Origin of the sequence: Burkholderia sp. 9775_39 (genome assembly GCF_015712225.1) — a bacterium.
In the GTDB taxonomy this organism is placed as follows: Bacteria; Pseudomonadota; Gammaproteobacteria; order Burkholderiales; family Burkholderiaceae; genus Burkholderia; species Burkholderia cenocepacia.
Window position 1 is genome coordinate 222163 of sequence record NZ_JACCQC010000008.1, and the last position, 56034, is coordinate 278196.

Annotated in this window: 53 protein-coding genes and 4 tRNA genes (2 of these 57 cut by a window edge); 40 read left to right on the forward strand and 17 right to left on the reverse strand. The window is 67.0% G+C overall.

Annotation, left to right across the window (positions count from 1 at the left end; translation table 11 throughout):
- From fabF to nagZ, 15 genes are all read left to right on the forward strand, one after another.
- A protein-coding gene (gene fabF / locus H0X90_RS13880; protein WP_006489692.1) for a beta-ketoacyl-ACP synthase II crosses the window boundary here: on the forward strand, positions 1-488 show its end. The gene continues 745 nt to the left of window position 1, outside the view; 488 of the gene's 1233 nt are visible here — the last part of the coding sequence; its start codon lies off the left edge, out of view; it ends in the stop codon at positions 486-488.
- 11 nt (positions 489-499) lie between these two features.
- Positions 500-964, forward strand: a complete 465-nt coding sequence (locus tag H0X90_RS13885; RefSeq protein WP_077189686.1) for a hypothetical protein — start codon at positions 500-502, stop codon at positions 962-964.
- 91 nt (positions 965-1055) lie between these two features.
- Positions 1056-1655, forward strand: a complete 600-nt coding sequence (rpoE, locus tag H0X90_RS13890) for an RNA polymerase sigma factor RpoE (protein ID WP_006490873.1) — start codon at positions 1056-1058, stop codon at positions 1653-1655.
- Between the two features lie 86 nt (positions 1656-1741).
- Positions 1742-2359 (forward strand): sigma-E factor negative regulatory protein, encoded by a 618-nt coding sequence (locus H0X90_RS13895; protein WP_048986991.1) that lies wholly within the window; start codon positions 1742-1744, stop codon positions 2357-2359.
- 5 nt (positions 2360-2364) lie between these two features.
- Entirely contained in the window at positions 2365-3417 is a 1053-nt protein-coding gene (locus H0X90_RS13900) for a MucB/RseB C-terminal domain-containing protein (RefSeq protein ID WP_012492434.1), read from the forward strand.
- A gap of 16 nt (positions 3418-3433) precedes the next feature.
- Positions 3434-4930, forward strand: a complete 1497-nt coding sequence (locus tag H0X90_RS13905) for a DegQ family serine endoprotease (protein ID WP_077189688.1) — start codon at positions 3434-3436, stop codon at positions 4928-4930.
- Between the two features lie 7 nt (positions 4931-4937).
- Positions 4938-5174: a glutaredoxin family protein gene (locus H0X90_RS13910; protein WP_006476497.1), complete on the forward strand. Its 237-nt coding sequence runs from the start codon at positions 4938-4940 to the stop codon at positions 5172-5174.
- Between the two features lie 189 nt (positions 5175-5363).
- Entirely contained in the window at positions 5364-7157 is a 1794-nt protein-coding gene (gene lepA, locus H0X90_RS13915; protein WP_006490871.1) for a translation elongation factor 4, read from the forward strand.
- A 16-nt stretch (positions 7158-7173) separates the two neighbouring features.
- Positions 7174-8067 carry a signal peptidase I gene (gene lepB, locus H0X90_RS13920; protein WP_006490870.1) on the forward strand — a complete coding sequence of 298 codons (894 nt, stop codon included), beginning with the start codon at positions 7174-7176 and terminating at the stop codon, positions 8065-8067.
- A gap of 153 nt (positions 8068-8220) precedes the next feature.
- Entirely contained in the window at positions 8221-9444 is a 1224-nt protein-coding gene (rnc, locus tag H0X90_RS13925; RefSeq protein WP_077189689.1) for a ribonuclease III, read from the forward strand.
- Between the two features lie 60 nt (positions 9445-9504).
- Entirely contained in the window at positions 9505-10404 is a 900-nt protein-coding gene (gene era / locus H0X90_RS13930; protein WP_006485602.1) for a GTPase Era, read from the forward strand.
- Entirely contained in the window at positions 10391-11227 is an 837-nt protein-coding gene (gene recO / locus H0X90_RS13935) for a DNA repair protein RecO (protein WP_006497720.1), read from the forward strand. Before era ends, recO begins: the two co-directional genes overlap by 14 nt.
- Positions 11224-12000: a pyridoxine 5'-phosphate synthase gene (gene pdxJ / locus H0X90_RS13940; RefSeq protein WP_006485609.1), complete on the forward strand. Its 777-nt coding sequence runs from the start codon at positions 11224-11226 to the stop codon at positions 11998-12000. Before recO ends, pdxJ begins: the two co-directional genes overlap by 4 nt.
- 81 nt (positions 12001-12081) lie before the next feature.
- Positions 12082-12516 carry a holo-ACP synthase gene (gene acpS, locus H0X90_RS13945; protein WP_006485603.1) on the forward strand — a complete coding sequence of 145 codons (435 nt, stop codon included), beginning with the start codon at positions 12082-12084 and terminating at the stop codon, positions 12514-12516.
- Between the two features lie 16 nt (positions 12517-12532).
- Positions 12533-13561, forward strand: coding sequence for a beta-N-acetylhexosaminidase (gene nagZ / locus H0X90_RS13950; protein WP_048986981.1), 1029 nt, complete (start codon positions 12533-12535; stop codon positions 13559-13561).
- Between the two features lie 174 nt (positions 13562-13735).
- On the opposite strand, the gene H0X90_RS13955 is transcribed toward nagZ, so the two are convergent.
- The 3 genes from H0X90_RS13955 to earP all read right to left on the reverse strand — a co-directional run bounded on the left by H0X90_RS13955 (position 13736) and on the right by earP (position 17277).
- Positions 13736-15121 (reverse strand): sigma-54 dependent transcriptional regulator, encoded by a 1386-nt coding sequence (locus H0X90_RS13955; RefSeq protein WP_006497719.1) that lies wholly within the window; start codon positions 15119-15121, stop codon positions 13736-13738.
- A gap of 267 nt (positions 15122-15388) precedes the next feature.
- The gene (gene efp, locus H0X90_RS13960; protein ID WP_006485608.1) at positions 15389-15946 is read right to left on the reverse strand and encodes an elongation factor P; all 558 of its coding nucleotides are present in this window, start codon (positions 15944-15946) and stop codon (positions 15389-15391) included.
- A gap of 137 nt (positions 15947-16083) precedes the next feature.
- The gene (earP, locus tag H0X90_RS13965; protein ID WP_048986979.1) at positions 16084-17277 is read right to left on the reverse strand and encodes an elongation factor P maturation arginine rhamnosyltransferase EarP; all 1194 of its coding nucleotides are present in this window, start codon (positions 17275-17277) and stop codon (positions 16084-16086) included.
- A gap of 76 nt (positions 17278-17353) precedes the next feature.
- Here earP and uvrC point away from each other — a divergent pair, with 76 nt between their 5' ends.
- From uvrC to H0X90_RS14005, 8 genes are all read left to right on the forward strand, one after another.
- On the forward strand, positions 17354-19390 hold the full coding sequence (gene uvrC, locus H0X90_RS13970; RefSeq protein ID WP_077189690.1) for an excinuclease ABC subunit UvrC: 2037 nt from the start codon (positions 17354-17356) through the stop codon (positions 19388-19390).
- Between the two features lie 90 nt (positions 19391-19480).
- Positions 19481-20068, forward strand: a complete 588-nt coding sequence (gene pgsA, locus H0X90_RS13975; RefSeq protein WP_011544951.1) for a CDP-diacylglycerol--glycerol-3-phosphate 3-phosphatidyltransferase — start codon at positions 19481-19483, stop codon at positions 20066-20068.
- A 141-nt stretch (positions 20069-20209) separates the two neighbouring features.
- A tRNA-Gly gene (locus H0X90_RS13980) sits at positions 20210-20285 on the forward strand.
- A gap of 52 nt (positions 20286-20337) precedes the next feature.
- Positions 20338-20413: transfer RNA gene (locus H0X90_RS13985), tRNA-Gly, on the forward strand.
- Positions 20414-20465: 52 nt separating this feature from the next.
- Positions 20466-20541: transfer RNA gene (locus H0X90_RS13990), tRNA-Gly, on the forward strand.
- 99 nt (positions 20542-20640) lie between these two features.
- A tRNA-Cys gene (locus tag H0X90_RS13995) sits at positions 20641-20714 on the forward strand.
- 643 nt (positions 20715-21357) lie between these two features.
- The gene (locus H0X90_RS14000) at positions 21358-22836 is read left to right on the forward strand and encodes a sensor domain-containing diguanylate cyclase (RefSeq protein ID WP_006482189.1); all 1479 of its coding nucleotides are present in this window, start codon (positions 21358-21360) and stop codon (positions 22834-22836) included.
- A gap of 184 nt (positions 22837-23020) precedes the next feature.
- On the forward strand, positions 23021-23953 hold the full coding sequence (locus tag H0X90_RS14005) for an alpha/beta fold hydrolase (RefSeq protein ID WP_059721518.1): 933 nt from the start codon (positions 23021-23023) through the stop codon (positions 23951-23953).
- Between the two features lie 94 nt (positions 23954-24047).
- Here H0X90_RS14005 and H0X90_RS14010 read toward each other — a convergent pair whose 3' ends face one another.
- Complete coding sequence (locus tag H0X90_RS14010) at positions 24048-24596, reverse strand: GNAT family N-acetyltransferase (protein WP_006482197.1); 549 nt, start codon at positions 24594-24596, stop codon at positions 24048-24050.
- A 50-nt stretch (positions 24597-24646) separates the two neighbouring features.
- Positions 24647-25267: a helix-turn-helix domain-containing protein gene (locus H0X90_RS14015; RefSeq protein WP_077189683.1), complete on the reverse strand. Its 621-nt coding sequence runs from the start codon at positions 25265-25267 to the stop codon at positions 24647-24649.
- Positions 25268-25414: 147 nt separating this feature from the next.
- Between H0X90_RS14015 and H0X90_RS14020 the strand changes: the two genes are divergently transcribed.
- The gene (locus tag H0X90_RS14020; RefSeq protein WP_006482191.1) at positions 25415-25651 is read left to right on the forward strand and encodes a ParD-like family protein; all 237 of its coding nucleotides are present in this window, start codon (positions 25415-25417) and stop codon (positions 25649-25651) included.
- A complete protein-coding gene (gene map / locus H0X90_RS14025) occupies positions 25651-26457 on the forward strand; it encodes a type I methionyl aminopeptidase (RefSeq protein WP_006482199.1) in 807 nt (268 codons plus the stop codon). Before H0X90_RS14020 ends, map begins: the two co-directional genes overlap by 1 nt.
- A 119-nt stretch (positions 26458-26576) precedes the next feature.
- On the opposite strand, the gene H0X90_RS14030 is transcribed toward map, so the two are convergent.
- Together H0X90_RS14030 and H0X90_RS14035 are read right to left on the reverse strand one after the other, a co-directional pair.
- The gene (locus H0X90_RS14030) at positions 26577-27080 is read right to left on the reverse strand and encodes a GAF domain-containing protein (protein ID WP_077188800.1); all 504 of its coding nucleotides are present in this window, start codon (positions 27078-27080) and stop codon (positions 26577-26579) included.
- A 102-nt stretch (positions 27081-27182) separates the two neighbouring features.
- Positions 27183-28100 carry a LysR family transcriptional regulator gene (locus H0X90_RS14035; protein WP_006482198.1) on the reverse strand — a complete coding sequence of 306 codons (918 nt, stop codon included), beginning with the start codon at positions 28098-28100 and terminating at the stop codon, positions 27183-27185.
- A 111-nt stretch (positions 28101-28211) separates the two neighbouring features.
- On the opposite strand from H0X90_RS14035, the gene H0X90_RS14040 reads away from it, so the two are divergent.
- Positions 28212-29078 carry a pirin family protein gene (locus H0X90_RS14040; protein ID WP_006482192.1) on the forward strand — a complete coding sequence of 289 codons (867 nt, stop codon included), beginning with the start codon at positions 28212-28214 and terminating at the stop codon, positions 29076-29078.
- 133 nt (positions 29079-29211) lie between these two features.
- Positions 29212-29703, forward strand: a complete 492-nt coding sequence (locus H0X90_RS14045) for a GNAT family N-acetyltransferase (RefSeq protein WP_006482188.1) — start codon at positions 29212-29214, stop codon at positions 29701-29703.
- Positions 29704-29725: 22 nt separating this feature from the next.
- Here the strand turns inward: H0X90_RS14045 and H0X90_RS14050 are convergent, their stop codons facing one another.
- Genes H0X90_RS14050 through H0X90_RS14060 form a run of 3 tightly spaced genes read right to left on the reverse strand, consistent with a single transcriptional unit; the run spans position 29726 to position 31696 of the window.
- Positions 29726-30595, reverse strand: a complete 870-nt coding sequence (locus H0X90_RS14050) for a cytochrome c oxidase assembly protein (protein WP_006491689.1) — start codon at positions 30593-30595, stop codon at positions 29726-29728.
- A gap of 10 nt (positions 30596-30605) precedes the next feature.
- A complete protein-coding gene (locus tag H0X90_RS14055) occupies positions 30606-31052 on the reverse strand; it encodes a copper chaperone PCu(A)C (protein ID WP_077188799.1) in 447 nt (148 codons plus the stop codon).
- A gap of 8 nt (positions 31053-31060) precedes the next feature.
- Positions 31061-31696, reverse strand: coding sequence for an SCO family protein (locus tag H0X90_RS14060; RefSeq protein ID WP_006497709.1), 636 nt, complete (start codon positions 31694-31696; stop codon positions 31061-31063).
- A gap of 278 nt (positions 31697-31974) precedes the next feature.
- Here H0X90_RS14060 and otsB point away from each other — a divergent pair, with 278 nt between their 5' ends.
- Entirely contained in the window at positions 31975-32727 is a 753-nt protein-coding gene (gene otsB / locus H0X90_RS14065) for a trehalose-phosphatase (RefSeq protein WP_077188798.1), read from the forward strand.
- Entirely contained in the window at positions 32724-34109 is a 1386-nt protein-coding gene (gene otsA, locus H0X90_RS14070; protein WP_077188797.1) for an alpha,alpha-trehalose-phosphate synthase (UDP-forming), read from the forward strand. Before otsB ends, otsA begins: the two co-directional genes overlap by 4 nt.
- Positions 34110-34191: 82 nt before the next feature.
- Here otsA and H0X90_RS14075 read toward each other — a convergent pair whose 3' ends face one another.
- Positions 34192-36024 carry an ABC transporter ATP-binding protein gene (locus H0X90_RS14075; protein ID WP_196438151.1) on the reverse strand — a complete coding sequence of 611 codons (1833 nt, stop codon included), beginning with the start codon at positions 36022-36024 and terminating at the stop codon, positions 34192-34194.
- A 564-nt stretch (positions 36025-36588) separates the two neighbouring features.
- Between H0X90_RS14075 and H0X90_RS14080 the strand changes: the two genes are divergently transcribed.
- The 3 genes from H0X90_RS14080 to H0X90_RS14090 all read left to right on the forward strand — a co-directional run bounded on the left by H0X90_RS14080 (position 36589) and on the right by H0X90_RS14090 (position 39196).
- The gene (locus tag H0X90_RS14080) at positions 36589-37653 is read left to right on the forward strand and encodes a glycosyltransferase family 4 protein (protein ID WP_006476459.1); all 1065 of its coding nucleotides are present in this window, start codon (positions 36589-36591) and stop codon (positions 37651-37653) included.
- A gap of 235 nt (positions 37654-37888) precedes the next feature.
- Positions 37889-38692: a hypothetical protein gene (locus H0X90_RS14085; protein ID WP_060213575.1), complete on the forward strand. Its 804-nt coding sequence runs from the start codon at positions 37889-37891 to the stop codon at positions 38690-38692.
- A 39-nt stretch (positions 38693-38731) separates the two neighbouring features.
- Positions 38732-39196: a DUF2214 family protein gene (locus tag H0X90_RS14090; RefSeq protein ID WP_006497708.1), complete on the forward strand. Its 465-nt coding sequence runs from the start codon at positions 38732-38734 to the stop codon at positions 39194-39196.
- Between the two features lie 107 nt (positions 39197-39303).
- Here H0X90_RS14090 and gudD read toward each other — a convergent pair whose 3' ends face one another.
- Complete coding sequence (gene gudD, locus H0X90_RS14095) at positions 39304-40656, reverse strand: glucarate dehydratase (RefSeq protein ID WP_077188801.1); 1353 nt, start codon at positions 40654-40656, stop codon at positions 39304-39306.
- Between the two features lie 357 nt (positions 40657-41013).
- On the opposite strand from gudD, the gene H0X90_RS14100 reads away from it, so the two are divergent.
- On the forward strand, positions 41014-41763 hold the full coding sequence (locus H0X90_RS14100) for a FadR/GntR family transcriptional regulator (protein ID WP_006484310.1): 750 nt from the start codon (positions 41014-41016) through the stop codon (positions 41761-41763).
- 138 nt (positions 41764-41901) lie between these two features.
- Here H0X90_RS14100 and H0X90_RS14105 read toward each other — a convergent pair whose 3' ends face one another.
- From H0X90_RS14105 to pdxY, 4 genes are all read right to left on the reverse strand, one after another.
- Entirely contained in the window at positions 41902-43050 is a 1149-nt protein-coding gene (locus H0X90_RS14105) for a branched-chain amino acid ABC transporter substrate-binding protein (RefSeq protein WP_006497706.1), read from the reverse strand.
- A 371-nt stretch (positions 43051-43421) separates the two neighbouring features.
- Entirely contained in the window at positions 43422-45566 is a 2145-nt protein-coding gene (locus tag H0X90_RS14110) for a phosphocholine-specific phospholipase C (RefSeq protein WP_077188796.1), read from the reverse strand.
- Between the two features lie 124 nt (positions 45567-45690).
- Positions 45691-45942, reverse strand: a complete 252-nt coding sequence (locus H0X90_RS14115) for a hypothetical protein (RefSeq protein ID WP_196438152.1) — start codon at positions 45940-45942, stop codon at positions 45691-45693.
- Positions 45924-46784 (reverse strand): pyridoxal kinase PdxY, encoded by an 861-nt coding sequence (gene pdxY, locus H0X90_RS14120; protein ID WP_006484315.1) that lies wholly within the window; start codon positions 46782-46784, stop codon positions 45924-45926. The genes H0X90_RS14115 and pdxY overlap by 19 nt, the downstream gene beginning before the upstream one ends.
- A 185-nt stretch (positions 46785-46969) precedes the next feature.
- Between pdxY and H0X90_RS14125 the strand changes: the two genes are divergently transcribed.
- On the forward strand, positions 46970-48031 hold the full coding sequence (locus H0X90_RS14125) for an alpha/beta fold hydrolase (protein ID WP_034200815.1): 1062 nt from the start codon (positions 46970-46972) through the stop codon (positions 48029-48031).
- Between the two features lie 36 nt (positions 48032-48067).
- Here H0X90_RS14125 and H0X90_RS14130 read toward each other — a convergent pair whose 3' ends face one another.
- Positions 48068-49066: an LLM class flavin-dependent oxidoreductase gene (locus H0X90_RS14130; RefSeq protein ID WP_077188795.1), complete on the reverse strand. Its 999-nt coding sequence runs from the start codon at positions 49064-49066 to the stop codon at positions 48068-48070.
- 638 nt (positions 49067-49704) lie between these two features.
- Here H0X90_RS14130 and hpnI point away from each other — a divergent pair.
- From hpnI to H0X90_RS14160, 6 genes are all read left to right on the forward strand, one after another.
- The gene (gene hpnI, locus H0X90_RS14135; protein WP_048989486.1) at positions 49705-50880 is read left to right on the forward strand and encodes a bacteriohopanetetrol glucosamine biosynthesis glycosyltransferase HpnI; all 1176 of its coding nucleotides are present in this window, start codon (positions 49705-49707) and stop codon (positions 50878-50880) included.
- Positions 50881-51035: 155 nt separating this feature from the next.
- Positions 51036-52457, forward strand: a complete 1422-nt coding sequence (gene hpnJ, locus H0X90_RS14140; protein WP_006483725.1) for a hopanoid biosynthesis associated radical SAM protein HpnJ — start codon at positions 51036-51038, stop codon at positions 52455-52457.
- 3 nt (positions 52458-52460) lie between these two features.
- A complete protein-coding gene (gene hpnK, locus H0X90_RS14145) occupies positions 52461-53345 on the forward strand; it encodes a hopanoid biosynthesis-associated protein HpnK (protein WP_006493052.1) in 885 nt (294 codons plus the stop codon).
- Positions 53342-54391, forward strand: a complete 1050-nt coding sequence (locus tag H0X90_RS14150) for a lysylphosphatidylglycerol synthase domain-containing protein (protein ID WP_060265221.1) — start codon at positions 53342-53344, stop codon at positions 54389-54391. Before hpnK ends, H0X90_RS14150 begins: the two co-directional genes overlap by 4 nt.
- A gap of 88 nt (positions 54392-54479) precedes the next feature.
- Complete coding sequence (locus tag H0X90_RS14155) at positions 54480-55034, forward strand: hypothetical protein (RefSeq protein WP_006488732.1); 555 nt, start codon at positions 54480-54482, stop codon at positions 55032-55034.
- Positions 55035-55401: 367 nt separating this feature from the next.
- On the forward strand, positions 55402-56034 hold the 5' portion of the coding sequence (locus tag H0X90_RS14160) for an ABC transporter permease (RefSeq protein WP_006488734.1). It continues 57 nt past the right edge of the window; only the first 633 of its 690 coding nucleotides appear in the window; its start codon is at positions 55402-55404; the stop codon falls past the right edge of the window.

The window sequence follows — 56034 nt, forward strand, 5'->3', positions numbered from 1 at the left end:
CGCGCGGCGCGAAGATCTACGCGGAAGTCGTGGGCTTCGGCATGACGGGTGACGCGTACCACATGACCGCGCCGAACATGGACGGCCCGCGCCGCTGCATGGTCGCGGCGCTGCGCGACGCCGGCCTGAATGCCGACGAGGTGCAGTACCTGAACGCGCATGGCACGTCGACGCCGCTGGGCGACAAGAACGAGTCCGACGCGGTGAAGGCGGCCTTCGGCGAGCACGCGTACAAGATGGTGGTCAACTCGACGAAGTCGATGACGGGCCACCTGCTGGGTGGCGCGGGCGGCCTCGAATCGGTGTTCACGGTGCTGGCACTGCACAACAACGTGTCGCCGCCGACCATCAACATCTTCAACCAGGACCCCGAGTGCGATCTCGATTACTGCGCGAACACCGCGCGTGACATGAAGATCGACGTTGCCGTGAAGAACAACTTCGGCTTCGGCGGGACCAACGGCACGCTGGTGTTCAAGCGCGTCTGACGTCGAATCGCTTGACGAGTCCATTCGATGCTCCGGCCGGGCGTCCGCAGCGCTTTGCGTTGCGGGCCTCGGCCGTGTCGTATCTCGTGCTGGCCGCGTTCGTCGCATCGGCTGCCGCGTCGGCGTACCTGTTCTGCGCGCCGCGCGCGGGCGCTGTCGCCGGCGCCGGCGTGTCGGCCGCGACGGCGGCACTGCTGGCCGTATGGGCGGCGCGGGCCAGCGCCCGCCGGCTGCCGGCCGAGCTGCGGATCGATGCGTTCGGGGAGATTGCGGCGTTTGGCCGCACCGGGCGATTGCTGGCCCGCGGTCGCGTGACCGGCCATGCGCACTGGAGCAGCCTGCTGCTGGTGCTGTCGATCGGGCAGGGCGCCCGGCGCGCGCGGCCGCTGCTGATTCCGGCCGACGCGCTCGACGCCGCGTCGTTCAGCGCGCTATCGGTGCTGGCGAGAACGGCTGGGGCGGCGGGGCAGGCATGACGGCGGCGCGGTTACCGACCGTAACCAGCGGCCGGCGCCGGAACGCTACAATAACGCTCCGCGTTGCATCCCTAGTTAACGGATTTGTCAGGTGAGTGAAAAAGAAATCGATCAGGCTCTGGTCGAGCGCGTACAGAAGGGCGACAAGGCGGCGTTCGAACTCCTGGTCTCCAAATACCACCGCAAGATCATCCGGCTGATCTCGCGCCTCGTGCGGGATCCCGCCGAGGTCGAGGATGTGGCCCAGGACGCGTTCATCAAGGCGTATCGTGCGCTGCCGCAATTCCGCGGCGAATCGGCGTTCTATACGTGGTTGTACCGAATTGCCGTCAACACGGCGAAGAACTACCTTGCGACGCAAGGCCGCCGGGCGCCGACCTCGACCGAGGCCGATGCGGAGGAAGCGGAAACTTTCTCGGACGCAGACCAACTAAGGGATATCAACACGCCTGAGTCGATGTTGATGAGCAAGCAGATTGCCGAGACGGTCAACGCTGCGATGGCTCTGCTGCCCGAAGAACTGCGCCAGGCAATCACACTGCGCGAGATCGAGGGCCTGAGCTACGAAGAGATCGCGGAAATGATGGGCTGTCCGATCGGGACGGTCCGCTCGCGGATCTTCCGTGCGCGCGAGGCAATCGCTGCCAAATTGCGTCCGCTGCTCGATACGCCCGAAGGCAAGCGCTGGTAAGCGCGACGGGCGGAACGACGCGGGTCGGGGTCTAGTTACGGATAGAGTCGTGAAGTCACGACGGGGTGTGCAAGATGGGGAGCATCATGGGGTCGGTCAATACGCAATCGCAAGCGTGCTCGCGCGGCGAGCGCCTTTCCGCGCTGGTCGACGGCGAAATGTTCGATGGCCCGGATCACGGGCAGTTTCTGGCTGAGCTCGACCGCGCGGATCGCGCTGCGTGGGCCCATTACCACCTGATCGGCGATGCGCTGCGCTCGGACGAGCTCGCGCTGCCGCCCGCGCTGAGCGTCGCGTTTACCGCACGCATGTCGGCCGCGCTCGAAAGCGAGCCGCACCTGCTGGCTCCGGCGGCCGCGCCGGCCGCGCGCAAGCTGCTGTCGCTGCGTCGGCGCGTCGTGCCCGCGTTCGCGGTGGCCGCCGCGGCGGCCACGCTGACCTGGGTCGTCGTCCCGCAAATGCAGACGGCCGGTACGCCGGGCGCCGTCCAGGTCGCCTCGGTCGGCGCGCAGCAGGGCGGCAACCTGCAGCGCGTGACGGTTGCGCAGGCATCGGCCCAGCCCGGCCTGCAGGACGTCAACATCATTCGCGACGCCAGCCTCGACCAATACCTTGAAGCGCACCAGCAATTCGCCCAGCAGCCCGTCGTCACGGGTTCGATGCCGCTGATCCGCGCTGCCGTGACCACCACGCCAGGCCAATAAACCCGATGCGGACATTGCAGTTGAATCACGCCATCTCCGGATGGAAGCGGCTGCCGGCCCTCCTGCTTTGCGCAGCCGCCCTGTTGTCCGTTCAATCCCTTCCCGCCAGTGCCCAGCAACCGGACGATCCCGTCGCGACCCGCAAGGGCGCCGCGGACTGGCTCGACCGCGTCCAGCAGGCGGCGCAGCAGCAGAGCTACGAAGGTACGTTCGTCTACCAGCGCGGCGGGTACGTGCAGTCGTCGCGCATCGCGCACGTCGCGTCCCGCGACGGCGAGTTCGAACGGATCGAGACGCTCGACGGCAAGCCGCGCAAGCTGCTGCGGCACAACGACGAGCTGTACACGTTCGTGCCCGAGCGCAAGCTGTGCGTGGTCGAGCGCCGTCAGACGCGCGACTCGTTTCCCGCGCTGCTCGGCGCGAGCGGCGAACACGTGATGTCCGTCTACGATGCGAAGTCGCTCGGCAAGGACCGCGTGGCCGGGATCGACGCGCAGGTCGTCGAGCTCGTGCCGAAGGATGCGTACCGTTTCACGTACAAGCTGTGGGCCGACGCGCGCACCGGGCTGCTGCTGCGTTCGCAGACGCTCGACGCGAACGATCACGTGCTCGAGCAGATCGCGTTCTCGCAATTGCAGACGGGCGGCGCAAGCGGCGACAAGGCCGCGATCGCAGCCGGCATGCGCAACCTGAGCGGCTGGACGGTCGTGCGCCCGCCGGTCGCGACGGTCGACATGGAAGCGCAGGGCTGGCAGCTCGCGCCGAGCGTCGCCGGCTTCCAGAAGATTCGTGAAGTGCGCCGGCCGATGGCCGCGCGCGATGCCGGCGATCCGCCGATCCCGGTCGATCAGGCGGTCTTCACGGACGGCCTCGCGACGATCTCGGTTTTCATCGAGCCGGCCGAAAAGAATACGCGCAAGGAAGGCGCGGGCAGCACCGGGGCGACGCACGTTCTCGTGAAGCGCCGCGGCGACTACTGGATCACCGTGCTCGGCGAAGTGCCGCCGGCGACGTTGCAGCAGTTCGCGTCTGCCATAGAATACAAGGCTTCCAAGTAACGCTACGGCTTCCGACATGACGAAACTCACGCTGCGCAAAGTGCTCGCGGCGGCGGCGCTGTGTGCCTGCCTGCCGCTCGTCCCGCAAACCGCGGTCGCGGTCACGCCTCCCGCCGCAAGCCTGCCCGACTTTGCCGATCTGGTCGAAAAGGTCGGGCCGGCCGTCGTGAACATCCGGACCACCGCCAACGTGCCGACGGGCGGCCCGCGCGGCATGCTCCCGCCCGGCTTCGACAACGGCGACATGTCGGAATTCTTCCGGCGCTTCTTCGGCATCCCGCTGCCGCAGGCGCCCGGCAACGGTGGCGGCAACGGCAGCAACCCGAAGAACGCGCCGGCGCCGGACAATCCGCCCGATACCGAGCAGAACCGCGGCGTCGGCTCGGGCTTCATCGTGTCGGCCGACGGTTACGTGATGACCAATGCGCACGTCGTCGACGATGCGGACACCATCTACGTGACGCTGACCGACAAACGCGAATTCAAGGCGAAGCTGATCGGCGTCGACGACCGCACGGACGTCGCGGTCGTCAAGATCCAGGCGTCGAACCTGCCGGTCGTCGCGATCGGCGATTCGAACAAGGTGCGCGTCGGCGAGTGGGTCGTCGCGATCGGTTCGCCGTTCGGCCTCGACAACACGGTCACGGCCGGCATCGTCAGCTCGAAGAGCCGCAACACGGGCGACTACCTGCCGTTCATCCAGACCGACGTGGCCGTGAACCCTGGCAACTCGGGCGGCCCGCTGATCAACATGCAGGGCGAGGTGATCGGCATCAACTCGCAGATCTACAGCCGCACCGGCGGCTTCATGGGCATTTCGTTCGCGATTCCGATCGACGAGGCGATGCGCGTGGCCGACCAGCTGAAGGCGACCGGCAAGGTCACGCGCGGCCGGATAGCGGTGGCGATCGGCGAGGTGACGAAGGACGTGGCCGATTCGATCGGGCTGCCGAAGGCCGAAGGCGCGCTCGTCAGCAGCGTCGAGCCGGGCGGCCCGGCCGACAAGGCAGGCATCCAGCCGGGCGACATTATCCTGAAGTTCAATGGCCGTCCGGTCGATGCGGCGTCGGACCTGCCGCGCATGGTCGGCGACACGAAGCCCGGCACGAAGGCGACGGTCAGCGTATGGCGCAAGGGTCAGGCACGCGATCTGCCGATCACGATCGCCGAGACGCCGGCCGAGTCGACGGCGAAGGCCGAGCAGCGCAAGAACGCGCCGCAGAAGCCGCGCCAGACCAATTCGCTCGGGCTGACGGTCAGCGACCTGACGGCGGAGCAGACGAAGACGCTGAAGCTGAAGAACGGCGTGCAGATCGACGGCGTCGACGGCCCGGCCGCCCGGGCGGGCCTGCAGCGCGGCGACATCGTGCTGCGTGTCGGCGACACCGACATCACGAGCGCGAAGCAGTTCGCCGACGTGACCGCGCAGCTCGATCCGCAGAAGGCGGTCGCGGTGCTCGTGCGGCGTGGCGACAACACGCAGTTCGTGCCCGTGCGGCCGCGCCAGAAGTAACGCGTCGATGTTCACGCTCTACGGCCGCGGCTGGTGCCACCTGTGCGACGACATGCGCGACGCACTGGCGCCGGTGGCGGCCGAATTCGGTGTCGCGGTCGACTACATCGACATCGACACCGATGCAGCGCTGGTCGCGCGTTACGACGAGGACGTGCCCGTGCTGCTGCTGGACGGCGCGGAAGTGTGCCGCCACCGGTTCGACGACGCGCGGGTGCGCGACGCGCTGGCGGCCCGGCGCTGAATCCGGCCCGCCGCCGGCCGACGCCGTTTTCGCACGGGGTTCGATCCGGCGGGCGCCCGCCCCGCGTGGCAGGGCGTCCGAAATCCCGCCCGGCAAAAGCCTTTTCGGCTAAAATAAGCCGTTTTTTCACCGACTTACAAGGCGTGCTCCGCAGTCGTGAGCGCGCCTTTTTCGCTTGATCGGCACTGAATGGATCATATTCGCAATTTCTCGATCATCGCCCACATCGACCATGGCAAGTCGACACTCGCGGATCGCATCATCCAGGTATGCGGCGGCCTCGCCGACCGTGAAATGGAAGCGCAGGTGCTCGACTCGATGGACATCGAGCGCGAGCGCGGCATCACGATCAAGGCGCAAACAGCCGCGCTGACCTATCGCGCACGCGACGGCAAGGTCTACAACCTGAACCTGATCGACACGCCGGGGCACGTCGACTTCTCGTACGAGGTCAGCCGTTCGCTGTCCGCGTGCGAAGGCGCGCTGCTGGTCGTCGACGCCAGCCAGGGCGTCGAGGCGCAGACGGTCGCGAACTGCTACACGGCGATCGAGCTCGGCGTCGAGGTCGTGCCCGTGCTGAACAAGATCGACCTGCCGGCTGCGAACCCCGAGAACGCGATCGAGGAGATCGAGGACGTGATCGGCATCGACGCGACCGACGCGACGCGCTGCAGCGCGAAGACCGGCCTCGGCGTCGAAGACGTGCTCGAGTCGCTGATCGCGAAGGTGCCGCCGCCGAAGGGCGATCCGACCGCGCCGCTGCAGGCGCTGATCATCGATTCGTGGTTCGACAACTACGTCGGCGTCGTGATGCTCGTGCGTATCGTCAACGGCACGCTGCGCCCGAAGGACAAGATCAAGATGATGGCGACCGGCGCGCAGTATCCGGTCGAGCACGTCGGCGTGTTCACGCCGAAGTCGCGCAATCTCGAGTCGCTGTCGGCCGGGCAGGTGGGCTTCATCATCGCCGGCATCAAGGAACTGACGGCCGCGAAGGTCGGCGATACCGTCACGCACGCGGCCAAGGCCGCTGCCGAGCCGCTGCCGGGCTTCAAGGAAGTGAAGCCGCAGGTGTTCGCGGGGCTGTATCCGGTCGAGGCGAACCAGTACGACGCGCTGCGCGAATCGCTCGAGAAGCTGAAGCTGAACGACGCATCGCTGCAGTACGAGCCGGAAGTGTCGCAGGCGCTCGGCTTCGGTTTCCGCTGCGGCTTCCTCGGGCTGCTGCACATGGAAATCGTGCAGGAGCGGCTCGAGCGCGAATTCGACATGGATCTCATCACGACCGCGCCGACGGTCGTCTACGAGGTCGTGCAGAGCGACGGCTCGACGATCATGGTCGAGAACCCGGCGAAGATGCCGGAGCCCGGCCGCATCGCCGAAGTCCGCGAACCGATCGTCACCGTGAACCTGTACATGCCGCAGGATTACGTCGGCTCGGTGATCACGCTGTGCGAGCAGAAGCGCGGCTCGCAGATCAACATGCAGTATCACGGCCGCCAGGTGCAGCTCACGTACGAGATCCCGATGGCCGAGATCGTGCTCGACTTCTTCGATCGCCTGAAGTCGGTGTCGCGCGGCTATGCGTCGATGGACTACGAGTTCAAGGAATACCGTTCGTCGGACGTCGTGAAGGTCGACATGCTGATCAACGGCGACAAGGTCGATGCGCTGTCGATCATCGTGCACCGGTCGCAGTCGCAATACCGCGGCCGCGAAGTCGCCGCGAAGATGCGCGAGATCATTCCGCGCCAGATGTACGACGTGGCGATCCAGGCCGCGATCGGCGCGCACATCGTCGCACGCGAGAACATCAAGGCGCTGCGCAAGAACGTGCTCGCGAAGTGCTACGGCGGCGACATCACGCGAAAGAAGAAGCTGCTCGAGAAGCAGAAAGAAGGTAAGAAACGCATGAAGCAGGTGGGTTCGGTCGAGATCCCGCAGGAGGCGTTCCTCGCGATCTTGCGCGTCGAAGACAAATAACAGGACTGATCCTTTTATGAATTTTGCGCTGATTCTTTTTGTGCTCGTCGTCGTGACGGGCGTAGCGTGGGTGCTGGACAAACTGGTGTTCCTGCCGCGGCGTCGCAAGGCGGCCGACTCGGCGATCGAGGAGTTCGATCGCCAGCAGTCGCGCATCGACAAGCGTTTCGCGGACGAAAACGCCGCGCAGACGCGTTCGAAGCTGCGTGACGAAAAGCTGCGCCAGCCGTGGTGGCTCGAGTACACCGCGAGCTTCTTCCCGGTGATCCTGGCCGTGTTCGTCGTGCGTTCGTTCGTCGTCGAGCCGTTCAAGATTCCGTCGGGCTCGATGGTGCCGACGCTGCTCGTCGGCGACTTCATCCTCGTCAACAAGTTCGAGTACGGGCTGCGCCTGCCGGTCACCAACACGAAGATCACGCAGGGCAGCCCGCTGTCGCGCGGCGACGTCGTCGTGTTCCGCTATCCGAAGGACGAGTCGGTCGACTACATCAAGCGCGTGATCGGCCTGCCGGGCGACACGGTCGCGTACCAGGACAAGCAGCTCACGATCAACGGCCAGCCGGTGCCCGAAACGCCGCTGCCCGATTTCTTCGACGACGAGCGCCAGAATTACGCGAAGCAGTTCGAGGAAACGATCGGCAACAAGAAGAACGCGATCCTCAACAACCCGGCCGTGCCGCCGTTCGTGATGGGCGCTTACGACTATCCGTATCGCGACAACTGCACGTACAACAGCCGCGGCGTGATCTGCAAGGTGCCGCCCGGCCACTACTTCATGATGGGCGACAACCGCGACAACAGCGCGGACAGCCGCTACTGGGGTTTCGTGCCGGACCAGAACATCGTCGGCCGCGCGTTCTTCATCTGGATGAACTTCAGCGACCTGAAGCGCATCGGTTCCTTCAACTGATCGCATTCGACTCACACGCAATACGCGACGCACGGGCCGCGTCGCGTATTGCCGAACTACTTTAAGAACCGGCGGTAACACCGCCTCGTCACGCCTTTTCGGGTCCGGCCGTGCCGTTTCGGCCCGACCGGCGCCCGCGTTATACTCCTGCACATGCCCCTATCCCAGTTGGAAAGCCGGCTGCGCTACGAATTTCGCAATGCGGAATTGCTGCGCCAGGCTTTGACCCATCGCAGTCACAGTGCCACGCACAATGAACGGCTCGAGTTTCTCGGCGATTCCGTTCTGAATTGCGCGGTGGCCGCTCTTTTGTTCCAGCGTTTCGGCAAGCTGGACGAAGGTGACCTGTCGCGCGTACGCGCCAACCTCGTCAAACAGCAGTCGCTGTACGAAATTGCTCAGGCCCTGAATATCTCGGACGGCCTGCGGCTGGGCGAGGGCGAACTGCGCAGCGGCGGGTTCCGTCGCCCGTCGATCCTCGCGGACGCGTTCGAAGCCATCATCGGGGCCGTGTTCCTCGATGGGGGCTTCGAAGCCGCCCAAGGGGTCATCAAGCGGCTCTATATCCCGATTCTCGACCACATCGATCCGCGCACGCTCGGCAAGGACGCGAAGACGCTGCTGCAGGAATACCTGCAGGGGCACAAGATCGCGCTGCCGACCTATACGGTCGTCGCGACCCATGGTGCGGCGCACAATCAGCAGTTCGAGGTCGAGTGCACGGTGCCGAAGCTCGACGTGAAGGTATCGGGCTCCGGCGCGAGCCGGCGCGCGGCCGAGCAGGCCGCCGCGAAGAAGGCGCTCGACGAGGTGATGGCGGCCGCACCGATGCTGGCCGCGAAGCCGAAGCGCTCGAAAAACGCGCGCGGCTCCAAGCATGTCGAACCTGAGATCGTGCCGGGCGTGAAGGGCGTGCAGGAAGCGCTCGACCTGCGCTCGCCCGAGCGGAAGGAACGTGCGGCGGCGCGCGAGGCCAGGGCGGCCGGCGCGGCGCCGGGGGCCGCCGCGGCGGCTGCAGCGGCGGGCGCTGAGCCGGCCGTCGCGCCGATGGCCGCGATCCGGGCCGCGCACGTCGAGCCGGCGGCGGACAAGGGCGAACGGGCGGCGAAGCCGGCGACCGACAAGGTGGCCGACAAACCGGCCGAGCGGCCCGACAAGGCCGCGGAAAAGTCCGCCGAGGCCGCGCCGCGCGCAGCCGACAAGCCGGCCGGCCAGGCAATCGATCCGGCGCCCTCGTCGGCCGACAAGCTCTCCGCCGATTCCGCCGCGCGCACGCCCGCGCGCGCACGCGATGCCGCGGCGCCCGACGCCGATACGCCGCCCGGCGGCGCGAGTCTTGCTGCCGCGCAGGCGCGCGTGGCCGATGCCGACCACTGAATTGCCCAGCGATCGTGCCGCGCGCCGCGCGGCCGTTTCCGAACCTGTCTCCCAAACGATATGAACACTCCCGCTCCTACCGGTTTCCGTTGCGGCATGATCGCGATCGTGGGCCGCCCGAACGTCGGCAAGTCGACGTTGATGAACGCACTCGTCGGCCAGAAGATCAGCATCACGTCGCGCAAGGCGCAGACGACCCGCCACCGCATCACCGGCATCAACACGTTCGACGACGCGCAATTCGTATTCGTCGACACGCCGGGCTTTCAGACCCGTCACAGCACCGCGCTGAACCGTTCGCTGAACCGCGCGGTCACGTCGACGCTGACGTCGGTCGACGTGATCCTGTTCGTGATCGAAGCCGGCCGCTTCGGCCCCGACGACCAGAAGGTGCTCGACCTGATCCCGCCCGGCATGCCGACGCTGCTGATCGCGAACAAGATCGATCGCGTGAACGACAAGGCGTCGCTGTTCCCGTTCATGCAGAAGGTGAGCGAACTGCGCGAATTCACCGAGCTCGTGCCGCTGTCGGCGCAGAAGCCGGAAGACATCAAGCGCCTGCTGGACACGATCAAGCCGTACCTGCCGGAAGGCGAGCCGATCTACGGCGAGGACGAGCTGACCGACCGCAGCTCGCGTTTTCTCGCGGCCGAAATCCTGCGCGAGAAGGTGTTCCGCTGGACCGGCGACGAGCTGCCGTACACGAGCACCGTGCTGATCGACAAGTTCGAGGAGGAGGGGCGCCTGAAGCGCATCTTCGCGACGATCCTCGTCGAGCGCGATTCGCACAAGGCGATGGTGATCGGCAAGAAGGGCGAGAAGCTCAAGCAGATCAGCACCGAGGCGCGGATGGACATGGAAAAGCTGTTCGACGGCCCCGTATACCTCGAGACCTTCGTGAAGGTGAAGAGCGGCTGGGCCGACAACGAGGCGGGGCTGCGTGCCTATGGGTACGAATGACGCGCTGACGTCGACCGAAGACGCGGTGGCGGCCGGCGCGAACGACGCGCCGTTGCCGGCACCGCCCGAACCGCCGCGCAAGGCGCGGCGCGCGACGTCTCGCACGTCCGATTTCCGCGTCGCCGAGCAGCCGGCGTTCGTGCTGCACAGCTATCCGTATCGGGAAACGAGCCTGATCGTCGACGTGCTGACACGTGACCACGGCCGGCTCGCGCTCGTCGCGAAGGGCGCGAAGCGCCCGCACTCCGCGTTGCGCGGCGTGTTGCAGACGTTCCAGCCGCTGCTGCTGTCCTGGTCCGGCAAATCCGAGGTGCGCACGCTGACGGGCGCCGAGTGGGTCGGCGGGATGCTGCCGCTCGGCGGCGACGGCCTGTTGTGCGGTTTCTACGCGAACGAGCTGCTCGTGAAATTCTGCGCGCGCGAGGATCCGCAGCCGCCGCTGTTCAATCATTACGTGCTGACCCTCACGCGTCTCGCGCACGGCGAGCCCGCGGTGCAGGTGCTGCGCTCGTTCGAACGCGTGCTGCTGCGCGAGACGGGCTATGCGATGGCGCTGAACCGCACGGTCGCCCGTCGCGCGGTCGAACCCGAGCGCCGCTACGTGTTCGATCCGGAGCGTGGCGTACGCAATGCGGACGACGACGTGCCGTCGCACTGGCCGGTCATCACCGGCCAGACGTTGCTCGACATGGAGCAGGACGATTACCATCGAGCCCAGACGGTTGCGCAGAGCAAGACGCTGATGCGCTTCCTGCTGAACACCTATCTCGGCGGTACGCCGCTCGCCACGCGTCAGATCCTGATCGACCTGCAAAACCTATGAGCTTCTTCCTGACAACGCCCACCGCCATCGACCTCGGCGTGAACATCGACCACGTCGCGACGCTGCGCAATGCGCGCGGCACGCGCTATCCCGATCCGATTCGCGCGGCGCTCGCCGCCGAAGAGGCGGGCGCGGACGCGATCACGCTGCACCTGCGCGAGGATCGCCGTCACATCGTCGACGCGGACGTGCGCCAGTTGCGCCCGCTGCTGAAGACGCGCATGAACCTCGAATGCGCGGTGACGGCCGAGATGCTCGACATCGCTTGCGAAGTGCGTCCGCACGACGCATGCCTCGTGCCGGAGAAGCGTGAGGAACTGACGACTGAAGGCGGTCTCGACGTGGCCGGCCACTTCGAGGCGGTGCGCGCCGCATGCAAGCAGCTCGCCGACGAGGGCGTGCGCGTGTCGCTGTTCATCGACCCGGACGACACGCAGATCCGCGCTGCGCACGAAGCGGGCGCGCCGGTGATCGAGCTGCATACGGGCCGCTACGCGGAAGCGCACGACGAAGCGGAGCAGCAGCGCGAATACGAGCGTATCGTCGCGGGCGTGCAGGCCGGCGCGCAGCTTGGCCTGAAGGTCAATGCGGGCCATGGGCTGCACTACACGAACGTGCAGCAGATCGCCGCGATCGACGGCATCGTCGAGCTGAACATCGGCCACGCGATCGTCGCGCACGCGATCTTCGCGGGCTGGGACAACGCGGTGCGCGAGATGAAGGCGATCATGGTCGCCGCACGCGTCGCCGCGCTGCATGGCGGCGCGCGCTGACGATGCGAGGCCGCCGCGCCCCGCACGCCGTTGGCGACGCGTTTGACCCGGCCTCGCCGGGCCACCCCGGCGGAGACTGACATGGCGATCTACGGCATCGGTACCGACATCGCGCAGGTGAGCCGCGTCGCGGCCGTGCTCGAACGCACGGGCGGCCGGTTTGCCGAGAAGGTGCTCGGCCCCGACGAACTGCGCGTGTTCCACGCCCGGCGCGCCCGCTCCGAGGCGCGCGGCATCGCGTTTCTCGCGACGCGCTTCTCCGCGAAGGAAGCGTTCTCGAAGGCGATCGGGCTCGGCATGCATTGGCCGATGACGTGGCGCGCGCTGCAGACGCTCAATCATCCAAGCGGCGAGCCGTACGTGGTCGCATCCGGCGAGCTGGCTGAATGGCTGGCCGCGCGCGGCATCACGGCACGTGTGACGGTCAGCGACGAACGCGACTACGCGGTGTCGTTCGTGGTCGCCGAAACGGACGCCGCGCCTGGCACTGCACCTGTTTCCCGAACTTCTTCCTGACGGAATTCACGATTCGATGAAAACGACTCCCGGCCCGGTCATGCTCGACGTCGTCGGCACGACCCTGTCGCGCGACGATGCGCGGCGCCTCGCGCATCCGAATACCGGCGGCGTGATCCTGTTCGCGCGGCACTTCCAGAATCGTGCGCAACTGACCGCGCTGACCGATTCGATCCGCGCGGTGCGCGAAGACATCCTGATCGCCGTCGATCACGAAGGCGGGCGCGTGCAGCGGTTCCGCACCGACGGCTTCACGGTGCTGCCCGCGATGCGTCGCCTCGGCGAGCTGTGGGATCGCGACGTGCTGCTCGCGACGAAGGTCGCGACCGCCGTCGGTTACATCCTGGCCGCCGAGCTGCGCGCGTGCGGGATCGACATGAGCTTCACGCCCGTGCTCGATCTCGACTACGGGCACTCGAAGGTGATCGGCGATCGTGCGTTCCATCGTGATCCGCGCGTCGTCACGCTGCTGGCGAAGAGCCTGAACCACGGCCTGTCGCTTGCCGGCATGGCAAACTGCGGCAAGCATTTTCCCGGGCACGGCTTCGCGGAGGCCGATTCGCACGTCGCGCTGCCGACCGACGACCGCACGCTCGACGCGATCCTCGAGCAGGACGTCGCGCCGTACGACTGGCTCGGGCTATCGCTGGCCGCGGTGATCCCGGCGCACGTGATCTACACGCAGGTCGACAAGCGGCCGGCGGGCTTTTCGCGCGTGTGGCTGCAGGACATCCTGCGCGGCAAGCTCGGCTTCACGGGTGCGATCTTCAGCGACGACCTGTCGATGGAGGCTGCCCGCGAAGGCGGCACGCTCACGCAGGCCGCCGACGCCGCGCTCGCCGCCGGTTGCGACATGGTGCTCGTCTGCAATCAGCCGGATGCAGCCGAAGTCGTGCTGAACGGACTGAAGGCGCGGGCCTCGGCCGAGTCGGTGCGGCGCATCAAGCGGATGCGTGCGCGCGGCAAGGCGCTCAAGTGGGACAAGCTGATCGCGCAGCCCGAGTATCTGCAGGCACAGGCGCTGTTGGGCAGCGCGCTGGCGTAAGCGGGCAGGGTGGGCGCGGATCGTGTCGTTCCGGTCCCTCCAAACGAAAAAGCCGCGCAATCGCGCGGCTTTTTTTACGGGTGGCGACAGCCTGATTCGAACAGTCGCCGGCACGGATTTGAACGCAACTAACGGTCAGATCGAGCCAGCGCCCGTATCCAGGGCGCCGTTCGCTCAGTTCACCTTCATCCGCTGCAGCTTGTTGTACAGCGTCTTCGGGCTGATGCCGAGCAGCGTTGCGGCGCGGTGGCGCGTACCGCCGACCGCGTCGAGCGTCGCGCGGATCAGCAGATCCTCGACGTCGGACAGCGGCGTGCCGACCTTGATCTGCACGCTGCTGCCGTTCAGCGCGGCGCCGGCGGAGAAGCTGGCCTCGCCCGCGCGCAGCGTCTCGATGAAGTCGCCCGATGCGTCGTACGCGAAGCGCACGCGCTCCTGCAGCTCGCGCACGTTGCCCGGCCATTCGTACGACAGGCATTCGCGCACGAAGCCTGGCGCCGCGCGCTTGTCGGTCGTGCTGCGGCCGGTTGCGCGCGCTTCGCGGTTCAGTTCGTCGATCTGCGCATCCGCGATCGCGAGTGCGTCGCCGTCGCGCTCGCGCAGCGGGGGCATCGTGATCGATGCCGCATCGAGGCGCAGCCACAGATCCTCTCGCAGTGTGCCGTTTGCCACCGCTTCACGCGCCGGGCGGCGCGTGGCCGCGATCAGCCGGAAATCGCTGGTGATCGAGCTCGTGCCGCCGATCCGCATGAAGTTCTGCGAATCGAGCGCGTGCAGCAGCGCTTCCTGCAGCACGAGCGGCAGTGCGGTGATTTCGTCGAGGAACAGCGTGCCGCCGCCGGCTTGCTCGAACAGGCCCGACTCGCGGCGCTCCGCGCCGTCGAAGGCGCCGCGCTCGTGGCCGAACAGCACGCTGTCGAGCGACGCGCCATGGCGGCCGGCCTGCGCGAGCATCCGGCAGTCGAACGACACGAACGGCCCCTTGCGGCGCCGGCTCAGCTCGTGCAACGTGCGCGCGGCCAGCTTCTTGCCGGTGCCGGCTTCGCCCGAGAACAGCACGGCCGTCTCGGTGCGGGCGTTGTGCTCGATCATGTCGTACACGTGCTGCATCGCGTCGCTGCGGCCGACCAGCGCGCCGAAGCGGCCCAGATGGCGCAGCGATGCCCGCAGCGACTGCACTTCGTCGATCAGTTCGTACGGGCGGGGAATCCGCGCGAGCAGGCTGCGCAGGCGCGGAATGTTGATTGGCTTGAGCAGGTAGTCCCAGATGCCGTGGCGCAAACCCTCGATGGCGCTCTCGACCGTCGCGTTGCCCGTCAGCACGATCACGGGCAGCGAGCCGTTCGGCTGTTGCTGCGGCAAGTGCTGGAGCAGGTCGAAGCCGCTGCCGTCCGGCAGGTTCAGGTCGACGAGCACGACGTCGGGAATCGAGCGGCCGAGCGCCGTGCGCGCTTCGGCGAGCGACGTGGCCGTGTCGACCGAGAAGCCGTCTGCGGCGAGCAGCGCGGTGAGGCCTGACAGGCTGTTGGGATCGTCTTCGACAATCAGGGCGTGTGGCATGGTGGACGCGAGTCGAGTCAAGAGAGGCGGGCTGTCGGCCAGCGGGCCGCAGCCGCATGTCGGATTAAAGACTGATTTTATGCCCCGCCGAACGCGTCACGCGCATTATTTCTCCGGCGCTATAAAACAGTTACCGATGATACAAATTGAATATCTTTACCGGTGGATTTTGTGCTGCTTATGGCGCCGGCTTGTGGCAGCTGTTGACGCCAGGCAAACAAAAAGCGCCCCGAAGGGCGCTTTGTTCGATGCGGATATCGCAGACGATTACGCGCGGCTGCGGTATTCGTTCGTGCGCGTATCGATTTCGATCTTGTCGCCGGTGTTGCAGAACAGCGGCACCTGCAGTTCGAAGCCGGTCGCCAGCTTCGCGTTCTTCAGCACCTTGCCCGACGACGTGTCGCCCTTGACGGCCGGTTCCGTGTAGGTGATTTCGCGAACGAGGATCGTCGGCAGTTCGACCGAGATGGCCTTCTCGTTGTAGAACACGACTTCGCAAGCCATGCCGTCTTCGAGGTAGTTCAGCGCTTCGCCCATCATTTCGGCTTCGACTTCGTACTGGTTGTAGTCGGCGTCCATGAACACGTACATCGGGTCGGCGAAGTACGAGTACGTCACTTCCTTGCGGTCGAGCACGACGACGTCGAACTTGTCGTCGGCCTTGTAGACCGATTCCTGACCTGCGTTCGACAGCAGGTTCTTCATCTTCATCTTGACGACGGCGGCGTTACGGCCCGACTTGTTGTATTCCGTCTTTGCGATGACCCAGGCGTCGCTGCCGATCTGCACGACGTTGCCTACGCGGAGTTCCTGTGCGGTTTTCATAAAAACACTGTCCTGATCAAATCAAATAAATAGGTGCCTGAGCGGTGCACAACGGGTGAGGCGCCAAGCAGATGCGTTCCGGTGGGCGCCCAAAGCTCAAACGCGAGCGCTTGCGTGGTCAGCCGTCGGATAACCGCTTATTTTAACTGAGATTTTGCGTATTCCGCCAGCTTTCCGGCGAGATCGCCGACGGCCGCGAGCGCGTCGGCCCAGCGGATCGCATTGGCGTCCAGCGCGGCGCGGTGTTGCCAGAAATCGGCCCAGTCGGGCGTGCCGGCGCCGTTCCACGCATGCCAGAACCGCTCGAGCGCCGCGCGCGGCGCATCGGGGAGGCCGGCCGACAGGTGCGCGAGCGCGGCATCGAGCTTCGGCAGGTGCACGTCGTCGGCCTGCGGGTAGATGTGCCACACGAACGGCTTGCGCGCCCATTGCGCGCGGACGAACGAATCCTCGCCGCGCACGAAGTTGAGGTCGGCGACCCACAGCAGCGCGTCGTAGTCGGGCTGCGGAACGAACGCGAGCCCGTGGGCGGTCAGGTTGCCGCTGCGCGCATGCGCGCCCGCCGCGAATGATTCGACCCCGAAAAAGCGCGCGACGGCCGGCGACACGCGCCCGGCGGGTACGAGCGCGATGACCGGCGACGGGCCGTCGCGCCACTGCGCGAGCAGCGCGTCGACGGCCGGGTTCTCGTAGGCGAACAGGCTGACGACCGTCGTGCCGGGCGCCGGCGGCGCGCCGCCGGTCGCGTGCCGCCACCACGCGGCGCGCGCTGCCGGGTCGGCGTCGAAGGCCGCGCGGCGTGCGTCGAGGTCGCGCTCCTTCGGCACGCCGCCGGTGCCGGCCGACAGGCCCGGAAAGAAGAACGTCTTCAGCAGCGGGTAGCGCGGATGCGGCGACGGCCGCAAATGGAAATCGGCGACCCAGTCCTCGGCGCTCAGGTATTCGAGGTTGATCCACACGGGGCGGCGCGCGCGTCGCGCCATCGCCGCGAGATACGGGCCGGGCAGCTCGCACGCGAACGCCTCGATCACGACATCGGCGATGTCCAGCGCGTCGCCGACTTCCGCATGCCAGTGCTCGATCACGATCGCGTCGACCGTCTGCCGGGTCGCGTCGGGGTCGACTTCCGGCAGCAGGCGCGCGAATGTGTGCAGGTCGTCGACGAACAGGCGAACCTGCCAGCCGTGCTCGTGCGCGAGCTGACGCGCGACGCGCCAGCACACGCCGATGTCGCCGAAATTGTCGATCACCGTGCAGAACAGGTCGCAGGCGATCGGTTCGCCCGGCGCGAGCGGCGCGGAAGAGAGTGGGGCAGCGGTGGTGCGTGGCATCGAAGCGGGCCGGTGAATGCTCTAAACTGGCGATTCTAATGGACCCGTTCCGCGTTACAAGGCGCCCGGATCACGCATGACATCCCCAGAAGCTTCCGATACTCCGTTCGAACCGAAGAAGATCCTTGCGCAGTTGCCGCACATGCCGGGTGTCTATCGCTATTACGACACGGCGGGCGCCGTCCTCTACGTCGGCAAGGCGCGCGACCTGAAAAAGCGCGTGTCGAGCTATTTCACGAAGACGCAACTGTCGCCGCGCATCGCGATGATGGTCACGCGCATCGCGCGCATCGAAACGACCGTCACGCGCTCGGAAGCCGAAGCGCTGCTGCTCGAGAACAACCTGATCAAGGCGCTCGCGCCGCGTTACAACATCCTGTTTCGCGACGACAAATCGTATCCGTACCTGAAGCTGACCGCGCACCGCTTTCCGCGGATGGCCTACTACCGCGGCTCAGTCGACAAGCAGAACCAGTATTTCGGGCCGTTCCCGAGTGCGTGGGCCGTGCGCGAGAGCATCCAGATCCTGCAGCGCGTGTTCCAGTTGCGCACCTGCGAGGATTCGGTCTTCAACAACCGCACGCGGCCGTGCCTGTTGCACCAGATCGGGCGGTGCACGGCGCCGTGCGTCGGCGCGATCTCCGACGAGGATTACGCGGTCGATGTGTCGAACGCCGCACGGTTCCTGCTCGGCCGGCAGTCCGAAGTGATGAAGGAGCTCGAGCAGAAGATGCACGCGTTCGCGGCTGAACTGAAATTCGAGCAGGCGGCGGCCGTGCGCAACCAGATGAGCTCGCTCGCGACGGTGCTGCACCAGCAGGCGATCGAGGTCGGCAGCGACAGCGACGTCGATGTCCTGGCCGTCGTCGCGCAGGGCGGGCGCGTGTGCGTGAACCTCGCGATGGTGCGCGGCGGCCGGCACCTCGGCGACAAGGCCTATTTCCCGACGCACGTCGAAAGCGCGCTGACGCTCGCCGAGGGCGGTCTCGGCGAAGACGCCGAGCCGGCGGAGGCGGTCGATGCGACGGCCGACGCGGTGCCCGATCTGCCCGCGGAAGAGGCCGGCAGCGCGCGCGGCACGGCGGCCGCGGCGTCGGTCGAGGCCGAGGTGCTCGACGCGTTCATCGCGCAGCACTATCTCGGCAATCGCGTGCCGCCCGTGCTCGTCGTCAGCCATGCACCGGCGAGCCGCGACCTGCTGGAGCTGCTGTCCGAGCAGGCCGGCCACAAGGTGTCGCTGGTGCGGCAGCCGCAGGGGCAGCGGCGCGCGTGGCTGTCGATGGCCGAGCAGAACGCGCGCCTCGCGCTCGCGCGGCTGCTGTCCGAGCAGGGCTCGCAGCAGGCGCGTACGCGCGCGCTGGCGGACGCGCTCAGCTACGACAGCGACGATCTCGCGACGCTGCGGATCGAATGCTTCGACATCAGCCATACGATGGGCGAGGCGACGCAGGCGTCGTGCGTCGTCTATCACCATCACAAGATGCAGTCGGGCGAATACCGCCGCTACAACATCACGGGCATCACGCCGGGCGACGATTACGCGGCGATGCGGCAGGTGCTCACGCGCCGCTACGAGAAGATGGTCGAGCAGGCCGCGCAGGCGGCGGCCGTCGACGAAGCGGCCGGCATCGACGGCGAGTCGACGCGCCAGGCCGAGGCGTCGAGCCTGCTGCCGAACATCGTGCTGATCGACGGCGGCAAGGGCCAGGTCGAGATCGCGCGGCAGGTATTCACCGAGCTCGGCCTCGATACGTCGATGCTGGTCGGCGTCGCGAAAGGCGAGGGGCGCAAGGTCGGCCTCGAAACGCTGGTGTTTGCGGACGGCCGCACGCCGCTCGAACTCGGCAAGGAGAGCGCCGCGCTGATGCTCGTCGCGCAGATCCGCGACGAGGCGCACCGTTTCGCGATCACCGGCATGCGGGCGAAGCGGGCGAAGGCGCGCCAGACGTCGCGACTCGAGGAACTCGAGGGCGTCGGCGCGAAGCGCCGGCAGCGGCTGCTCGCGCGCTTCGGCGGGTTGCGCGGCGTGGTGGCCGCGAGTGTCGAGGAACTGGCGAGCGTCGAGGGCATTTCGCACGCGCTCGCCGAGCAGATCTACAAGCAGCTTCACTGACGCGGCCGTGCGGCCGGCGGCGTTGCCAGCGTTCTTGTGGCAGGCCGGTCGACACGGCACAATTGCGAATCCTTTACTGTCCCGCATGCCATGCCGTTCAATTTCCCGATTTTCCTGACGTGGGTACGGATCGTGCTGATTCCGCTCGTCGTCGGCGTGTTCTATCTGCCGGACACGGTGATGGGCGGCGCGCACCGCAATCTCGCGGCGGCGGCGATCTTCATCCTCGCCGCGCTGACCGACTGGTTCGACGGCTTCCTCGCCCGCAAGTGGAACCAGACGTCGTCGTTCGGCGCGTTCCTCGACCCGGTCGCGGACAAGCTGATGGTGACGGCCGCGCTGCTGATCCTCGTGCAGATTTCGCGGGTCGACGCGGCGATCGCGCTGGTGATCGTCGGTCGCGAGATCGCGATTTCGGCGCTGCGCGAGTGGATGGCCCAGATCGGCGCGTCGAAGAGCGTGGCGGTGAACCAGCTCGGCAAGTTCAAGACCGCGTGCCAGATGGTCGCGATTCCGATGCTGCTGTTCTACGGGCCGCTGCCGCTCGGCGTCGTGACGATCGACACGCGCGTGTGGGGCGAGTGGCTGATGTATCTGGCCGCGGTGTTGACCATCTGGTCGATGCTGTACTACATGAAACTCGCATGGCCGCAGATTCGCGAGCGTGGCGGCGCCTGACCCGCATCGCCTGTGCGGCCGCGGTTTTTGTAAAAAGGGCTGGAAAAGCCCTTGACACACGAATGTGCCTTCGACATAATCTCGCTTCTCCGCTGCACGACGAAGTAAGTGTGTGGCGGGGAAGCAGGAGCGTAGCAATACGCGGGAGTAGCTCAGTTGGTAGAGCGCAACCTTGCCAAGGTTGAGGTCGCGAGTTCGAGACTCGTCTCCCGCTCCAGATTCTTTCTGGCAGCGCGTGGTACGGCAAAGCGCTGCAGGTGCAGGACAATGCGGGAGTAGCTCAGTTGGTAGAGCGCAACCTTGCCAAGGTTGAGGTCGCGAGTTCGAGACTCGTCTCCCGCTCCAGATTCTTTCTGGCAGCGTGTAGTACGGCGAAGCGCTGCAGATGTAGGACAATGCGGGAGTAGCTCAGTTGGTAGAGCGCAACCTTGCCAAGGTTGAGGTCGCGAGTTCGAGACTCGTCTCCCGCTCCAAGTAATGGGGAAGCCACGCTTCCCTTTTTATTTGATGGACCTCCGGTCCTCGAATGAAAATCTGTCGCTTGCCTCACGGCATCCGGACAGTCCGCTTTTGGCGCGATAGCAAAGCGGTTATGCAGCGGCCTGCAAAGCCGTTTAGGCCGGTTCGACTCCGGCTCGCGCCTCCAGAAAAAGCCCCGCTTCGGCGGGGCTTTTCTTTTTTCTGCGTCGCTTTCCCCCGTGGACGAAGAGGTCGCGCTGTGGGCGCCCTCTGGGAGGGCACCGCGGGTGCGTTCGTCGCGCCCAGCTGACACGGCGTGGCGCGGTGGCTCTGGCCGGTCGAATCCCGGCGAGATCGCGACCGGGTTGCCCGACGCACGGGCCGACTGATGCGGCGGACTCGATCATCTGGCGCCAAAGCATCGCGGACATTCTGAGCATGCGCGCGGAAAGGTTGCTGAACGAAACGGGCTGATCATCTTCAGGGATGACGCCGCACAGCCCGTGGGGCAGTTCCACCGAGGATGCCGGCAGGGACTATCGTCGCGGCATCCTCGCTCGCCCGTCAGCAGAAACTGGCGGGATCTTGATCGGCGTGCGGATCGTGGCGCGCCTCACATATTCTCCCGGAAGCGTGGTTTCCTCATGTAATTTAATCATTTCGGAGGAGGGCGCGACCGGTAGCGGGTTGTCGGCGCATCACGTTCGATAGACTCCAGCCGTTTTCGGTTGCGGTCAGTTTGGTGCAGCACATGTCAATGCGCCAGACCGAGACTTTGTATGCGAAATCACGTCCGACCCGGATGTGCACAATTTGCAGCGAGGAGATCCATGCAACACCGGACGGCAGCCCCTTATTTCGTTGTGGCAGTCGGTATCGTGATCGCGTGCGCGCTGATGGGCCTGTGCGTGCTACAGCTATTCCAAAGCCGTCACGACGCCCTGGAGCGGGCCAGCGAAACCTCGCGCAATCTCGGCCTGATGGCCGAGCGCGACATCGAGCGCAACCTCGAACTCTACGATCTGTCCTTGCAGGCGCTGATCCATGGCCTGCAGCGGCCTGACGTGATGGCTGCGGCGCCCGCGCTGCGGCGGGAAGCGCTGTTCGATCATGCAATGACGGCGCAATTCATCGGTTCGCAACTGGTGCTCGATGCCGACGGGAATATCATTCTGGATTCGGCCAACGACGTGCCGCGCAAGGGCAATTTCGCCGATCGCAGATACTTCACGATCCACCGCGACAATCCGAACGTGGGGCTTTACGTCAGCGATCCATTCGTGTCGCGCTTGCGCGCCGGTATGCTGAGCATTGCGCTGTCGCGGCGCATATCGAATCCGGATGGTTCGTTTGCCGGTATCGCGCTGATCGCCATCAACCTTGAATATTTCCACAAGCTGTTCGCAGGGTTGTCATTGGGACAACACGGCTCGATATCGCTGATCGGAAAGGACGGCATCATGGTCATGCGGCAGCCGTACGACGTCCGGACCATCGGTCGCGATATCGGCAAAGCGGCAACCTTCCAGCGCTTCCGGAGCGCGCCCGAGGGCTCATTCTCGGAAACGGCATCGATCGACGGCGTGCGCCGTCTCTACTACTTCAAGAATTTGCCGACGCTGCCTCTGATCATCATGGTCGCAGAGGCGGAGCAGGATATTTATGCTGCGTGGCGACGTCGTGCGGAGACGATCGGCCTGCTGGTTGCGACGTTCGGCGCAGCGTTCATTGCGCTATCCGTGTTTCTCGGTGTGCAACTGCGGCGTCGGATGCGCGCGGAATCCGAGCTTGAGTTGCTGGCACGCACCGACGGGCTCACCGGTCTTAACAATCGCCGCAGTTTTGGGGAAGTTCTGGACCGGGAGTGGCGCCGTGCGCGACGAGCCCATTCCGTTTTTTCATTGCTGTTTGTCGATGTCGATCGTTTCAAAGCCTACAACGACACCTATGGTCACCAGGCGGGGGACGATGCGCTGGCTGCAGTCGCGCGCTGCATCGGCGAAAACATTCGCCGACCGACCGATACGGCGGCTCGCTACGGCGGAGAGGAATTCGTCGTGTTGCTCCCTGACACGCCACCGACGGGGGCAGCCCAGACTGCTGAACGAATACGCGCGGCGATCAACGAACTGGCGCTCGAGCACGCCGGAAGCGAATACGGGCGTGTGACTGCCAGCATCGGGTTGGCGAGTTGGACACCGGATCAGGACGGCGATCCCGGTGCGGTCATCAAGGCGGCCGACGAGGCGTTGTATTACGCGAAGGCAGCCGGTCGGAACAAGGTTTCCGCTTTCCAGTCGTCGATTTGACGGTGATTGGACCCGAGCAGGAGTCTCAACGTTACTTTGGGCTCGGGTATGTCGGTGCGTCTACGTAGACGCACGATTCCATGACGAATCGTTGCGCGCGAAATTCGGTCGGAAGTCATGTCGAACGGGAATGAGCGATGCTGCTGCTTGCCGGCATCTTTGAATCGTCTTTCCGGAGATCGATATGACTTCAGATGCGAATGAGCGGGGCACACGCGGATCGCCACGAAATTTCTTGACATGTCGCACCGGCGAACTCGACGTGGCCTACGAAGTATCGGGCCCGCTTGACGGACCGCCGCTGGTCCTTGTCCACGGATGGCCCGACGATGTTCAGTGCTGGGACAAGACTATCCTGGGCCTCGGATCGAGTGGTCAGCAGTTCCGAATCTACGCGCCCTATCTGCGTGGATCGGGACCGACACGCTTCTTGAATGGCGACACGATGCGCAGCGGCGCAATTGCAGCGCTGACCCTTGATTTGTCGCAGTTCGTGGAAGCGCTGGATTTGACGAACGTCCTCCTCGCCGGGTACGACTGGGGAGCGCGCGCGGCGTACGGCGTCGCGGCGCTGTTTCCCGAAAGAATAAACGGTATGGTTACCGCCGCGGCGGGCTATGCCACCGCGATGCCGGCCAACGAAATGCCCTATGAACTGGCCAACGCGTATTGGTACGAGTGGTATGTCGCGACGACGTATGGAATGAAGGCCTATCGAGAGGATCGCGAACGGTTGTGCAGATACTTGTGGCACAGCTGGTCGCCCGCTTGGCCCGACAGGGAGAGCGACTTTCAAGCCATGATCGGCTCTCTCGACAATCCCGACTGGGCCGACATCAGCCTTCATGCTTACCGACAGCGCTGGCATGATGCGCCGGGCGCAGGTCAGCACGAGCAGATAGAACGACAATTGGCGGCTTCGCCGATGATCCCTGTCGACACCATCATGCTCCAGGGTGCGGAAGATCGTGACAATTTGCCCGTCACGTCTGAAAACAAGGAGCGGTACTTTTCCGGGCACTATGAACGCCGCCTGCTGCATGGAATAGGACACTTCGTCCCGCGCGAGGCGCCAGATGTCTTTGCGGAGGCCATACGCGCGATTGCCGGGCGGTGAGCTCATGATCCTGCGGCCTGACGACCGGAAGAGAGGTTTCCTGCATCACCTGAAGCCGTCGCGCACGGCGCACGCGACGTGTCGCAAGCCATCATCACCCATCCACCGGCTGCGCCGGCGTCTCGAGCTTCAACTGATAGAACGCCGCATCGAGCCAGCGGCCGAACTTGAAGCCCGCCTCCGCGATCGTGCCCGCGTGCACGAACCCCAGTTTCGTATGCAGCGCGATGCTGCCGGCATTGGTCGCGTCGATGCAGCCGACCAGCACGTGCACCTGCGCTTCGCGCGCCCGCCGGACCACTTCGCGCAGCAGCCGTTCGCCGAGCCCGCGACCGCGCTGGTCGTTGCGCACGTAGACGCTGTGTTCGACCGTGTACTTGAACGCCGGAAACGCGCGGAACGTACCCCAGCTCGCGAAGCCGAGCAGTTCGCCCGCTGCGTCGACGGCGCCGAAAACCGGGAAGCCGCCCGCGCGTTTCGTCGCGAACCACGTGACCATCGCTTCCGGCGGGCGCGGTCGATAGTCGTACAGCGCGGTCGAGTTCACGATCGCGTCGTTCAGGATCTCGAGGATGGCCGCCGCGTGTTCGGCCTCGCTGCAATCGATCAGGCGCACGTCGTCGCGCTGCGTCGGGGAATTCATACGGGTTCCTTCCTGTTGGCTCTGAATCGGTTCCGCACACGATGCGCGCGTCACGTGCTCCGCACGCCGGCGGCGAATGCATCGCAGATCGCGACGACATAGCGCGCGGCATGCGACGACGGATTGCTGAAGATCAGCGGCTGGTCGAGCCGCATGGCCAGACAGTCGCCTTCGTGAAGTTCGTGCAGCACGTCGCCGAACGTGACGTCGACGCGGCCGCTGATGATCCACACCTGCTGATGCAGCGCGCTTTCGCGCCCGCCGCTGTCGTACGCGACGCGCGCGCCGGGCGGGAAATCGACCTCGACGAGCTGGATCGGCGACGGCCAGCCGGCCGGCGACAGGTTGCGCCGCACATAGCCGGACGCCGGGTCGCGCCATTCGGCCTGCTGCGCGCGCCGTGCGAGCGGCTGGGCGGGCGCGTCGTCCCGGTCGCCGCCGAACAGTCCGGCCAGCGACACGCCGAGGCCGGCCGCGAGCTTGTCGAGCACGACGGCCGTCGGGCTGGCCGACGCGCGTTCGATGAGCGAGATCATCGAACGGCTGACGCCGGAACGCGCGGCCAGCGCGTCGAGCGTGTAGCCTCGAACGGCGCGCAGGTCGCGCACGCGCCGGGCAATGCGCTCGTTGATGCCCGTATCGTCGGCCGCGATGATCGCTGATTCTTTCATAATGGATTTATTGTCCAGCAAGCTGGAATTCGATGTCAACGGTATTTCCCGCAGCGGGGCGGCAGGAGGCGAGACACGAACGGCTTGCCCGGTCGTCATGCGCAGCGTAATATACGAAACAGCTACGTTTCGTTTAATTGGGGATATATGGGCATCATCAAGATTTCCGAGCATATGCATGAGCGGCTGCGCTCGACGAGCACGGCGTTGAGCCGTTCGATCAACGCGCAGGCCGAACACTGGCTGCGTGTCGGGATGCTGGCGGAACTCAACCCGGCGCTGTCCTACGGCGACATCTGCAAGATGTTGATCGAGGCCGAGGCGCGGGGCGGCGACGTGGGGCCGGCGGAGACGGCCGCGCACGGCATCGAGCAGGTGGCGTGATGGCGAAACGCGAAATTCCGATCCGCGGTGCCGCGGAAATCGCCAAGTCGCGCGAAGCCGCGAAGCTCGCGTCGCAGGTGCTGACGATGATCACCGAGTACGTGAAGCCGGGCGTCACCACCGATGAGCTGGACGCACGCTGCCGCGAATACATCATCGACGAATTGGGCGCGATTCCCGCGAACATCGGCTACCACGGCTATCCGAAGACGCTGTGCACGTCGGTCAACCACGTGGTCTGTCACGGCATTCCGACGTCGCGGCCGATGCGCGACGGCGACATCGTGAACCTCGACATCGCAGTGATCAAGGACGGCTGGTTCGGCGATACGAGCCGCATGTACTTCGTCGGCGAACCGAACGAACTCGCGCGGCGGCTCGTCGCGGCGACCTACGAGGCAATGCACGCCGGCATTCGCGCGGTGCGTCCCGGCGCGACGCTCGGCGACGTCGGTTATGCGATCCAGCAGGTCGCCCATCGTGAAGGGTTCAGCGTGGTGCGCGAGTATTGCGGGCACGGCATCGGCGACGTCTATCACGACGAGCCGCAGGTGCTGCATTACGGTCGCCCGGGCACCGGCCTGCCGCTGCGGCCGGGGATGATCTTCACGATCGAGCCGATGCTCAACGCGGGCAAGCGCGACACCCACGTGCTGGCCGACGGCTGGACGGTCGTCACGAAGGACCATTCGCTGTCCGCGCAATGGGAGCACATGGTCGTCGTGACGGAAACGGGTTTCGAGGTGCTCACCGAGGACGCGAAGCCGCAGGCGTTCTCGGCGCTTCCGGGCACGCACGCTGCCTGACACTGGCAGGGTGCGCCGCGCACGGCGGCGTAGCGTTGCAATCGAAGCGTTGCAATGAAACGGGCCCCTTCGCGGGGCCCGTGTCGTTCACGGCGGCCGGCGCCGCGACGCCGCGGCGCTTAACCGCGCGCCTTCTCCCAAGCGTGTTCGACGAACACGCGACAGAGTGCTTCCATCCCTTGGCGGTCTTCGTCGTCGAAGCGCGCGGCGACCGGGCTGTCGACGTCCCACACGCCGATCAGCGTGCCGTCGCCGGCGACCAGCGGCACGACGATTTCCGATTCGGACGCCGCATCGCATGCGATATGGCCGGGGAAGTCGTGCACGTCGCGCACGACCTGCGTCTCGCGGGTCTGCGCGGCCGTGCCGCACACGCCCTTGCCGAGCGCGATCCGCACGCACGCGGGCTTGCCCTGGAACGGTCCGACCACGAGGTCGGTGCCGTCGAAGAAGTAGAAGCCGGCCCAGTTCAGGCGATCGAGCGAGTGATAGACGAGCGCGGAGAAATTCGCCGCATTCGCGGTCAGGTCGCGTTCGGATTCGACGAGCGCGCGCGCCTGCTCGACGAGCGTCGCGTATTGATCGGCCTTGGAGGCGGTAGGGTCGTTGGACAGCGTGAACATGGCGGAAAGCGATAGGGGTTGTGAAATGCGCACTCGCGCGTACCGCAGTCTACGGCACCCGCGCGCGCTCTGCAGCGTGTGGTCGTGCGTGACGCGGCGCGCTCAGTCGGGTTCGAGTTCGGCGAACCGTTCGGCCAGGAAATCGAGCAGCGCCCGCACCGCCGGCAGCAGCCCGCGGCGCGACGCGAACACCGCGTGCACGATTTCGCGGCGCGGCGCCCAGTCCGGCAGGACGGTCGTCAGCTCGCCGCGCGCGACTTCATCGCGCACCATCATCGTCGGCAATTGCACGACGCCGACGCCCGCGACGGCCGCCGCGCGCAGCGCGAGCATGCCGCCCGTCACGAAGCGCGGCTGGTGATGGATTTCCGCCTGCGCGCCGTCGGGCCCGCGCAGCCGCCACACGTGCGTGGACTGCGGCACGCCGTGGTCGAGACTCGGCAGGCGCGTGAGATCGGCGGGAACGGCCGGTACACCGTGCTCGCGCAGCAGTGCGGGGCTCGCGACGAGACACTGGCCGCGCTCCGCGAGCACGCGTAGCGCGAGATCGCTGTCCTCGAGCGGCGGCGGGCGCACGCGGATCGCGACGTCGATCCCTTCGCCGACCACGTCGACGCGCCGGTTGGTCGCTTCCAGGTGGATCTCGACGCGCGGGCACGCGGCCATGAACGCGGCGATCATCGTGCCGACCAGCGAATCGAGCAGCACGATCGGGCAACTGACACGCACGATGCCGCGCGGCTCCTCGTGCAGCAGCGCGATCGCCTCGTCGGCGGCGTCGGCCTCGACGAGCATCGCGCGGCAATGCGCGTAATAGGTCTGGCCGACGTCGGTGACCGTGAAACGGCGCGTCGAACGCTGAATCAGCCGCATCCCGAGCCGCGCCTCGAGCAGCGCGATGCGCCGGCTCAGCTTCGATTTCGGCATGTCCAGCGCGCGCCCGGCCGGCGCGAAGCCGCCGTGTTCGACGACCTGCACGAAGTAATAGAGATCGTTCAGATCCCGCGCTTTATCGTTCATGAAATGGAACGCTGAGTGCGATTTCGGCAGTCTACCGGATCGTTCGTTCCATCTCTATATTGTCACTCATGGATGCGAAACACGGGTTTCGCCGCAATATGGAGAAGGGCAATGAAGAAGATCCAGGGTGTGTACAGTGCGCCGCGCGGCCATTGGGTCGGCGACGGGTTCCCGGTGCGTTCGATGTTCAGCTACCAGTCTCATGGCACGCATCTGAGCCCGTTCCTGCTGCTCGATTACGCCGGCCCCGCGACGTTCGAACCGACGACCGCGCCGCGCGGTGTCGGCCAGCATCCGCACCGCGGGTTCGAAACGGTGACGATCGTCTATGACGGCGAAGTCGCGCACCGCGACTCGACCGGTGCGGGCGGCACGATCGGCCCGGGCGACGTGCAGTGGATGACGGCCGCGAGCGGGATTCTGCACGAGGAATTCCACTCGGAGGCGTTCACGAAGCAGGGCGGCCCGCTCGAGATGGTGCAGCTGTGGGTGAACCTGCCCGCCGCGGACAAGATGGGCGCGCCCGGGTACCAGACGCTGCTGAACGCCGATATCCCGGTGGTCGAGCTGCCGGACGGCGCCGGGCGGGCGCGGATCATCGCCGGTGAACTCGACGGGCGGCGCGGCCCGGCCCGCACGCACACGCCGATCGACGTGTGGGACGTGCGGCTCGTGGCCGGCGGCCATGCGCGGTTCCCGGTCGCCGAAGGGCGGACGCTCGCGGTGGTCGTGCTGAGCGGCACCGTGCAGGTGAACGGCGAGACGGTGGCCCGCGAGGCGCAGTTCGTGCAACTCGGCCGCGACGGTAGCGACGTCGAGATCGAAGCGAACGGCGACGCGAAGCTGCTGATCCTGAGCGGCGAGCCGATCGACGAGCCGGTCGTCGGTTACGGTCCGTTCGTGATGAACTCGCAAGCGGAGATCCGTACCGCGATCGAGGACTTCAACAGCGGCCGCTTCGGCCAGATGCCGGCATGACGGCATGACGAGCAGGCCCCGCGCAATGCGGGGCCTTTTTTCGCGCGTGGCACGCGGTCGCGCGCGTGGGGCGGTTCGAGGCATAATCGACGGTTGTCGCGCGCCGGTCGGCGCGCCCGAATCAGGACCGCACATGAACGCATCCGCACCTGCCGCATCCCCGCGTACCGCCGATCTCGACTGGCGCTGGAAATCCTTCGACGCGCTGACCGCGCGCGAAATCTATTCGATCCTGGAGGCGCGCAGCGCCGTATTCGTCGTCGAACAGAATTGCGTGTATCGCGACATCGACGATGCGGACCAGGCCGCGTGGCACCTGGCCGCCTTCGATCCGGCCGGCCGCCTGGCCGGCTATCTGCGCGTGCTGCTGCCCGATGCGCAACACACCGACGTGCGCATCGGCCGCGTGCTGACGACCGCCGCGTTTCGCGGCGCGGGCCTCGGCAACGGGCTGCTGTCGCGCGCGCTCGAGCATATCCGCGCGCAATGGCCGGATACGCCGGTAAGCCTGCATGCGCAGGCTCACTTGCAGCGGTTCTACGGGGCATTCGGCTTCACGCCGAGTTCGGACGTGCACGACGAGGACGGCATCCCGCACGTGTGGATGAGCAGCGCACGCGCGTGACGCGCGCCGGGCGCCGCCGCAGTCAGTGCGCGGCGCGTGCGACGGGCGGTTTGTCCGCGCGCTGCGCGGCGCGCTCGCCGATCAGGCGCCCGCGCGCGGATAGCCGCAGCCAATGCCGCAGCGCGATCAGCGCGCCGATCACGCTCATCATCGAGCCGGGAATCCACAGCAGCAGGCCGCCGATCTGCTGGTCGCGCAGCGGGCTCAGCCACGTGAACGCGCGGCCGCAGATCGAGTAGATCGGATACAGCTCGTGCGGCGTGAAGAAGATCAGCGCGCCGAGCGCGATCTGCGGCGGGATCGCCGCGACGACGATCAGGATCCGGCGGCCCGGCGACAGCCGCGCGGGCGGCGCGGGACGCGGATCGACGACGAGCCACCAGAACAGCAGCCCGTCGATCACCATGCTCCAGTTCATCACGCGATAGAGACGCCAGTCGAGCATCGCGATGAAATGGATCGGCGACAGCAGCCAGAAATAGATCAGCCCGACGAACAGCACGACCGCGACGACCGGATGGAACACCACGTCGAGCGTCGCGCGCACCGGCGCCCATGCGAGCGCGGGGCGCACGAAGCGCTGCCGCCAGCGAAACGGAATGCCCGCGCGGATCGCCGCGCCAGGATAGGACAGCGCGATGAAGAACGGCCCGAGGTGATGCAGCACGAGATGCTGCGCGCGGTGCATGAAGAATTCATGCTCGAAGAAATAGTCGAGCCGCGTATGCAGCGCGATATAGAGCGCCGTCAGCCCGAACCAGAACGAGAACTGCCGCAGCGGCGACACCTTCGCCTTTTTCACGCCGCGTGCGAACAGCACGGCGGCCGCCAGCACCGCGATGACCACGGTCGGCGACGGTTCCCACGGATCGAGCCAGTACAGGAGGTTCATCGCGCGCGCATCACTTCGTCTGGGCCGGCGATTTCACGGGGAACGGTGCATCGACCGTTTCGCCGTCGGAGAATTTCAGGCGCAGGTGCACGGTGTCGCCCGGCTTGATCGCGTGCTTCGGCTCCTCGAGCATGAAGTGATAGCCGCCCGGCGCGATGTCGACCTTGCCGCGCGCGGGGATCGTCAGCTTGTCGACCATCTCCATCTTCTGCGTCGAGCCGTTCGAGACCGTCTGGTGCAGCATGGCCATCCCGTAGTCGGGGCTGTCGACGTCGACGAGATCGACCGGCTTGTCGCTCGTATTCACGAGCGTCACGTAGCCGCCCGCGGGCAGCTTGTTCGGCAGCCAGCGCACCCACGCGTTCTGCGCGCTGATCGTGCCGGCGGCATACGCATGGGCGCCGGCGCACAGCGCGGCGGCGAGGGCGAACGTCTTGAGGGTCGTTTTCGTGTTCATGGCGGAATTCAGGTCGTGGAGGCGGTGTCGATGATCCGGCGCACATCGGCGGCGATGGCGTCGGGCGAATCGCGATCGGTCGCGAGCAGGCGCGCGCGGCCGGTCGCGTCGAAGATGTAGACGGCCGAGCTGTGCGTCACTTCGTAGCCGCCGGACGGATCGCGTTTTTCCATCTGATACGCGACGCGATAGCGCTTGGCCAGCGATTCGATCTGGCCGTCGGTGCCGGTCAGGCCGCGCGCATGCGCGGCGTCGAACGCGGCGACATAGGACTGCATCGCCTGCGGCGTATCGCGCGCGGGATCGACGGAGACGAACAGGATGCGCACGTCGTCCGCCTGCGGGCCGAGCTTCGCCAGTACTTCCATCAGCCGCGCGAGGGTTTCGGGGCAGACATCGGGGCAGTGCGTGTAGCCGAAGTAGACGAGCGCGACGCGGCCGCGGAATGCATCGGCGTCGACAGGATGGCCGTCGCCGCCCGTCAGCTTGAACGACAGGTCGGGCAGGTGGCCGGTGACGTTGGTCAGGTTCCAGCGCGGCTCGTCGTGCGTGCACGCGGCGAGCGCCACGACGGCGGCGAGGGCCGCGGTCGCGCGGATGAGGCGGGAGAGGCGCCGGTGCGGCGCGAGGCGGGCAGACGACATCCTGGGGCTCGATCGGACGATGGATAGCCGGGGCGCGATGCCATGCGCCGCGCGGCAGGCGGTTGCGACTGTAGCGCAATTCGCGCGCCTGCGTCCTTTCGAAACCCCTGCGGGGCGGGCGAGCGGGGCAATATGTCGCAGTTGACGCGGCGGGCGGCGCGGTGTTCGCGCGGCCCCGGTTTCGCCCATCTGGGGGCGCAGGCGCGGTAAGATGCGCACAACTCCATTCGCGCAGCGGCGGCCCGGCATTTTCCGGTCGCCCTCAGACTATCGAATCGATGCAATCCGTTCCGGCTTCCCTGTCCCTGACCGATACCGCGTTCTTCTTCGACTTCGACGGCACGCTCGTCGAGCTCGCGCCGACCCCCGACAGCATTCACGTTCCGCCGTCGCTGCTGACGCTGCTCGACGAGCTGTCGCGCCGCTCGCACGGCGCGGTCGCGATCGTGTCCGGGCGCGGCATCGACAACCTCGACACTTTCCTGAAGATGCCCGATCTGCCGATCGCCGGCCTGCACGGCGCGGAGCGCCGCGATGCGAACGGCGACACGCAGCGCATCGGCTTCAACGACGAACGCCTGCTGCGCATCGAGCGCGAGCTCGCGGACGTGGTCGACCGCCATCCTGGCATGCTGCTCGAGATCAAGGGCGCGGCCGTCGCGCTGCACTTTCGCAACGCGCCCGAGCGCGAGGCGGTGGCGCGCGAAGCGGCCGAGCGCCTCGTCGCCGACTATGCGGATGCGTACGTGCTGCAACCGGGCAAGATGGTGTTCGAGATCAAGCCGAAGGGCGTCGACAAGGGGCGCGCGCTGGCCGCGTTCCTCGACGAGCCGCCCTTTGCGGGCCGCGTGCCGCTGTTCGCGGGCGACGACCTGACCGACGAGAAGGGTTTCGCGGTGGTCAACGCGCGCGGCGGCCTGTCGATCAAGGTCGGCGCGGGCGAGACGTCCGCGCGCATGCGGCTCGATTCGGTCGACGCACTGCATGAGCAGATCGCATGCTGGCTCGGCGCGGAGCAGCCGCACGCATGAGCCGGCTCATCATCGTTTCAAACCGCGTCGCGCCGATTTCGGAAGGCGAACCGGCGGCGGGCGGCCTCGCGATCGGCGTCTACGACGCACTGAAGGAAACCGGCGGCATGTGGTTCGGCTGGAGCGGCGAAGTGGTCGCGTCCGGCGCGCCGCAGCCGCAGATCCGCATCGAGGAGCGCGGGCCCGTGACGTTCGCGACCGTCGGGTTGACGCGCCGCGATTACGACCAGTATTACCGCGGGTTCTCGAACGCGACGCTGTGGCCCGCGTTCCATTACCGCACGGACCTGATCCAGTACGATCGTCACGAATTCGACGGCTACCGCCGCGTCAACGTCTGGCTCGCGCAGCAGCTCGTGCCGCTGCTGCAGGACGACGACGTGATCTGGGTGCACGACTATCACCTGATTCCGTTCGCGCGCGCGCTGCGCGACGCCGGCGTGAAGAACCGCATCGGCTTCTTCCTGCACATTCCGTTTCCGGCCGCGCAGGTGCTCGTCAACGTACCGCCGCACCGCGAACTCGTCGAGTCGCTGTGCGCGTTCGATCTGCTCGGTTTCCAGACCGAGCCCGATCTGCGCGCGTTCTGCGACTACGTCGAGTTCGAGGCGGACGGCGACGTCGAGCGCGACGGGCACACGGTGCACGTCCGGGCGTTCGGCCAGACGCTGCGCGCGGCCGCCTATCCGATCGGCGTATATCCGGACGAGATTGCGTCGCTCGCGCAGGCGGGCGAACACGGCAAGGCGGTGCGCACGCTCGCGACGTCGCTGCGCGGGCGGCAACTGATCATGAGCGTCGACCGGCTCGATTATTCGAAGGGGCTCGTCGAGCGCTTCCGGGCCTTCGAGAAGCTGCTCGAACACCAGGCGTCGATCCGCAACCGCGTGTCGTTCCTGCAGATCGCGCCGTCGACGCGCGCGGATTTGCGTGCGTACCAGGACATCCGCCTGCAGCTCGAAGCGGAGTCCGGGCGCATCAACGGGCGCTACGCGGAGCTCGACTGGGCGCCGATCCTCTACATTCACCGTCAGTACGACCGCCAGGTGCTCGCCGCGCTGTACCGCCTTGCGCGCGTGGGCTTCGTGACGCCGCTGCGCGACGGGATGAACCTCGTCGCGAAGGAGTACGTGTCCGCGCAGAATCCGGACGATCCGGGCGTGCTGGTGCTGTCGCGCTTCGCGGGTGCCGCGCGCGAGCTCACGGGCGCGCTGATCGTCAATCCGATCGATATCGACGGGATGGCCGATGCGCTGTCGCAGGCGTTGACGATGCGGCTCGCCGAGCGGCGGGCGCGTTACGCGGACATGATCGCGCAGCTTCGCGAGAACAACGTGTCGGTGTGGCGCGACAATTTCCTGCGCGATCTGCAGCACGTCTGAACTATTGCTGGTGGTGCAATTGAAAAAGCCGCCGTGCGCAAGCACGGCGGCTTTTTTGTCGGCGCGGCGGTATGCCGGCGCGTCAGGCCACGCGTTCGCCGGTCGGCGTGCTGCCGTGCGGGGCCGCATGATGGCGGCCGTGCTGTTTCGCAAGCAGGTCGCGATACAGGCCGGGACGGCTGCGCAGCACGTCGGGCGGGCCGTCGTCGATCACCTTGCCGTTGTTCATCACGATGATGCGGTCGAAGTTGCGCAGCGTCGACAGGCGGTGCGCGATCGCGATCACCGTGCGGCCGACCATCAGGCGATCGAGCGCGCTCTGGATCGCTTCCTCGGACGCGCTGTCGAGCGCCGACGTCGCTTCGTCGAGCAGCAGGATCGGCGCATCCTTCAGGATCGCGCGCGCGATCGCGATGCGCTGGCGCTGGCCGCCCGACAGCTTGACGCCGCGGTCGCCGACGATCGTGTCATAGCCTTCCGGCATCGCCTCGATGAACTCCGCGCAGCGCGCGTCGCGCGCGGCGGCGAGCACTTCGTCGCGGGTCGCATCGGGGCGGCCGTACGCGATGTTGTCGTAGATCGTCCGGTGCAGCAGCGAGATGTCCTGCGGCACCAGCGCGATCGCGTGGCGCAGGCTGTCCTGCGTGATGCCCTTCACGTCCTGGCCGTCGACCATCACGACGCCGTCCTGCGTGTCGTAGAAGCGCTGCAGCAGCGCCAGCACGGTCGACTTGCCCGCGCCCGACTTGCCGATCAGCCCGACACGCTGGCCCGGCTCGATATGAAGGTCGAAGTGGTCGAGGATCGCGCGGCGGTGCGGATACGCGAACGTCACGCGCTCGAAGTCGACGCGGCCGCCCTTGGCCGACAGCGGCTGCGCGTCCGAGCGGTCCGGCATGCCGTGCGGTTCGAGCAGCGTCTTCACCGCCTCGGACAGGCGTGCGACGTGCTGCGTGACGTCGACGAGCGCGACCGCGAGATCGCGCGTGCCGTGCAGGATCGTGAAGCCGAGCGAGCTGACGAGCACGATGTCGCCCGACGTCGCGCGGCCTTGGTCCCACAGCCACAGCGCCCAGCCGAGCAGACCGGCGGACAGCATCGCGGTGATCACCGCATGCAACAGCCGCAGTTTCTCGAGATAGAGCAGGCTCTGCTGGCGCGCATCCATCTCGGCCTTGACCGTTGCGCCGAAGCGCTTCTGTTCGCGCAGCGTCATCCCGAACGCGCGCACGAGGCCCATGTTGCCGATCACGTCGACGAGTTCGCCGTCGACGGCCGCGGCCTTCGCCGCGAACGCGTGGTGGCGCGCCGAGCCGCGGCCGGCGAGCTTGAACAGGATGACGGACAGCACGGCCGAACAGCCGAGCAGGCCGGCCGCCATCAGCGGATTGACGACGATGATCATCAGGATCGCGCCCATCACCGCGATGCACGGCGGCAGCACGTTCCACGCCATCGTGTTCTCCGACGTGTACACCGCGTTCGACGTGGCCGTGATGCGGCTGGCGAGCGTACCCGGCTGCTTCTCCGAGTAATACGTCGGCGAATGGCCGATCAGGTACTGGAACAGGTCGCGCCGCAGGTCGCCGGTGACCGCGACGAACGTATGCGCGGCGACCCAGCCGCCGACGCGCCACAGCAGGTTGTCGGCCGCGATCAGCCCGACGAGCAGCGCGAACGCGCTCCACAGCGGGCCCGGATGGTGGCGCCCGGTCGCCAGCACGTCGATCAGGTGCTTGATCGCGTATTGCGAGCCGAGCGCGCAGCCGACGGCGGCCAGCACGCTGCAGAGCACGACCAGGTGCGCGACCGGGTGGCGGCGGATGTAGCGGAACAGGAACGCGATCGGCCGATGCGCGTAGCTCGACAGCTTCGCGTTGTAGGCGTTGCGCTGGGCGGGGGTGAGAGATTCCAAAATATGCGTGCGGTGATTCGGTGATTGAGCGTGGCGGCTGGATCGCGGGCCGGCGTTCGCCCGGACTGACTAATCCGGCATTGTAAACAAGGCCTGCGTTGCGCTGCGCGAATCTTGCCTTGGCCAGAGGCTCGCGATCGATTTTGAGATAAAATCCGGCATCCCGTCCTGCCGCAGGTGCCGGAATCACGCTGCCGGCAGCGGCGGGTAACGAGGATCGCCAAAAGGGCCTTCCACTCTAGAACGGACACCCGAGTCCGCGGGTTGCAAAGTGTTGCACCTTTGTAACAAAGTAAAGTGTTTGAAATGTTGTGCGCCGTATCGGGATTAACCCTAGATAATCGGCTCCGGGTTCGATTCCAGGTTTTTTTACGAACCCCTGTCAACGGGTCTTCGTTTCAAACGTTCTATGCCTGTCGCGTCGCCGACGCTCCTTGAGCAGCGCGGGTTCGACGCCCCCGGCAGGCTGATTCGTCCGACTTTCGGACGACCTGCATCCAGCCCGGACCGCCGGCAGGTTGCCGACCCATACCTGGTTTTTTGCCGATTTTTTAGGAGTTACGCATGCGAATCGCCCAAATCGCTCCGTTGCATGAAGCGGTGCCCCCGAAACTGTACGGCGGTACCGAGCGAGTGGTGTCCTACCTCACCGAAGCACTTGTCGAGATGGGGCATGACGTCACGCTCTTCGCGAGCGGCGATTCGCAGACTTCCGCGAAACTCGAAGCGTGCTGGCCGCAGGCGCTGCGCCTCGACCCGACGATCCGCGACGTGATGGCCCCGCACATGCTGCTCCTCGAGCAGGTGCGCCGCCGCGCGGAAGAGTTCGACGTCCTGCACTGCCACATCGACTACTACCCGTTCTCGCTGTTCTCGCGCCAGCCGGTCCCGCATCTGACGACGATGCACGGCCGTCTCGACCTGCCGGAACTGCAGCCGATCTTCAACGCATTCAGCGACGTGCCGGTCGTGTCGATCTCCGACAACCAGCGCATCCCGCTGCCGCAGGCGAACTGGCTGTCGACTGTGTACCACGGCCTGCCGGAAAACCTGCTGACGCCGATCCCGAACGTGAAGCCGAGCTACCTCGCGTTCCTCGGCCGTATCTCGCCGGAGAAGCGCGTCGACACGGCGATCCGCATCGCCGAGCAGGCCGGCCTGCCGATCAAGATCGCCGCGAAGCTCGACAAGGCTGACCGCGCGTACTACGAAGAGAAGATCAAGCCGCTGTTCGCGCTGCCGCACGTCGAGTACATCGGCGAAATCAGCGAGTCGGAAAAGACCGAATTCCTCGGCAACGCGCATGCGCTGCTGTTCCCGATCGACTGGCCGGAGCCCTTCGGCCTGGTGATGATCGAGGCGATGGCCTGCGGCACGCCGGTGATCGCGTTCAAGCGCGGCTCGGTGCCGGAAGTGATCGACAACGGCGTGTCGGGCTTCGTCGTCGAAGACGAACTGTCGGCCGTCGCCGCGCTCAAGCGCCTCGATACGCTGCCGCGCGAGAAGGTGCGCGCCGCGTTCGAAGCTCGTTTCTCGTCGAAGGTGATGGCGCAGAACTACGTGAAGGGCTACGAGGAACTGCTGCGCCAGAAGCGCCGCACGGTGCTCCGCGAAGTCAACGCGAGCTGATCGCGGGCCGCCGCCATACTGCGGCGCGCGGCCGTCACGACGCCCCGTCCGGGTTTTCCGGCGGGGCGTTGTCACATCTGCGGCGCGGATCTGTTGTATTCTCGCCGCGCCCGGCGCCGCGAACGGCCTTCGAAGCGGCCCGGCACGCCATCCGGCCGTCTGTCCAGACGGTAATGTCCCTATAATGGCCGTGCCGTGAAATCCGGCCGGTACGAATATCCAGAGGAGAGCAGTCTTGGCGAGAACGAAAACCACGCGCGCAGCGCCGGCCCCCGGCGCCGGCGTGATCTTCGCGTTGCGCGCGATCGGTCTCGTGCTGCTCGCGCGCTGGCTGTTCTCGATGTCCCAGATGGGCTATCGCGCATCGCTGTCGGCGATGGTGTCGTCGCCGTGGGCATTCATCTACCTCATCCTGATCTTCCTGCTGCTCGCGCTGCCGGGCGCCGCCGCCCGGGCCGAGCGGCCGTTCCATCCGCTGCCGCAGTGGCTGCGCCAGGCGCTGCGCGTGTTCGCGCTGATCGGTTTCCTGTTCGCCGTATGGTCGATCGGCGCGTTCACGTGGGCGGCCGGCTGGCGCCGCGCGCTGCATGCGGTGACGGCAACCAACGGCTGGCTCGTCGCCGCGCCGGCGCTGTACGCGGCGATCGTATGGATCTGCCGGCCGCGGCCGCTGTGGCGGACCAACGTGGCCGCACGCCGCTTCGCGATCGGCCGGTATGCGATCTCGCTCGACGTGCTGACGCGCACCGCGATCGTCTGGATGGAAAGCCGCAAGGTCGGCCAGTACGATGCGCGCGAACTGTCGGTGCGCTGGCCCGGTCGCGCCGCGACGCCCGCCGCGGGCGAGCAGGGCGCGCAGCCGGCGGTCGTGCCGCCGCGTCGCGGCAGCCTGTTCAATCGCCCGAAGGTGGAACTGCTGTGGGATTCGCCGGCGGCTGTCGGCCACAACCGGCAGATCGTGATGCGCACGCCGCTCGCGACCGAGGGCGACCGCGTCGCGGTGCTCGCGCTCGACGCGGCGCTCAAGCAGATCGTCTGACACGGCTCGCGCACCGGGCGCGGGCGACAAGGAGGCGGGATGATCGTCCGTTGGTTGCTGGCTGCCATTCACCTCAGTGCGTTCGGCGTCGCGTTTGCCGCGATCGCCGGGCGTAACCGCGCGTTGCGCCGGTTCATCGCATCGGCGCAGGCGGCCGATTTGCCCGGCGTGTTCAAGGCGGATGCGGTCTGGGGACTGTCCGCGCTCGTGCTGATCGCGACGGGCCTCGCGCGCGCGTTCGGCGGTTTCGAGAAAGGGACCGCGTACTACCTGCACGAACCGCTCTTTCACCTGAAGATGACCGCGCTCGTGCTGATCCTGCTGCTCGAGATCGTGCCGATGCTGGGGTTGATCCGCTGGCGTATCGCCGCGCGGCGGCAGCAACTGCCCGATATCGGCCGTGCGCGCACCTACGTGCGGATCGGCCACTGGCAGGCGGTGTTGGTGATCGTCATCGTGTTCGCCGCGTCGGGGATGGCGCGGGGGATAGGGGCGCCCGGCTAGGGACGCCCGGTTAGGGGCGTCCGGCTAGGGGCGCCTGGCTAGGGGCACCCGGCTAGGGCGCCCGGCCAGATGTGACCGGGCGATGTCGCCGCCCGGCCAGTCCGTGCTCAGCGCACGAGACAGGGGCGCTTGTTGTTGAACGTCCAGCCCGGGATCAGATACTGCATCGCCGCCGCGTCGTCGCGGGCGCCGAGGCCGTGCTGCTTGTACAGCTCGTGCGCGAGCGCGACCGCATCCATGTCGATGTCGATCCCGAGCCCCGGCCGCTTCGGCACTTCCACCAGCCCGTTCTCGATCTTCAGCGGCTCGCGCGTCAGCCGTTCGCCGTCCTGCCAGATCCAGTGCGTATCGATCGCGGTGACCTGGCCCGGCGCCGCGGCCGCGACGTGCGTGAACATCGCGAGCGACACGTCGAAGTGGTTGTTCGAATGCGAACCCCACGTGAGGCCCCAGTCGCGGCACATCTGCGCGACCCGCACCGAGCCCTGCATCGTCCAGAAGTGCGGATCGGCGAGCGGGATGTCGACGGCATGCAACTGCACCGCATGGCCCATCTGCCGCCAGTCGGTCGCGATCATGTTGGTCGCCGTCGGCAGCCCCGTCGCGCGGCGGAATTCGGCCATCACTTCGCGGCCCGAGTAACCGTTCTCCGCACCGCACGGATCTTCCGCATACGCGAGCACGTGATGCTGATCCCGGCACAGCCGCACGGCCTCGTCGAGCGACCATGCGCCGTTCGGATCGAGCGTCACGCGCGCGTCGGGGAAGCGCTCGGCGAGCGCCGTCACGGCTTCGATCTCGCTGGCGCCCGCGAATACGCCGCCCTTCAGCTTGAAGTCGTTGAAGCCGTAGCGCGCATGCGCGGCCTCGGCGAGCCGTACGACGGCTTCGGGCGTCAGCGCGGCTTCGTCGCGCACGCGCGTCCAGTCGTCGGTCGCGCCGCGGCCGTCGCGATACGGGAGCGCGGTCTGCGTGCGATCGCCGACGTAGAACAGGTAGCCGAGCATTTCGACCCGTTCGCGCTGCTGGCCTTCGCCGAGCAGTGCGGCGACCGGCACGCCGAGATGCTGGCCGAGCAGGTCGAGCAGCGCGGCCTCGAGCGCGGTGACCGCGTGGATCGTCGTGCGCAGGTCGAAGGTCTGCAGCCCGCGGCCGCTCGCGTCGCGGTCGGCGAAGGTGCGCCGCACGTCGTTGAGCACCGCATGATAATTGCCGACCGGCTGGCCGACGACGAGCGCCCGCGCGTCGTCGAGCGTGCGGCGGATGCTTTCGCCGCCCGGCACTTCGCCGACGCCCGTGCGACCCGCGCTGTCCTTCAGGATCACGAGGTTGCGGGTGAAGAACGGGCCGTGCGCGCCGCTCAGGTTGAGCAGCATGCTGTCGTGGCCGGCGACCGGAATCGCTTGCAGGTCGACGATGCGCGGCGTGTCAGGGGAGGGCGAGGCAGTGACGGCGTTCATGGGCGGCGATGGCGAAAGAGTGGGCGATGCCGTGCGGCAAAAGCTTTGCCGCGCGCGGCGGGAGGTGCGATCATTCGACAACCGACGTGCGTGGCGCGCAAGCCCGCATGTCGACGCAACCCGAAACGGGGTGGGAGCGACAACCGGGCCAGCGGAGCGCAGAACGCGAACGCAGGTCGATCGTCGCGTACGGGGCCGGGCGGTGCTGTACAGCCGACCTGGGTCGACAGGAGATCCGTGCGCCGATCATCAGTCGTCGGATGACTTGTGACGCAGTATAATGAATCATCGGCTTTCGCTCAAACCCCGCGTAAACCCTCGGCTCACATTACGATCATTCAAAAAGGAACCGGCCACATGTCCGTGCCTACGCTTCCCGCAGCGCCGCGCCGTCGCGCACGCAGCCTCGCACAAGATGTCGTCGACGCGCTGACCGCGCAGATCGAAAACGGCACGCTGCGTCCCGGCGACAAGCTGCCGACCGAAACCGAAGTCATGGCGGCGCAGGGCGTGAGCCGTACGGTCGTGCGCGAGGCGATCTCGCGGATGCAGGCGAGCGGCCTCATCGAGACGCGCCACGGCATCGGCAGCTTCGTGCTGGAGCCGTCGCGCCGCCAGACGCTCGGCATCGATCCCGCGACGATCACGACGCTGCGCGACGTGCTCGCGGTGCTGGAGTTGCGCATCAGCCTCGAAAGCGAGTGCGCGAGCCTGGCCGCGCAGCGCGCGAACGATACCGATCTCGCCGCGCTGCGGCGCGCGCTCGACGCGATCGCGACGGGCGCGGGCGGCGGCCGCGACACCGCGCAGCTCGACTTCCAGTTCCACCTGCAGATCGCGCAATCCACCGGCAACCGCTATTTCGTCGACATCATGACGCAGCTCGGCACGTCGATCATCCCGCGCACCCGCGTGAATTCCGCGCGCTTCGCCGGCGACGATCTCGAGCGCTACGTCGGCCGGCTGAACCACGAGCACGAAGACATCTACGAGGCGATCGCGCGCCACGACCCGGAAGCCGCCCGCGCCGCGATGCGCACGCACCTCACCAACAGCCGCGAGCGGCTGCGCCGCGCGCACGAGGCGGCCGAGGCCGAGGCGGGCTGACGTTGCGTGACAGGGCCCGCGACACGACGGGCCTACCTGGATTGCTTTAACATCAGTCGTCGTACGAGGTCGGCATGACCGCCGCGATCTCCCGGCCAGGCGGCGCTTCCGCCGCCGGCCGTCCGCCTGCCTCGCCGATCAGCCTCCCTTCGTCACGATCGTCTTCCACGCGCCGTTCTTCACCTGGTACAGCGTCGACATCCCGCTCTTCAGCGAGCCGTCGTTCGCGAACGAGATGCGGCCGGTCACGCCTTCGAAATCGATCTTCTTCAGCGCCGGGCGATAGGCCTTCGGGTCGGTCGAGCCGGCCGCCTGCATCGCCTTGATCGCCGCCCACGCCGCGTCATAGCCGAACTGCGCATACGACAGCACGTCGACGCCGAAGCGCTTCTTGAAGCGCGCCTCGAAATCCTTCCCCTGCGGCAGCTCGTCGAGCGGCCGGCCGTATTCCCATGCCATCGCGCCTTCCGCGGCCGGGCCCGCGATCTTGATGAACTCGTTGTCCTTCACGCCGCCGCCGCCGACGAACTGCGCGTTCAGTCCGAGCTGGCGCATCTGCTTGATGAAGTTCGCCGCGAGCGAATCGAGGCCGCCGAAGAAGATCAGGTCGGGATTCTTGGCCTTCAGGCTCGTGATCTGCGCGCGGAAATCGACCGCCTGGTTGCTGGTGAACTCGCGCCCGATGAGGTTGCCGCCGGCGGCCTTCACGGCCTTCTCGAATTCGTCGGCCTCGCCCTGGCCGAACGCGGTGCGGTCGTCGATGATCGCGATGCGCTTCGCCTTCGTCACGTCGACCGCGTACTTGCCCGCGTTGCCGGCGTTCTGGCCGTCGGTCGCGATCACCATGAACATGTTCGCGAGCCCGCGCGACGTGAGCGTCGGGTTGGTCGCGGCCGGGTCGATCACCGGAATGCCGGCCTTGTCGTAGACCACCGACGCCGGGATCGTCGTCCCCGAGTTGAAGTGACCGACCACGACCGACACGTTCTGGTCGACCAGCGCCTGCGCGGCCTGCACGCCGATGCGCGGGTCGGCCTGGTCGTCCTGCACGACGAGATTGAAGCGGGCAGGCTTGCCGGCGATCTGCACCTTCTGTGCGACCGCATCGTCGAGCGCGAGCTGGACGCCGTTTTGCAGGTCCTTGCCGTAGCCGGCGTTCACGCCCGTGAGCGGCGCGGCGAAGCCGACCTTCACGTCGGTTGCGTCGGCAGCCTGGGCGGCCTGTTGCGAGAGGAGGGCAAGCGCGGATGCAATCGACACCGACAGCAGGGAATGACGGAATTTCATGTTGTTCCTCTTGTTCGACACCTGCGAGTAGGTACCGCGCGCGCCAGGGCGAGCCGGGCGCGTGCGACGGGCGGGCGGTTCGACCGCTTCTCGGGATCGGGCGGGGAGGTCGGCATCGTGATCCTCGGAAACATCTCCCGTCAGGCTCCGCGAAGAGCCCCGATTGCTTCGATATATAGGTCGCCGATATGCGCGGGTCTTGGAAATTTGCCGCGCATTCGATGCGGATTTGCGCATAGCTTCCGCGCGTGCGCGGGTGGCCGGTATCGGGAGTTTCCCGTCGCGAACGCCACGGGCGGGAAGGAGGGAGAGCGGCGCGGGGCAAGGACGCGGCGCGGCCCGCCGGGGGCCGCGCCGCGCGTGGGGCGACGTCAGTCGGACAGGGCGTCCGACGCGGCTTCGGCGTCGTCGTGCGACGCGGTCGTGCGGATCAGCGGGTCGCTGGTGCTCGGGCGGCCGGTTTCGACGTGACCGGCGAAGCGACGCAGGAAGCCGAGCAGCCGGCCGTCGCTGACGGTCAGGTCGTACCAGCCGTGGCTGCCGCGCAGATCCCAGTAATCGTCGACGTGCGCGCCCGGCGCGAGGTCGAACGTGCGCGCGTGACCGTGGCCGTACGCGTTCGTGACCTTGAGCCGCACGGCCTTGTGGCCGCGGTTCATCAGGCGCAGCGTGATGTTGCCGTTCGCGACGTCGTAGCCGTAGATCACCTCGGGGTTCACGTTCGCGCTGCCGACGCCGGTCGCGAACGGGCCGCGGAAATGGCAGTAGAAGCCGTTCGGGCCGTACACGTCGAGGTCGTACAGGCCGAGCGACGCGGCGGCGCTCCAGGTATCGGCGACGCGTTTGCCGGCTTCGACCGTGTACGCCCACGGGCCGTCGACGCGGTTGCGCGACTGGACCTGGAACGCGGCGCCCGCACGGCCCGTGTTCGCGAAGGTCAGCCGGAACTGGCCGTTCGCGGCTTCGACGCGGCCGTGCACGAACAGTTCGTACGGCAGCGCGCGCGCCGGACGCAGCCCGGCTTCCTGTTTCGGCAGCTTCTGCAGCACCGGCGGCACCGGGATGTAGTCGGGATGGCGCACGCGGTCGGGCGGCGCGTAGCCGCTCGTGTCGGGCAGCGTCGGCCAGCCGGCGTCGGCCGTCGCGAAGTCGAATGCGGCGGTCAGGTCGCCGCACACCGCGCGGCGCCACGGCGACACGTTGGCGGCCGTGACCGGATACTGCGCGCCGAACCGCGCCTCGATGAATTGCAGCAGCGACGTGTGATCGAAGGTCTGCGAGCAGACCCAGCCTCCCTTGGTCCACGGCGACACGACGAGCATCGGCACGCGCGGCCCGAGCCCGTACGGGCCGGCCATGTGCGACGCGTCGCCGGCGAACACCTCGTTGGTCGTCGCGACCGTCGACAGCCCGTTGGCGCGCGACTGCGGCGCGAACGGCGGCGGCACGTGGTCGAAGAAGCCGTCGTTTTCGTCGTACGTGATGAAGAGCGCGGTCTTGCTCCACACGTCGGGATTCGACACGAGCGCCTTCAGCACCTGCTCGATGTACCACGCGCCGTAGTTCGCGGGCCAGTTCGGGTGCTCGGAATACGCTTCCGGCGCGCAGATCCACGACACCTGCGGCAGCGTGCCGTTCTTCACGTCCTGCTGAAGCACGTCGAACAGCGTGCCGCCGGCGCTGATGTTGGTGCCGGTGCGGGCCTTGTCGTACAGCGGCGTGCCGGGCAGCGCGGTGCGGTACTGGTTGAAGTAGAGCAGCGAGTTGTCGCCGTAGTTGCCGATGTACGGGTTCTGCGTCCAGCCCCACGAGCCGTTCGCGTCGAGTCCCGTGCCGACGTCCTGGTAGATCTTCCACGACACGCCGGCCTGTTCGAGCACTTCCGGATAGGTCGTCCAGCCGTAGCCTTTTTCCTCGTTGCCGAGCACCGGGCCGCCGCCCGTGCCGTCGTTGCCGACGTAGCCCGTCCACATGTAGTAGCGGTTCGGGTCGGTCGAGCTCGGGGTCGCGCAGTGGTACGCGTCGCAGATCGTGAACGCATCGGCGAGCTGGTAGTGGAACGGGATGTCGTCGCGCTTCAGGTACGCCATCGTCGTGGTGCCCTTGTTCGGCACCCACTGGTCGTAGCGGCCCTTGTTCCACGCGGCGTGCATGTCCTGCCAGCCGTGCGGCAGGTCCTGCAGGAACTGCAGGCCGAGCTTGTCCGCGCCCGGGTGGAACGGCAGCAGCTCGGCCGGGCCGACCGGCTGATGGAACACCGACTTGCCGTTCGCGAGGCGCAGCGGGCGCGGATCGCCGAAGCCTCGGACACCGCGCATCGTGCCGAAGTAGTGGTCGAACGAGCGGTTCTCCTGCATCAGGATCACGATGTGTTCGATGTCGCGGATCGTGCCGGTACGGCGGTTCGCGGGAATCGCGAGCGCATCGCGGATCACGGGCGGAAACAGGTTCAGCGCGGCGGCGCCGGCAGTGCCGGCGGCGACGCGCAGGAAGTCACGACGGTTCGATCGGGTCATGGTCGTTATCGTGCGGTAAAGGGGAAGCCGATTGGCGGGACCTGCGGGAAGGGCGCGCGCCGGGTCGCAGGATGCGGCTGCGCCGGTTCGTGCCGCCGCGAGCATAGCGAGGAATCGGTGTCATTCATGTGAAGTCCGGAAACGTTTGCACGGACAGCGAACCGGCATCGGGATAGGCATCGCCAGCGGTCGCGGTGTAACGGGGAAAGCGGGAAAGCGGGAAAGCGGGAAAGCGGGAAAGCGGGAAAGCGGGAAAGCGGGAAAGCGGGAAAGCGGGAAAGCGGGAAAGCGGGAAAGCAGGAAAGCGGGAAAGCAGGAAAGCAGTGCGGCGGAGCAGCGCAACGCCGTGCCGGCGCGTCAGGCGTCGGTCACCCACGCGCCGAACCATTCGCTCGGGCGGGCGATCTCGTCCTGCGCGGCGACGAGTTCGAGTTCGTAACGGCGTGCGTCGTAGGTGGCCTTCACGACCGCGTGCACGGCCGCGAGCGTGTGTTCGAACGCGGCGCGCACCGAATCGCCGCGCAGCCGGCATGCGACGAAGATCGCGCTGGTCAGATCGCCGACGCCGACCGGATGGCGCGGAAACGCATACAGCGGCCGCTGGCCGATCCACGCTTCGGTTTCGGTGACGGCGAGCATGTTGAAACGGTCGGCCGGACTGTTGCGGTCGTGCAGGTGCTTGACGAGGATGATCTGCGGGCCGCGGCGGATCAGCGCGCGGCACGCGTCGACGGCTTCGGCGACGGTCTCGATGCGCCGGCCGGCGAGCTTCTGCAGTTCGGTATGGTTCGGCGACATGCCGTCCGCGAGCGCGGGCATTTCCTGCACGATGAATTCCTCGACACCGGGCTCGGGCCGGATGCCGCCCGTCTGGCCCATCGCCGGATCGCAGAAGTACCACGCGTTCGGATTCATCGCCTTCACCGAGCGCACGATCTCGACCGCCGCGCGCGCCTGCGGCGGCGAGCCGAGGAAGCCGGACAGCACCGCGTCGCAACGCTTGAGCGCGCCGATGGCCGCGACGCCGTCGACGAGCTGTTCCATCTTCGCGGCATCGATCGCGCTGCCGGCCCAGTGGCCGTACTGCATGTGGTTCGACAACTGGACGGTATTGAGCGGCCAGACGTTGATGCCGAGACGCTGCATCGGGAACACGGCCGCACTGTTGCCGGCATGGCCGTAGATGACGTGCGACTGAATGCTGAGGACGTTTTTCATGGGAATTCGCCTGCACGCGTTTCAGGGTCACGTCACACGATACCCGAGTTCGTCATACGCGCGGAAGTCGCGCGGCCCCGGAGTGTTGCGCGCCGTCGTCACGCGACCGCGTAGAATCGCGGGGGCGCGAGACCGTCCGGCCACAACCCGGCGGCCCGCGCGCGTCTCCAATCACCGTGATCGCCATGCTTTCGATTTGCAAGATGTTGTCCGTCGCGCGCGCCGCCGTGCTCGGCGCGAGCGCCGCCGCCGCGTGCGCGCTGCCCGTGGCGGCCGTTGCCGCGACGCCCGCCGCCAACGACGGGCCCGCGTACGGCCCGCGCCTGGAAGGGTTCGCGTATCCGGCGCCCGTGCACGAGTACGCGTTCGTGTCGCAGCGCGAAACCCTCGAGATGGCGTACCTCGACGTGCAGCCCGCGCATCCGAACGGCCGCACCGTCGTGCTGCTGCACGGCAAGAACTTCTGCGCGGCGACCTGGGAGGATACGATCGGCGTGCTGAGCCGCGCCGGCTATCGCGTGATCGCGCCGGACCAGATCGGCTTCTGCAAGTCGTCGAAGCCCGAGCGCTACCAGTACAGCTTCCAGCAACTCGCGCGCAACACGCACGCGCTGCTCGAATCGGTCGGCGTGAAGTCGGCGACGATCATGGGCCACTCGACGGGCGGGATGCTCGCGATCCGCTACGCGCTGATGTATCCGAAAGCGACCGACCAGCTCGTGCTCGTGAACCCGATCGGCCTCGAGGACTGGAAGGCGCTCGGCGTGCCGCCGCTGTCGGTCGACTACTGGTACGCGCGCGAACAGAAGACCACGGCCGACGGTATCCGCCGCTACGAGCAGGGTACGTACTACGCAGGCAAGTGGTCGCCGTCGTACGAGCGCTGGGTGCAGATGCTCGCCGGCATGTATCGCGGCGCCGGCCGCGACGCGGTCGCGTGGAACTCCGCGCTGATCTACGACATGATCCTCACGCAGCCGGTGGTCTACGAATTCGGTGCGATCCGCGTGCCGACGCTGCTGATGATCGGCGACAAGGACACGACCGCGATCGGCAAGGACGTCGCGCCGCCCGACGTGCACGCGAAGCTCGGCCGCTATCCGGAGCTCGCGAAGCGCACGCAGGCCGCGATTCCGGGCGCGCAACTCGTCGAATTCCCGGCGCTCGGACACGCGCCGCAGATCCAGGACCCGGACGCGTTCCACAAGGCGCTGCTCGACGGGCTGGAGGCCGTGCGCCCGCAGTGATGCGGGACAGGCGGCCGGCGGCGCGCGAGCGTGCCGTCAGCGCGCTTCGTTCGCGAGCTCGTCGCGGATCTGCGCGGCCAGTTCGAACGAGCGCAGCCGCGCGGCGTGATCGTAGATCTGCGCGGTGATGATCAGCTCGTCGGCGTCCGTCAGCGCGATGCGCTCGCGCAGCTTGTCGCGCACCGTGTCGCGCGAGCCGACCGCCGCGAACGACAGCGAATGCGCGACGGTCGCGAGTTCGAGCTCGTTCGCCTCGAGCACGTCGACGGGCGGCGGCAGCTTGCCCGGCGTGCCGCGCCGCAGGTTGATGAACTGCTGCTGCAGCGACGTGAACAGGCGCCGCGCCTCGTCGTCGGTCTCGGCCGCGAACACGTTGACGCCGACCATCGCATGCGGCTTCGGCCACGCGGCCGACGGCCGGTACTGCGCGCGGTAGATCTCGAGCGCCCGCATCAGATAATCCGGCGCGAAGTGCGACGCGAACGCGAACGGCAGCCCGAGCATCGCCGCGAGCTGCGCGCTGAACAGGCTCGAACCGAGCAGCCACACCGGGACGTCGAGCCCCGCGCCGGGTACCGCCCGCACGCGCTGGCCGGGTACCGGCTCCGCGAAATAGCGCTGCAGCTCCGCGACGTCGTCCGGAAACGAGTCCGCACTGCCGATCAGGTCGCGGCGCAGCGCGCGCGACGTGGTCTGGTCGGTGCCGGGCGCGCGGCCCAGGCCGAGATCGATGCGCCCCGGATACAGCGACGCGAGCGTGCCGAACTGTTCGGCGATCACGAGCGGCGCGTGGTTCGGCAGCATGATGCCGCCCGAGCCGACCCGGATCGTCCGCGTCGCGCCCGCGACGTGGCCGATCACGACGGCGGTGGCCGCACTCGCGATCCCCGGCATGTTGTGATGCTCGGCCAGCCAGTAGCGCCGGTAGCCCCAGCGTTCCGCGTGCTGCGCGAGATCGACGGTGTTGCGGAACGCCTGCGAGGCGTCGGCGCCGGCCGGAATGGGGGCGAGATCGAGTACGGAAAACGGTGTCATCGGAAGACCTTCGAAACGGGATGGCGTGGTGATGCGCTGACGCAACAGACGCCAACGATTTTGCCAAAGGGTTCCGGAACGTGCTGGCCGCGCGCGGATACCCATGCGCCTTACAGGGGTGCAGGGTTGCTTGCGACGATCGTTGCAAAAATCAATCTAATCGCTGATTAATTACCAATCTTTACGGCGATTGGAAGTGAAACCGCATCGACATACAAATTTGCACGAAACGTTTGATTTTAAAGACTGCAATACGCCTGCAAAGTGCTTACGCTAATGTGAACGTGGCCGAGCCGATCCGGTTCGTCGACCGCTCAGCTTTGCCGGAATCGCACCAGTCCGTTTCTCGTAGCGCCGCGCGCGGGGGGCTGCGGACTGCTAAAATCCGGCGCCTGTCCATGTTGTGCCAATGGAGCCATTCGAGTCTTCCCGCATGCCGTCCGGGTGCTGCGCGGGGATACGCCACGCGAAGCCGGGCATGGCCGCACCCGAACAACGGGTCGTGCCTTCCCCATTACAGACGCTGCTGGAACAAGGAGTCGGGTCGTGCCCGCGTTCGTCGCTGTCGGAATACCGCATCACGCTCAATCACGCTCAAGCGTTCGCCATGGCGCCGAAGTCGCCGGGAGGCGTTGCGCATGACGCCCACCGCCACGCTGCTCGACTGGCTCCTGATCGTCTTCACGCTGGCCGCGGCCGGCTATGCGCTCGTCGCGGCCTTCGCGCCGCGGCCGCGCACGCCGCGCACGGCGGTGCGCGACGGCTTCGAGCCGGTCAGCGTGCTCAAGCCGCTGTGCGGCGCAGAGCCGCACCTGTACGAAAACCTCGCGACTTTCTGCGAGCAGCGCCATCCTCGCTATGAGGTGCTGTTCGGCGTCGCATCGTCGGCCGATCCGGCTATCGCGGTCGTCGAGCGGCTGCGCGCCGATCATCCGGCGTGCGACATCTCGCTCGTGATCGACGCGCGCGTGCATGGCAAGAACCTGAAGGTCAGCAACCTGATCAATCTCGCCGAACGTGCGAAATACGGCCGCATCGTGATCGCGGACAGCGACATCGCGGTGAAGCCCGACTATCTGGAGCGCGTGACGGCGCCGCTCGCGGACGCGTCGGTCGGGGTCGTCACGTGCCTGTATCATGCGCGCAGCGTCGGCGGCTTCTGGACGCGGATCGGCGCGCAGTTCGTCGACGCCTGGTTCGCGCCGTCGGTGCGGATCACGCACCTCGGCCGCTCGAGCCGCTTCGGCTTCGGCGCGACGCTCGCGCTCACGCGCGACACGCTCGACCGGATCGGCGGTCTCTTCGCGCTGAAGGACGAACTGGCCGACGATTTCTGGCTGGCCGAGCTGCCGCGCCGCCTCGGGCGGCGCACCGTGCTGTCCGAGGTCGAGGTCGCGACCGACGTGATCGAACCGTCGTTCGGGCCGCTGTGGCACCGCGAGACGCGCTGGCTGCGCACGATCCGTTCGCTGAACCCGGCCGGCTTCGCGTTCCTGTTCATTACGTTCACCGTGCCGTGGCTCGCGATCGGCGCGGCGCTCGCATGGCGCCTCGACGGCAGTGTCGCCGGCACGCTGGCGGGCGGCGCGGCCGCGGTCGGCGCATTCGGCCGGCTCGTGCTGCACGCACGCGGCGAGGACGGCTGGCGTGCGTTCTGGCGCGACCTGCCGCTCGTCGCGGTGCGCGACACGCTGCTCGCGCTCGAGTGGCTCGCGGCCGCGTTCGGCACGCACGTCGTGTGGCGCGGCGCCAGGATGACGGTCGTCGGCGGCGAACGCGCGGCGGCGGCCGTGGAAGCAGTGGACGGCCGCTAGGGCCGTCGATCGAACCCGGCCCGCGGGCCGAGACGCGTTGCACGGCGAAGCCACGCGGCGCGACATGACAGAGAGGCGGGCGCCGGCATGGCGGCCCGCGGTTTTTTGACTGAATCGTTGTAACGAAACGAACTATGCAGGCTACCGGAGCATTCATGAAAACGCTGTTCTTGCAGGCCCCTTCGTATGACGGCTTCGACGGCGGAGCCGGCTCGCGCTATCAGGCGAAGCGCGAAATCCGTTCCTTCTGGTACCCGACCTGGCTCGCGCAGCCGGCCGCGCTCGTGCCGGGCAGCCGCGTCGTCGATGCGCCGGCCGACGGCCTGTCGGTCGAGGAGACGCTGAAGATCGCCAACGACTACGACCTCGTGATCATCCACACGAGCACGCCGTCGTTCCCGACCGACGCGATGTTCGCGCAGGATCTCAAGAAGATGAAGCCGTCGATGCTGGTCGGCATGGTCGGCGCGAAGGTGATGGTCGATCCGCACAACTCGCTCACGGCGAGCGAGGCCATCGACTTCGTGTGCCGCGAGGAATTCGACTTCACCTGCAAGGAACTCGCCGAAGGCAAGCCGTTCGCGGAGATCAAGGGCTTGAGCTGGCGCGCGAAGGACGGCTCGATCGAGCACAACGAAGCGCGTCCGATTCTCGAGAACATGGACGAACTGCCGTTCGTCGCGCCCGTCTACAAGCGCGACCTGAAGATCGACAACTACTTCATCGGCTACCTGAACTATCCGTACGTCTCGATCTACACGGGCCGCGGTTGCAAGTCGCGCTGCACGTTCTGCCTGTGGCCGCAGACGGTCAGCGGCCATCGCTACCGCACGCGCTCGGTCGAGAACGTGCTCGCGGAAGCGAAGTGGATCCGCGACAACATGCCGGAAGTGAAGGAGCTGATGTTCGACGACGACACCTTCACCGACGACCTGCCGCGCGCCGAAGCCATTGCCATCGGCCTGGGCAAGCTCGGTATCACGTGGTCGTGCAACGCGAAGGCCAACGTGCCGTACAAGACGCTGAAGGTGATGAAGGAAAACGGCCTGCGCCTGCTGCTGGTCGGCTTCGAATCGGGCGACGACCAGATTCTCGTGAACATCAAGAAGGGCGTGCGCACCGATTTCGCGCGCCGCTTCAGCGCGGACTGCAAGAAGCTCGGCATCAAGATCCACGGCACCTTCATCCTCGGCCTGCCGGGCGAGACGCAGGAGACCATCAAGAAGACGATCGAGTACGCGAAGGAAATCAATCCGCACACGATCCAGGTGTCGCTCGCCGCGCCGTATCCGGGCACGACGCTCTACAAGCAGGCCGTCGAAAACGGCTGGATGGAAGAGAACAAGACCATCAACCTGGTGAGCAAGGAAGGCGTGCAGCTCGCGGCGATCGGCTATGCGCACCTGTCGCGCGACGAGATCTATCACCACCTCGAGCAGTTCTATCGCCAGTTCTACTTCCGTCCGTCGAAGATCTGGGAAATCGTGCGCGAGATGCTGACGAGCTGGGACATGATGAAGCGCCGCCTGCGCGAAGGCGTCGAGTTCTTCCGTTTCCTGCGCGCACACGAGGCCTGATCGGTGGCGACGCAGCGGGCGGCGCGGGCGCTGATCTTCACCGCGGACGACTTCGGGCTGCACCCGCGCGTCAACGCGGCGGTCGAGCGTGCGCACCGCGACGGCGTGCTGAACGCCGCCAGCCTGATGGTCGGCGCGAGCGCCGCGCAGGATGCGATCGAACGCGCGCGGCGGCTGCCGTCGCTCGCGGTCGGCCTGCATCTGGTGCTCGCGGACGGGCCGGCCACGCTGCCCGCGCATGAGATTCCCGCGCTCGTCGGCCGCGACGGGCGATTCGGCGACGCGATGGCGAAGGACGGCTGTCGCTTCTTCTTCCTGCCGCACGTGCGCGCGCAACTGCGCCGCGAGATCCGTGCGCAGTTCGATGCGTTCGCGGCGAGCGGCCTGCCGCTCGACCACGTGAACGCGCACAAGCATTTCCACCTGCATCCGACCGTGCTGTCGATGATCATCGAGATCGGCCGCGACTACGGGCTGCGCGCGGTGCGGCTGCCGTACGAAACGAGCGCGCCCGCGCTGCTCAAGCCGTGGATCGCGCTGGTGCGCGCGCGGCTCGACCGCGCGGGGCTCGCGCACAACGACTACGTGGTCGGGATCGAGCATACGGGCGCGATGGACGAGGCCGTGCTGCTCGACGCGCTCGCGAAGCTGCCGGCGGGCGTCGGCGAGATCTACTGTCATCCGGCCGAGGCCGGCGACGGCCCGATCACGCCGACGATGGCCGATTACCGTCCGGTCGACGAGCTCGAGGCGCTGCTGTCGCCGCGCGTCGCGGCCGCGCTGAAGGCGGCGGGCGTCGCGACCGGCGGGTTTGCCGACGTGTTCGGCGGGCCGGCGGCGCGACGCGGCGCGCAGGCGTCGCGCGCACCGGGAGCGCAGCCGTCATGAGCAAGTGGATCAAGTGGCTCGGCTGGCCGATCGGCATCGGCATCCTGCTCGCGCTGGGGCTGCACGAAGGCGTCGGCGACGTGTCGCAGATGCTCGCGCGCGCCGGCTACGCGCTGTTGTGGCTCGTGCCGTTCCACGCGCTGCCGCTGCTGCTCGATGCATACGCATGGCACCTGCTGCTCGACCGGCGCAGTTCGCTGCCGTTCCTGTGGTGGATCGCGACCGTGCGCGAGGCCGTGAACCGGCTGCTGCCCGTGGTCGGGATCGGCGGCGAGATCGTCGGCATCCGGCTCGCGCGCTGGCAGGTGCCCGACGCGAGCCGCGTGACCGCGTCGGTGATCGTCGAGGTGCTGGTGACGATCGTGGTGCAGTATGCGTTCGCGGCGCTCGGCCTCGTGCTGCTGCTCGCGACGACCGACAACATGGGCGGCGGCACGATCGGCCTCGCGCTGCTGCTGACGCTGCCGTTGCCGGTGCTGGGCGTCGTGCTGATGCGGCGCGGCGGCATCTTCCACGCGATCGAGCGTTTCGCGGGCCGCCTGCTCGGCGATTCGCACCGGCTGCTGCAGGGTGTCGACGGCCGCCGGCTCGACGCCGACATCGATTCGCTGATGTCGCGCACGGGCCTGCTGTTCAGCGCCTTCTTCTGGCAACTGGCCGGCTACGTGCTCGGCGCGCTCGAGATTTACTGGGCGCTCGCGCTGCTCGGCCATCCGGTGTCGATCGGCGGCGCGATCGCGATCGAGGCGATGACGCAGGCGGTGCGGCACGCGGCGTTCATGGTGCCGGGCGGACTGGGCGTGCAGGAAGCGACCGTCGTGCTGCTCGCGCAGATGTTCGGCGTCGATCGCGAGACGGCGCTGTCGCTCGCGGTCGTCAAGCGCGGCCGCGAAGTGCTGTTCGGCTGCCTCGCGCTCGGCTCGTGGCAGCTTGCCGAGCTGGTGCGCACGCGCCGCCGGCTGGGCGGATCGCCGGCCGGGCCGCGCACGGCGCCGCCGGCGAACCGGGCGACCGAAACCCGGACCGAAACCGAAACGACGCATTGAATCCGGGACGGGCCACACGGCCCGTCTCGCGCTTTTGGCGTCGCGCGGGTATCCTTGCCGCGTGTTTTCTCGACGCGCAACCCTTCCGATGATTTTCCGTTTCCGGCTGCTTTCCGTGACGATGCTGGCCGCCGCGCTGGCGCTAACCGGTTGTGACGACCAAGGCCATCTCGACGTGCAACGTATCAGGGACTTCTTCAACGCGATCAAGCCCGCGCCGCTGCTGCTGAAGGGGCTGAAGGTCGGCGAATCGACCGAGGCCGACGTGCGCGGCACGATGGGCAAGCCCGAGACCGAGCGTACGTTCACCGACGGCTCGAAGCGTCTCGAATATCCGCGCGGCCCGATGGGCAACCAGACCTGGTTCGTCGATCTCGATGCGAACGGGCGCTACACGGGCGCGACGCAGGTGCTGACCGCCGAGAATTTCGCGAAAGTGCGCCCGGGGATGGACGAGGACGAGGTGCGGCGGCTGCTCGGCAAGCCCGGCGACATCGCGCAGTATCCGCTGAAGCCCGAGACGGTCTGGAGCTGGCGCTGGCTCGAGGACGGCGTCAACACCGACGCGTTCTTCAACGTCCATTTCGGCCCGGACGGGCTCGTTTATACGACGTCGCGCTCCGACATCCTGAAAGGGCGCTGACGTTCACGCGCGGCGCTTCTTCAGCCGGTCGCGCAGCGCGTCGTTCATGCGCGTCTGCCAGCCGAGGCTGTGGCGGGCCAGGACGTGCATGTTCGGCCCGATGGCCCGTCCGGCGCTATATCGAAAAAGCGACCGGAAAATTGCAAAAAACCCGCTTCCCGGCGTGTCATGAGACTGTCAGGGAGCGGGTTTTTTCCTTTTGAAACAGCGGCGTAGGTCGTATGCGCAAATGGTGGGATGAATTGTTGCGACGCAGCAATCGCCCATACGGTGATTTGAGGCAATCAATTTCGCTTGCGACTATCCGCGTCAACCCGGCGCGGGACAGGCAGTCGCGTCGGCATTCATTCCAACTCTGGAGACGCGCGTGTTCCTTTACGGCTTTGGTCCGGTCCTCTGGGCCGGCACCGTGCAGACCATCGAGCTGTCGGTGCTGTCGCTCGCCACTGCGGTGGCGCTGGGGCTGATCGGCGCGGTGGCGAAGCTGTCGCACAACCGGGTGCTGCGAGCGATCGCGACCGGTTATACGACGCTGATCCGCTCGGTGCCCGATCTTGTGCTGATGCTGCTGCTGTTCTACAGCATCCAGATCTGGCTGAACCAGTTCACCGACCTCGTCGGCTGGAACCAGATCGACATCGATCCGTTCGTGGCGGGCGTGCTGACGCTCGGCTTCATCTACGGCGCGTACTTCACCGAGACGTTTCGCGGCGCATTCCTGTCGGTGCCGCGCGGCCAGCTCGAAGCCGGCGCGGCTTACGGGATGAGCGGCGCGCGCGTGTTCGCGCGGATCATGTTTCCGCAGATGATGCGCTTCGCGCTGCCGGGCATCGGCAACAACTGGCAGGTGCTCGTGAAGGCCACCGCGCTGGTGTCGATCATCGGCCTCGCGGACGTCGTGAAGGCCGCGCAGGACGCCGGCAAGAGCACGTTCAACATGTTCTTCTTCATCCTCGTCGCGGCGCTGATCTATCTTGCGATCACGACCGTCTCCAACCTC

Excerpts from the sequence above, each read along its gene's own strand:
- H0X90_RS13955 (WP_006497719.1), bottom strand. The coding sequence starts at position 15,121 with ATGCCACACGCCCTGATTGTCGAAGACGATCCCAACAGCCTGTCAGGC.
- pdxY (WP_006484315.1), bottom strand. The coding sequence starts at position 46,784 with ATGAAAAACGTCCTCAGCATTCAGTCGCACGTCATCTACGGCCATGCC.
- H0X90_RS14060 (WP_006497709.1), bottom strand. The coding sequence starts at position 31,696 with ATGTCGTCTGCCCGCCTCGCGCCGCACCGGCGCCTCTCCCGCCTCATC.
- H0X90_RS14030 (WP_077188800.1), bottom strand. The coding sequence starts at position 27,080 with ATGTTCACGCTGTCCAACGACCCTACCGCCTCCAAGGCCGATCAATAC.
- H0X90_RS14000 (WP_006482189.1), top strand. The coding sequence starts at position 21,358 with ATGCAACACCGGACGGCAGCCCCTTATTTCGTTGTGGCAGTCGGTATC.
- lepA (WP_006490871.1), top strand. The coding sequence starts at position 5,364 with ATGGATCATATTCGCAATTTCTCGATCATCGCCCACATCGACCATGGC.
- H0X90_RS14055 (WP_077188799.1), bottom strand. The coding sequence starts at position 31,052 with ATGAACACGAAAACGACCCTCAAGACGTTCGCCCTCGCCGCCGCGCTG.
- H0X90_RS14020 (WP_006482191.1), top strand. The coding sequence starts at position 25,415 with ATGGGCATCATCAAGATTTCCGAGCATATGCATGAGCGGCTGCGCTCG.
- earP (WP_048986979.1), bottom strand. The coding sequence starts at position 17,277 with ATGCCACGCACCACCGCTGCCCCACTCTCTTCCGCGCCGCTCGCGCCG.
- H0X90_RS14100 (WP_006484310.1), top strand. The coding sequence starts at position 41,014 with ATGTCCGTGCCTACGCTTCCCGCAGCGCCGCGCCGTCGCGCACGCAGC.
- H0X90_RS14010 (WP_006482197.1), bottom strand. The coding sequence starts at position 24,596 with ATGAATTCCCCGACGCAGCGCGACGACGTGCGCCTGATCGATTGCAGC.
- hpnJ (WP_006483725.1), top strand. The coding sequence starts at position 51,036 with ATGAAAACGCTGTTCTTGCAGGCCCCTTCGTATGACGGCTTCGACGGC.
- H0X90_RS14130 (WP_077188795.1), bottom strand. The coding sequence starts at position 49,066 with ATGACACCGTTTTCCGTACTCGATCTCGCCCCCATTCCGGCCGGCGCC.
- H0X90_RS14105 (WP_006497706.1), bottom strand. The coding sequence starts at position 43,050 with ATGAAATTCCGTCATTCCCTGCTGTCGGTGTCGATTGCATCCGCGCTT.
- H0X90_RS14150 (WP_060265221.1), top strand. The coding sequence starts at position 53,342 with ATGAGCAAGTGGATCAAGTGGCTCGGCTGGCCGATCGGCATCGGCATC.
- H0X90_RS13910 (WP_006476497.1), top strand. The coding sequence starts at position 4,938 with ATGTTCACGCTCTACGGCCGCGGCTGGTGCCACCTGTGCGACGACATG.
- H0X90_RS14080 (WP_006476459.1), top strand. The coding sequence starts at position 36,589 with ATGCGAATCGCCCAAATCGCTCCGTTGCATGAAGCGGTGCCCCCGAAA.
- H0X90_RS13900 (WP_012492434.1), top strand. The coding sequence starts at position 2,365 with ATGCGGACATTGCAGTTGAATCACGCCATCTCCGGATGGAAGCGGCTG.
- otsB (WP_077188798.1), top strand. The coding sequence starts at position 31,975 with ATGCAATCCGTTCCGGCTTCCCTGTCCCTGACCGATACCGCGTTCTTC.
- efp (WP_006485608.1), bottom strand. The coding sequence starts at position 15,946 with ATGAAAACCGCACAGGAACTCCGCGTAGGCAACGTCGTGCAGATCGGC.
- rnc (WP_077189689.1), top strand. The coding sequence starts at position 8,221 with ATGCCCCTATCCCAGTTGGAAAGCCGGCTGCGCTACGAATTTCGCAAT.
- map (WP_006482199.1), top strand. The coding sequence starts at position 25,651 with ATGGCGAAACGCGAAATTCCGATCCGCGGTGCCGCGGAAATCGCCAAG.
- H0X90_RS14110 (WP_077188796.1), bottom strand. The coding sequence starts at position 45,566 with ATGACCCGATCGAACCGTCGTGACTTCCTGCGCGTCGCCGCCGGCACT.
- H0X90_RS14050 (WP_006491689.1), bottom strand. The coding sequence starts at position 30,595 with ATGAACCTCCTGTACTGGCTCGATCCGTGGGAACCGTCGCCGACCGTG.
- uvrC (WP_077189690.1), top strand. The coding sequence starts at position 17,354 with ATGACATCCCCAGAAGCTTCCGATACTCCGTTCGAACCGAAGAAGATC.
- recO (WP_006497720.1), top strand. The coding sequence starts at position 10,391 with ATGGGTACGAATGACGCGCTGACGTCGACCGAAGACGCGGTGGCGGCC.
- era (WP_006485602.1), top strand. The coding sequence starts at position 9,505 with ATGAACACTCCCGCTCCTACCGGTTTCCGTTGCGGCATGATCGCGATC.
- pdxJ (WP_006485609.1), top strand. The coding sequence starts at position 11,224 with ATGAGCTTCTTCCTGACAACGCCCACCGCCATCGACCTCGGCGTGAAC.
- H0X90_RS14015 (WP_077189683.1), bottom strand. The coding sequence starts at position 25,267 with ATGAAAGAATCAGCGATCATCGCGGCCGACGATACGGGCATCAACGAG.
- acpS (WP_006485603.1), top strand. The coding sequence starts at position 12,082 with ATGGCGATCTACGGCATCGGTACCGACATCGCGCAGGTGAGCCGCGTC.
- H0X90_RS14005 (WP_059721518.1), top strand. The coding sequence starts at position 23,021 with ATGACTTCAGATGCGAATGAGCGGGGCACACGCGGATCGCCACGAAAT.
- H0X90_RS14040 (WP_006482192.1), top strand. The coding sequence starts at position 28,212 with ATGAAGAAGATCCAGGGTGTGTACAGTGCGCCGCGCGGCCATTGGGTC.
- gudD (WP_077188801.1), bottom strand. The coding sequence starts at position 40,656 with ATGAACGCCGTCACTGCCTCGCCCTCCCCTGACACGCCGCGCATCGTC.
- H0X90_RS14090 (WP_006497708.1), top strand. The coding sequence starts at position 38,732 with ATGATCGTCCGTTGGTTGCTGGCTGCCATTCACCTCAGTGCGTTCGGC.
- nagZ (WP_048986981.1), top strand. The coding sequence starts at position 12,533 with ATGAAAACGACTCCCGGCCCGGTCATGCTCGACGTCGTCGGCACGACC.
- lepB (WP_006490870.1), top strand. The coding sequence starts at position 7,174 with ATGAATTTTGCGCTGATTCTTTTTGTGCTCGTCGTCGTGACGGGCGTA.
- H0X90_RS14155 (WP_006488732.1), top strand. The coding sequence starts at position 54,480 with ATGATTTTCCGTTTCCGGCTGCTTTCCGTGACGATGCTGGCCGCCGCG.
- H0X90_RS13895 (WP_048986991.1), top strand. The coding sequence starts at position 1,742 with ATGGGGTCGGTCAATACGCAATCGCAAGCGTGCTCGCGCGGCGAGCGC.
- otsA (WP_077188797.1), top strand. The coding sequence starts at position 32,724 with ATGAGCCGGCTCATCATCGTTTCAAACCGCGTCGCGCCGATTTCGGAA.
- pgsA (WP_011544951.1), top strand. The coding sequence starts at position 19,481 with ATGCCGTTCAATTTCCCGATTTTCCTGACGTGGGTACGGATCGTGCTG.
- H0X90_RS14125 (WP_034200815.1), top strand. The coding sequence starts at position 46,970 with ATGCTTTCGATTTGCAAGATGTTGTCCGTCGCGCGCGCCGCCGTGCTC.
- H0X90_RS13905 (WP_077189688.1), top strand. The coding sequence starts at position 3,434 with ATGACGAAACTCACGCTGCGCAAAGTGCTCGCGGCGGCGGCGCTGTGT.
- hpnI (WP_048989486.1), top strand. The coding sequence starts at position 49,705 with ATGACGCCCACCGCCACGCTGCTCGACTGGCTCCTGATCGTCTTCACG.
- H0X90_RS14035 (WP_006482198.1), bottom strand. The coding sequence starts at position 28,100 with ATGAACGATAAAGCGCGGGATCTGAACGATCTCTATTACTTCGTGCAG.
- H0X90_RS14045 (WP_006482188.1), top strand. The coding sequence starts at position 29,212 with ATGAACGCATCCGCACCTGCCGCATCCCCGCGTACCGCCGATCTCGAC.